Source organism: Candidatus Melainabacteria bacterium (assembly GCA_003963305.1).
Taxonomy (GTDB): domain Bacteria; phylum Cyanobacteriota; class Vampirovibrionia; order Obscuribacterales; family Obscuribacteraceae; genus PALSA-1081.
This window is the reverse complement of sequence record RXJR01000009.1, coordinates 248150-305820: the sequence shown is the minus strand read 5'-3', so window position 1 is coordinate 305820 and position 57671 is coordinate 248150. Positions and strand designations below refer to the sequence as shown.

The 57671-nt window shown below is 49.3% G+C and carries 48 protein-coding genes and 1 pseudogene (1 of these 49 cut by a window edge); 22 read left to right on the top strand and 27 right to left on the bottom strand.

Annotation, left to right across the window (positions count from 1 at the left end; translation table 11 throughout):
* Positions 1–805: the 3' portion of a tetratricopeptide repeat-containing protein gene (locus EKK48_11360; protein RTL42578.1), read on the top strand. It extends 449 nt beyond the left edge of the window; only the last 805 of its 1254 coding nucleotides appear in the window; the start codon falls outside the window, past its left edge; its stop codon occupies positions 803–805.
* Positions 806–807: 2 nt separating this feature from the next.
* Here EKK48_11360 and EKK48_11355 read toward each other — a convergent pair whose 3' ends face one another.
* The 5 genes from EKK48_11355 to EKK48_11335 form a co-directional block, all read right to left on the bottom strand.
* Positions 808–2535, bottom strand: coding sequence for a hypothetical protein (locus tag EKK48_11355; protein RTL42577.1), 1728 nt, complete (start codon positions 2533–2535; stop codon positions 808–810).
* A complete protein-coding gene (locus EKK48_11350) occupies positions 2528–3997 on the bottom strand; it encodes a hypothetical protein (GenBank protein RTL42576.1) in 1470 nt (489 codons plus the stop codon). Before EKK48_11350 ends, EKK48_11355 begins: the two co-directional genes overlap by 8 nt.
* Entirely contained in the window at positions 3997–5946 is a 1950-nt protein-coding gene (locus EKK48_11345) for a serine/threonine protein kinase (GenBank protein RTL42575.1), read from the bottom strand. The genes EKK48_11350 and EKK48_11345 overlap by 1 nt, the downstream gene beginning before the upstream one ends.
* On the bottom strand, positions 5846–7342 hold the full coding sequence (locus tag EKK48_11340) for a serine/threonine protein kinase (GenBank protein RTL42574.1): 1497 nt from the start codon (positions 7340–7342) through the stop codon (positions 5846–5848). Before EKK48_11340 ends, EKK48_11345 begins: the two co-directional genes overlap by 101 nt.
* 80 nt (positions 7343–7422) lie before the next feature.
* Positions 7423–8439: a hypothetical protein gene (locus tag EKK48_11335; protein ID RTL42573.1), complete on the bottom strand. Its 1017-nt coding sequence runs from the start codon at positions 8437–8439 to the stop codon at positions 7423–7425.
* Positions 8440–8572: 133 nt separating this feature from the next.
* On the opposite strand from EKK48_11335, the gene EKK48_11330 reads away from it, so the two are divergent.
* From EKK48_11330 to EKK48_11320, 3 genes are all read left to right on the top strand, one after another.
* Positions 8573–10855, top strand: a complete 2283-nt coding sequence (locus EKK48_11330) for a hypothetical protein (GenBank protein ID RTL42572.1) — start codon at positions 8573–8575, stop codon at positions 10853–10855.
* 174 nt (positions 10856–11029) lie between these two features.
* Positions 11030–12253 (top strand): hypothetical protein, encoded by a 1224-nt coding sequence (locus tag EKK48_11325; protein ID RTL42571.1) that lies wholly within the window; start codon positions 11030–11032, stop codon positions 12251–12253.
* Between the two features lie 45 nt (positions 12254–12298).
* On the top strand, positions 12299–13945 hold the full coding sequence (locus tag EKK48_11320; GenBank protein RTL42570.1) for a matrixin family metalloprotease: 1647 nt from the start codon (positions 12299–12301) through the stop codon (positions 13943–13945).
* 113 nt (positions 13946–14058) lie between these two features.
* Here EKK48_11320 and EKK48_11315 read toward each other — a convergent pair whose 3' ends face one another.
* The gene (locus EKK48_11315; protein ID RTL42569.1) at positions 14059–14523 is read right to left on the bottom strand and encodes a hypothetical protein; all 465 of its coding nucleotides are present in this window, start codon (positions 14521–14523) and stop codon (positions 14059–14061) included.
* A gap of 104 nt (positions 14524–14627) precedes the next feature.
* Between EKK48_11315 and EKK48_11310 the strand changes: the two genes are divergently transcribed.
* The gene (locus tag EKK48_11310) at positions 14628–15212 is read left to right on the top strand and encodes a GNAT family N-acetyltransferase (GenBank protein RTL42568.1); all 585 of its coding nucleotides are present in this window, start codon (positions 14628–14630) and stop codon (positions 15210–15212) included.
* Between the two features lie 15 nt (positions 15213–15227).
* Here EKK48_11310 and EKK48_11305 read toward each other — a convergent pair whose 3' ends face one another.
* On the bottom strand, positions 15228–16637 hold the full coding sequence (locus EKK48_11305) for a M20/M25/M40 family metallo-hydrolase (GenBank protein RTL42567.1): 1410 nt from the start codon (positions 16635–16637) through the stop codon (positions 15228–15230).
* A 121-nt stretch (positions 16638–16758) separates the two neighbouring features.
* On the opposite strand from EKK48_11305, the gene EKK48_11300 reads away from it, so the two are divergent.
* The 5 genes from EKK48_11300 (at position 16759) to EKK48_11280 (ending at position 22780) form a co-directional block, all read left to right on the top strand.
* Positions 16759–17130 carry a hypothetical protein gene (locus EKK48_11300; protein RTL42566.1) on the top strand — a complete coding sequence of 124 codons (372 nt, stop codon included), beginning with the start codon at positions 16759–16761 and terminating at the stop codon, positions 17128–17130.
* 30 nt (positions 17131–17160) lie between these two features.
* Positions 17161–20022 carry an insulinase family protein gene (locus EKK48_11295; protein RTL42565.1) on the top strand — a complete coding sequence of 954 codons (2862 nt, stop codon included), beginning with the start codon at positions 17161–17163 and terminating at the stop codon, positions 20020–20022.
* Positions 20023–20161: 139 nt separating this feature from the next.
* Positions 20162–20437, top strand: coding sequence for an RNA-binding protein (locus EKK48_11290; protein RTL42564.1), 276 nt, complete (start codon positions 20162–20164; stop codon positions 20435–20437).
* Positions 20438–20523: 86 nt separating this feature from the next.
* Entirely contained in the window at positions 20524–22302 is a 1779-nt protein-coding gene (locus EKK48_11285; protein RTL42563.1) for a hypothetical protein, read from the top strand.
* Complete coding sequence (locus tag EKK48_11280; GenBank protein RTL42796.1) at positions 22292–22780, top strand: gamma-glutamylcyclotransferase; 489 nt, start codon at positions 22292–22294, stop codon at positions 22778–22780. Before EKK48_11285 ends, EKK48_11280 begins: the two co-directional genes overlap by 11 nt.
* 43 nt (positions 22781–22823) lie before the next feature.
* On the opposite strand, the gene EKK48_11275 is transcribed toward EKK48_11280, so the two are convergent.
* Positions 22824–23516, bottom strand: a complete 693-nt coding sequence (locus tag EKK48_11275; protein RTL42562.1) for a tyrosine-protein phosphatase — start codon at positions 23514–23516, stop codon at positions 22824–22826.
* A 191-nt stretch (positions 23517–23707) separates the two neighbouring features.
* On the opposite strand from EKK48_11275, the gene EKK48_11270 reads away from it, so the two are divergent.
* Positions 23708–24400, top strand: a complete 693-nt coding sequence (locus tag EKK48_11270; protein RTL42561.1) for a GGDEF domain-containing protein — start codon at positions 23708–23710, stop codon at positions 24398–24400.
* Positions 24401–24549: 149 nt separating this feature from the next.
* On the opposite strand, the gene bshA is transcribed toward EKK48_11270, so the two are convergent.
* The 6 genes from bshA to EKK48_11240 form a co-directional block, all read right to left on the bottom strand.
* On the bottom strand, positions 24550–25725 hold the full coding sequence (gene bshA, locus EKK48_11265; GenBank protein RTL42560.1) for an N-acetyl-alpha-D-glucosaminyl L-malate synthase BshA: 1176 nt from the start codon (positions 25723–25725) through the stop codon (positions 24550–24552).
* Positions 25725–26462 (bottom strand): hypothetical protein, encoded by a 738-nt coding sequence (locus EKK48_11260; protein ID RTL42559.1) that lies wholly within the window; start codon positions 26460–26462, stop codon positions 25725–25727. Before EKK48_11260 ends, bshA begins: the two co-directional genes overlap by 1 nt.
* Before the next feature lie 101 nt (positions 26463–26563).
* Positions 26564–27349, bottom strand: a complete 786-nt coding sequence (locus tag EKK48_11255; GenBank protein RTL42558.1) for a hypothetical protein — start codon at positions 27347–27349, stop codon at positions 26564–26566.
* Between the two features lie 3 nt (positions 27350–27352).
* Positions 27353–29053 carry a sodium:solute symporter gene (locus EKK48_11250; GenBank protein ID RTL42557.1) on the bottom strand — a complete coding sequence of 567 codons (1701 nt, stop codon included), beginning with the start codon at positions 29051–29053 and terminating at the stop codon, positions 27353–27355.
* 183 nt (positions 29054–29236) lie between these two features.
* A complete protein-coding gene (locus EKK48_11245; protein ID RTL42556.1) occupies positions 29237–31804 on the bottom strand; it encodes an LmbE family protein in 2568 nt (855 codons plus the stop codon).
* The gene (locus tag EKK48_11240) at positions 31801–32694 is read right to left on the bottom strand and encodes a DUF2911 domain-containing protein (protein RTL42555.1); all 894 of its coding nucleotides are present in this window, start codon (positions 32692–32694) and stop codon (positions 31801–31803) included. The genes EKK48_11245 and EKK48_11240 overlap by 4 nt, the downstream gene beginning before the upstream one ends.
* 445 nt (positions 32695–33139) lie before the next feature.
* Here EKK48_11240 and EKK48_11235 point away from each other — a divergent pair, with 445 nt between their 5' ends.
* On the top strand, positions 33140–34282 hold the full coding sequence (locus tag EKK48_11235; GenBank protein RTL42554.1) for a hypothetical protein: 1143 nt from the start codon (positions 33140–33142) through the stop codon (positions 34280–34282).
* Positions 34283–35926: 1644 nt separating this feature from the next.
* Here EKK48_11235 and EKK48_11230 read toward each other — a convergent pair.
* From EKK48_11230 to EKK48_11220, 3 genes and pseudogenes are all read right to left on the bottom strand, one after another.
* Positions 35927–35998 (bottom strand): annotated as a pseudogene (locus EKK48_11230) (PE-PGRS family protein).
* 522 nt (positions 35999–36520) lie between these two features.
* Positions 36521–36910, bottom strand: a complete 390-nt coding sequence (locus EKK48_11225; GenBank protein RTL42553.1) for a 50S ribosomal protein L7/L12 — start codon at positions 36908–36910, stop codon at positions 36521–36523.
* A gap of 74 nt (positions 36911–36984) precedes the next feature.
* Entirely contained in the window at positions 36985–37512 is a 528-nt protein-coding gene (locus tag EKK48_11220; GenBank protein RTL42552.1) for a 50S ribosomal protein L10, read from the bottom strand.
* Between the two features lie 485 nt (positions 37513–37997).
* Here EKK48_11220 and EKK48_11215 point away from each other — a divergent pair, with 485 nt between their 5' ends.
* Positions 37998–38306, top strand: coding sequence for a (2Fe-2S) ferredoxin domain-containing protein (locus EKK48_11215; GenBank protein ID RTL42551.1), 309 nt, complete (start codon positions 37998–38000; stop codon positions 38304–38306).
* A gap of 294 nt (positions 38307–38600) precedes the next feature.
* Here the strand turns inward: EKK48_11215 and EKK48_11210 are convergent, their stop codons facing one another.
* Entirely contained in the window at positions 38601–39584 is a 984-nt protein-coding gene (locus tag EKK48_11210; protein ID RTL42550.1) for a HEAT repeat domain-containing protein, read from the bottom strand.
* A 68-nt stretch (positions 39585–39652) separates the two neighbouring features.
* Here EKK48_11210 and EKK48_11205 point away from each other — a divergent pair, with 68 nt between their 5' ends.
* The gene (locus EKK48_11205) at positions 39653–42130 is read left to right on the top strand and encodes a heavy metal translocating P-type ATPase (GenBank protein RTL42549.1); all 2478 of its coding nucleotides are present in this window, start codon (positions 39653–39655) and stop codon (positions 42128–42130) included.
* 93 nt (positions 42131–42223) lie between these two features.
* On the opposite strand, the gene EKK48_11200 is transcribed toward EKK48_11205, so the two are convergent.
* Positions 42224–43612, bottom strand: coding sequence for a DUF3370 domain-containing protein (locus EKK48_11200; protein RTL42548.1), 1389 nt, complete (start codon positions 43610–43612; stop codon positions 42224–42226).
* Positions 43613–43720: 108 nt separating this feature from the next.
* The gene (locus EKK48_11195; GenBank protein RTL42547.1) at positions 43721–44131 is read right to left on the bottom strand and encodes a four-helix bundle copper-binding protein; all 411 of its coding nucleotides are present in this window, start codon (positions 44129–44131) and stop codon (positions 43721–43723) included.
* Between the two features lie 109 nt (positions 44132–44240).
* Between EKK48_11195 and EKK48_11190 the strand changes: the two genes are divergently transcribed.
* A complete protein-coding gene (locus EKK48_11190) occupies positions 44241–44678 on the top strand; it encodes a hypothetical protein (protein ID RTL42546.1) in 438 nt (145 codons plus the stop codon).
* A 108-nt stretch (positions 44679–44786) separates the two neighbouring features.
* Here EKK48_11190 and EKK48_11185 read toward each other — a convergent pair whose 3' ends face one another.
* Together EKK48_11185 and EKK48_11180 are read right to left on the bottom strand one after the other, a co-directional pair.
* Positions 44787–45137: a tetratricopeptide repeat protein gene (locus EKK48_11185; protein RTL42545.1), complete on the bottom strand. Its 351-nt coding sequence runs from the start codon at positions 45135–45137 to the stop codon at positions 44787–44789.
* A 236-nt stretch (positions 45138–45373) separates the two neighbouring features.
* Positions 45374–45811: an OsmC family peroxiredoxin gene (locus EKK48_11180; protein ID RTL42544.1), complete on the bottom strand. Its 438-nt coding sequence runs from the start codon at positions 45809–45811 to the stop codon at positions 45374–45376.
* Positions 45812–46118: 307 nt separating this feature from the next.
* Here EKK48_11180 and EKK48_11175 point away from each other — a divergent pair, with 307 nt between their 5' ends.
* The 3 genes from EKK48_11175 to EKK48_11165 all read left to right on the top strand — a co-directional run bounded on the left by EKK48_11175 (position 46119) and on the right by EKK48_11165 (position 48516).
* A complete protein-coding gene (locus EKK48_11175; GenBank protein RTL42543.1) occupies positions 46119–46517 on the top strand; it encodes a DoxX family membrane protein in 399 nt (132 codons plus the stop codon).
* A gap of 87 nt (positions 46518–46604) precedes the next feature.
* Positions 46605–47921, top strand: a complete 1317-nt coding sequence (locus EKK48_11170) for a hypothetical protein (protein ID RTL42542.1) — start codon at positions 46605–46607, stop codon at positions 47919–47921.
* 190 nt (positions 47922–48111) lie between these two features.
* Positions 48112–48516, top strand: a complete 405-nt coding sequence (locus EKK48_11165) for a hypothetical protein (protein ID RTL42541.1) — start codon at positions 48112–48114, stop codon at positions 48514–48516.
* Between the two features lie 16 nt (positions 48517–48532).
* On the opposite strand, the gene EKK48_11160 is transcribed toward EKK48_11165, so the two are convergent.
* Genes EKK48_11160 through EKK48_11150 form a run of 3 tightly spaced genes read right to left on the bottom strand, consistent with a single transcriptional unit; the run spans position 48533 to position 50804 of the window.
* Positions 48533–48967, bottom strand: a complete 435-nt coding sequence (locus tag EKK48_11160) for a tetratricopeptide repeat protein (protein ID RTL42540.1) — start codon at positions 48965–48967, stop codon at positions 48533–48535.
* Complete coding sequence (locus tag EKK48_11155; protein RTL42539.1) at positions 48937–49833, bottom strand: LysR family transcriptional regulator; 897 nt, start codon at positions 49831–49833, stop codon at positions 48937–48939. The genes EKK48_11160 and EKK48_11155 overlap by 31 nt, the downstream gene beginning before the upstream one ends.
* 8 nt (positions 49834–49841) lie before the next feature.
* The gene (locus tag EKK48_11150) at positions 49842–50804 is read right to left on the bottom strand and encodes a hypothetical protein (protein ID RTL42538.1); all 963 of its coding nucleotides are present in this window, start codon (positions 50802–50804) and stop codon (positions 49842–49844) included.
* Between the two features lie 322 nt (positions 50805–51126).
* On the opposite strand from EKK48_11150, the gene EKK48_11145 reads away from it, so the two are divergent.
* Together EKK48_11145 and EKK48_11140 are read left to right on the top strand one after the other, a co-directional pair.
* Positions 51127–51531, top strand: coding sequence for a hypothetical protein (locus EKK48_11145; GenBank protein ID RTL42537.1), 405 nt, complete (start codon positions 51127–51129; stop codon positions 51529–51531).
* Positions 51532–52442: 911 nt separating this feature from the next.
* On the top strand, positions 52443–52859 hold the full coding sequence (locus EKK48_11140) for a hypothetical protein (protein RTL42536.1): 417 nt from the start codon (positions 52443–52445) through the stop codon (positions 52857–52859).
* A 58-nt stretch (positions 52860–52917) separates the two neighbouring features.
* On the opposite strand, the gene EKK48_11135 is transcribed toward EKK48_11140, so the two are convergent.
* Complete coding sequence (locus EKK48_11135; protein ID RTL42535.1) at positions 52918–53640, bottom strand: tetratricopeptide repeat protein; 723 nt, start codon at positions 53638–53640, stop codon at positions 52918–52920.
* 127 nt (positions 53641–53767) lie between these two features.
* On the opposite strand from EKK48_11135, the gene EKK48_11130 reads away from it, so the two are divergent.
* A complete protein-coding gene (locus tag EKK48_11130) occupies positions 53768–54892 on the top strand; it encodes a DUF1963 domain-containing protein (GenBank protein RTL42534.1) in 1125 nt (374 codons plus the stop codon).
* Positions 54893–54942: 50 nt separating this feature from the next.
* Here EKK48_11130 and EKK48_11125 read toward each other — a convergent pair whose 3' ends face one another.
* Entirely contained in the window at positions 54943–56085 is a 1143-nt protein-coding gene (locus EKK48_11125; GenBank protein RTL42533.1) for a serine protease, read from the bottom strand.
* A 351-nt stretch (positions 56086–56436) separates the two neighbouring features.
* Between EKK48_11125 and EKK48_11120 the strand changes: the two genes are divergently transcribed.
* On the top strand, positions 56437–57671 hold a 1235-nt coding region (locus EKK48_11120), incomplete at its 3' end, for a glycoside hydrolase family 5 protein (GenBank protein RTL42532.1).

Here is a 57671-nt window from a genome sequence, read left to right as displayed (position 1 = left end):
TCAAGCCAAAGCTGATGCGCTGAGCAATAAAATTCTCGCCTACGCAGACAAAATGATGAAAGATCGCAGCGCCGTTACATCAAGTTTTGCCAAATTGTCGGCGTTCTATCAAACTCACCGAGAACTGGAATCAGCCGAGATACTTGTGAAACAAGCCCAGGAGATGACCGAAAAGCGAGGTTCAGAAGGAGATCTGGAGCTCGCAACTTTGCTCGATGGATTGGGCGGCTCTTACGCCGGAGCAGGCAAACTTTCTTATGGTGAGCAGTTCTACAAACGCTCATTGCAAATACGCGAACAGATTCTTTCGCCTTCACATATCGCTATTGCATCAAGCTGCGAAAACCTTGCCAAACTTTATCTTCAAGAAGGAAAACCGGCTCAGGCTGAACCTCTCTACCGACGCGCTCTGGAAATATCAAGGAAAGTCTTAGGGGAGCAAAAACCAGAAACTCTCACTCGCACAGACAACCTGGCCCAATGCCTGATCAAAATGGGCAATGCGCAAGAGGCAGAAGCGCTCTATCATCACGGACTGGAAGTATTCGAAAAGGCATACGGAAAAAACAGCGGCTATCTTTTGAGCTGCCAGTTGGCCCTCAGCTCTTTACTCGCCAAGCAAGGCAGATATGCCGAAGCAGCACCTCTATTAAGCGATGCAGTGAAAGTTTCCGAGAAACTAAATGGACCACAACATGCTTCGCTGTCGCCAATTTTAGATAGCTATGCTGATGTTCTGGAAAAGACTAATCATAAGTCCGAAGCAGCAAAGATGCGCGGACGAGCCAAAGCGATACGCGGTTAGATTTAGAGCAAAACCAAACTTGTTTCAGAGTTTGCCAGTTCGAGAATGGCATCCTTGATCTCCGATGCTGAATCGAAACGACGACCAGCAGACGTTTCTGTTGCCTTCATGACGATCTGGTTAAAACGGTCCGAAATATCAGATCGTTTCAGTTTCGGATTGGAGTGCTGAAAAGGCTCTGGATCATCGCCGGTCAGCAAATAATAGAGTGTACATCCGAACGAGTATATGTCTGACTGCACGCTTGGACGATCGCGCAATAATTCCATAGAAGCGTAGCGACGATCACAGTACGAGGAGAACATTTTAGATGGCACAAGATGTCGCCCAAGTGCAAACTGGTTCAGTTTTACAAATCCTTCTCCGGCAAGTACCAGGGCATCGGGCGTGAAAGATCCATGCACGTACGGCGGGTCTAGTTGATGCAGATGCAATAGAACTTCTGTCATTTCTAGTGCAATTTCTCTCACTCGCGCTTCAGATAACGGACCGGACTCCTGAACAATCTGACGCAACGTTTTTGAAGCATCGTATTCAGTGACGACGAATGCCGAACCATTTTCGATAAACACATCTAACCATCGCGTTATGTTATTGCTATTAACGCCACTGAGGCGACGCACATCCATTTCGAAATGGTTCAACATCCAATACCATTCAACTACAGACTGCTGACGCGGCAGCACGAACTGCTGTACCTTCACCTGAGTAGAACATGAACTTTCACTCTGGTCATAGCAGTTCAGCCCTTTGTACGATCGTGCAGTCGATGTCCTATCGCCACTTCCCGTCAAAACTTCTGCGATGTGCTCTACTCCAAACCGTTGCAGGTCAATTGTTTCAAGAATCTTATACTTATCCTTTTTAAGCAGAGAACCGACACCGATCTCAAGCATTGTTTGCGACGATGAAGTTCTGAACAGGTCATAAGACCAGCGCAACAAGTATTGCCACCTGAACAACTGCACCGGTTGCAACGCCAGCACCATTGGAGGTGCCTTGACCGCCCACGGTGCTCTCTTTTGCAGCGCCTTCACCAGTACGCTGCTGGCAAATGCGCGGCAATCCAGTCGCAAAGCCTTGCCGATATTGTCACGAATACAGAGAATTTCATATGACTCATTTGTTTCCGCATCCACATGCTCCTCAACATAAGCGAGAGCGATTCGCTTCCAGGGCAATACAAGACCCATGTGCGAAAAACACTTGGATGACCACTGCAAATTAAGTCCCTGTGGAGAGATAGCGATATGATCTGGCTCAAAGACACTGGCGAATGAAGCTTTCACGCCCTGCTCGCCAGTGGTGCGTCCACGTCGATTCATGTAAACGCTGAAGAGTAACACCGCAAGCAAAGAACCAATGGTCACGCTGACAAAGATAACTAACAACGTATTAAAAAACAGACCATCAAAATGGAATGCCATCAAAACAGCCGGTAGCTCGAAGCCGACTATAGCACCAATCACGACAGGAATCGGTGAAAAGGCTTGAAGCCACTTGAAGAGCCCGAGTTGATTTGATTCAAAAGTCGACCTCGAAAAAACACGCGCCGGCGTTTCGCTGCCACGATATGCAAGCAGCAACTGACTCTGCAGATCACCACCAGTCGAATTGCATTGATCAAGAGCCTGCAAAGAAGTGTCTCGTAAATCAAACAGAGGCATAGCGACCTCATTCAGCACGCGCTCGCAATCTGACTCAGAGCGTGGCACTAATTCGTCACTCATGCCCGCCTCCGCTGACTGCTTCAGTCACTGAGACAAAGCCCCCTAATTTCATTATCAACTCTTGCACGGTTCCCCTCAGAGTCGGGTCGGGGTTGAGCAATTCTTCAATTAGCAGAGCTGTTGTTTGAGAAACTTTGGGTTTACTGGAGCGAACCTGCGCCGTAGCAAATGGTATCGGATCTATGCCCGTAAGAGCAAAGTACATGGTGGCGCCAATTGAATACAGATCACTCCTATTTCCGGGACGTGAAGAAATTCTTTCTGGTGCCGCATATGGTGCATCAACAAGCAGCTGATTAGAAAACTTCATTAAAACATCATCGGCAAAACCAAACTCGCCGATTGAAGTCGAACCATCCGGGCTGTATGCGATGGAATCAGGTCTGATACCGCCAATGGTAAGAAGGGGATTCAAATTTTGAAGCCTGTCGACAGCCTCAGCCAACTTCAAAGCCAGAGACAAGACAGCTTTCTCATCTAAGGTCCCAGACTTCTTCAGATACTCCCTGAGGCTCTTTGATTGTGGCTCCATAAAGACATAGAAGTTATCGTTCTCGAGGCGCACATCCAGCAAATTCAACAGATACGGAATCTGCAGATTTTTGTACATTTCGCCTGTTGATTGCAATTCTTGCGCAGCGAGCAGGCGCGCATCACCATCCAGCATGCGAATATCATATTCACGCATGCAGACGTTCCGTCCATTCGCCACATCAGCGACAAGATAAGCGCTGCGCCCTGCCGAACCCGCCAAAACTCTCTCGACAATAAACTCGTTATTCAGAATCGGCTTGCCTGCTGCATAGAGATTATGGTTCGTCACACCAAACGAATCAGACAGAACATGCCTGTGTTTCTTTAGAAACACAAAGAGCTGGGAATCGAATATTTCCAGGTCGTTTCGGGCAACAAGGTCTGTTAATGCCGGCAGATCAGCAGAAAGATCTGTTTTATCAATCAAACTTTGTTGCAACAGACGCAGATCGGCGCGAGGGATTCTAGTGGTGCCAATATTTACGCAGCCTCCAGATTTAAAAGTAAAAGTCAAAGAATTGCCGTTCACATAGTTGAGAGAGTCTCTGGTTTCGTGCAAATCTACAGACAACAAATCGGACCAGGGTCGAAACAGCCTGCCGTTAAGCGCTGGAGCCATCAATACAGGAAACGAAATACCACCTTCAGAAACAGTCAGACGGGTATTACGTAAGAAAATTCCTGAACAAAAAACAGAGAAAGGAATTATGGCCGCTAAAAACATTCCCAATTCAGGAGTTCCGCCAAAATGCACCGAAGCGAGCATGATGGCTTCCAGAAAAAAAACGATAAGGATGCAATGAAACGCTTGAATGCTAATATCAAAGAAAGGATAGAGGCGATGCGGATGCTCTGAGCTGATTCTGTAGCTCGGATAGTGAATAGTCTTCCTGATATTTCCAGACAGATCGAGAACCTCTTCTTTCATCAGCCCTCCTGCAGGGATGAATTCTGCCTGTGAGCAGACAAAAGTTCATGCTGAACCTTCTGAAGGTCGCGCTCTAACTCCAGAGCGGAAGCGTATCGGCTTTCCGGTTCTAATGCAGTAGCTCTAGCAACAATCTGGTCCAATTCTTCAGGGATCTCAGAACAAACAGAACGCGGGTGAGAAGACGTAAGAGGCTCAGGCTCCGAGCCGACAAGGAGGAAATAGAGCGAAGCACCCATCGCGTAGATGTCACTCTGAACACTTGTTTTACCGCGGAACTGTTCCGGAGGCATATAACACTGTTTACCCACTACCAGACTGGTTTTCGTAGTCGCGCTTTCCTTCGCTACGTTAAAATCGACCAGCTTAAGGACACCAGATTTGGTGAGCAACAAGTTATCAGGTGTAAAATCTTGATGCACCAGAGGCGGTGACAAAGAATGTAAGTATTTCAACATTGAGCACATCTGCAGAGATAGTTCCAGCGTCTTCAAAACATCCAACTTTCCATCTTTGATAACTGCTGATTTCAAAGACGGTCCGTCTATATAATCGAGAACCAGATAAGCTCGGTGATCCTCAATGAAAACATCATGCAGCCTGACTATTTGAGAATGATTCAGGCGGCTGAGAATCTGCACTTCATCTTCAAGTCGTTTGAGAGCCCGGCGTCTGTCATGCACGTTATTGTGGTCTGGCAATACATACTCTTTCAGCACTACTTCAGGTATCAGTCCATCAGCGGAAGCTAAATATGCAGTACCCTGTCCACCTGCACCAATCTGCTCTTTGATGGTATAGCGCCCCTCATGCAGAACAGTCTGCGGAGCGAGCGCCGTCAGAAGCAATCGCTGTGGGCGGTTCAAAAGCGCCTGCGTCCAGATTTCCGTATAACGGTTTTGCCTGGGGAGAGTTTTTTCCAAAAGAGTGTTCAATTCACCTTTAACATGCGATGGCAAATAATATCTGAGGGCATTGGCTAGAGCCTCCTTCTCAGGCATGCGCCGGATAGCAGTCACCTCGATAGACAGCGGTCGCCTCTTTTCGTATCGCAACGTGATGCGTTTACGATGTTTCTTTTTTCCATACTCACGAATCTCAACAGATTTGACTTCATCCCACGGTCTCAATCCTGGGGTCCAACCGAGGAACAGACTCTTCCAGTGACGACGTACACCTGATGGCAGCAGCCCGATATGAGTCGGAGCGAGCGGTCCCCATGGTCCCAGTGCGTGCAATCGATAAAGGGCGAACAGAACAATAAAGAGAATCAGCAGGGGTCCGCCAATGGCATACATAAACCCATGAGACTGCTCCAGATAGAACTCGCTAGTGTGCGGGTGCATCACGTTGCAGGCTTTGGCAAAACTGATCAACAAAGAGGGACAGAGGACTTTTCCCGCGGCAAAAAGGCTTTCAATAGTGACGAAGGGAGCAGCAATTGCAATCATCATGGCTAGCTGCAATTCCTGAACACGTTCCTTTTGACGCTGTGTCGCAAGGGAAAGCTGCTGCAAGTCTTCTTCTAAATGACCGTACTGTATCAGGACTTCAGTTTGCTGGTAAGCAAAGAGGTTATCGGCAACGACAGTGCGCCCATGAACGGCTGGCTCTTTCTGAACAACTTGAGTCGGCTTCGCATGTACAGCGTCGTCGGGCTCTTCATGAACGAGTCCGGGCTGCTCAGTTGGAACAACTCTGATCTGTTCATCATGAACAACAGCCGGATCATCTTGAACAACTAGAATCGATTCGTCATGAACTACAGTCGGCTCATCTTTAACAACTCGAATCGGTTCATCATGAACTACTCCAGTCGGCTCTTCATGAACAACCCCTGTCGACTGCTCAGACATCATCATGACCCCGATCAAGACCGGCAGCAGCAGGCATCTTCTGATTTGCCAGAAGCGAGAGTGCAGCCAAACGAGACTGAAGATCTGCAGCATCTTTGACTCGCTCGCTCAGTTCCAGCCGCGTACATAAATTCACAAGACCATCCAGTTCCTCAGGTATGGAAGCATCTACTTGAGAAGGATGAGAGGAACTAAGCGGTTCAGGATCTTTACCGGTCAGTAAAAAATGAATCGTTGCACCAAGCGAATAGATGTCACTTTGGGGTGTCACTTTTCCACGAATCTGCTCCGGCGACATGTATGCTTGCTTGCCGACGAGAGTACCCGTCGCCTCACCAACAAATTCATTTGCCGCACCGAAATCGATCAGAACAGCATCACCAGCTTTATTGATGACCATATTATCCGGCGATATATCACGATGAATCACGGGTGGGGTCTGCGAATGCAAATAGTGCAAAACATCCGTCATCTGAAGTGCCCACTTCAAAACGCTTGCAACGGGCTGCTTACCCTTATGTCTTGCCAGATCTCTTGCGTCCGGACCTTCAATGTACTCTAGAAGCAAGTAATCGCGGGCAGTATCAACAAAGTGGTCGACCACTTTGGCTATATTAGGATGATCCAACTTGATCAGAATTTCTGCTTCACGTTTAAAATGTTCTTTCGCCTTCTCTTTAGTCTTTTCATCGGTCGTGTTTGGTATGACTGACTCTTTCAAGACAAACATTCTGCGCTCATCGTCATGCACGGTGTAGATTGCAGAAAAACCACCAGCTGCAATTTGTTTGACGACAACAAGAGAACCATTGCGAAGTTTCTGACCTACTTGCAGAGGCACAAACGCGGTAAAACTGTAGTTATTCGCCAGTTCCTCTTCCCAGAACTTAGTGTAGGAAAGCTCTCTTGTTTCGCTGAAATCGCCGTTCTCGAGTTCCCACAAACGCGGTACATGTTCAAGCTGACGATCGACCTGAGCATCCTCTTTTGCCCACTCCTGCAAAGCCGCGACAAATGAACCCACACTTTCACGGGTGAAATTCTGCAAGGGCAAAACAATATGCCCGCCAGATTTGAAAACAAGCCGAAATGCACTGCCACCCTTCTGTATGGGCGAATCGAGTTTGCCGTGCGCCGAGATCACTTCCACAGACTCAACATCCGACCACAGACGGATCGTCCGTCCGCCCAATCCAAACCCGCTGGCAATCGGAAAAGCAACGCCACGTTCGCCGATGCTGATCAAATCACTGGACACGCAAAAGAAAGCCAATGTGCCGAACAAAATCAACAGTGGCAAGCAATACGGCACGAGAAAGTTCATGAAACTGCACAGTACAATGCCGATCAAACCAAGGAACAGAAAGAGACCATAAAGGGTACCTTGCGATCCCGAGTCGTATTCGCGTAACTTGGCCCGGAATTGCGCACCGGGAACCGCGCGATAAGCAATCGCTTGCAGCTGTGCAGCTTTTCTGATTCTAGCCATACTCGCTTCCGGACACCACACGGGTATTATGCCCAGTGCCCGGCTCAAGCCCCTGCGATTAAGCAGACGTAATCAGCTCTTCATGATCCACCGGGTAATGGCAAATTGAGAGGCTGATCCATCTGTAATTTCATCTCAGTGCCCGATGGAATGATGACATCGCGACCCTTTCTCAAAAGCATATCCATAGCGCCGAGACCGCCGCCGAAAGCAGCTCCGGCCCAGGCACCCGTTCCAGCTCCGGAGCCGCCGTTGACGATGGCTCCCAGACCGGTACCGAGAGCCGCGCCGAGTCCGGCCCCGCCCACTCCTCTGAGAGCGAACTGGCCTAATTTTGCCTTCCACCCCTCACCGCGTTCGACACCGTTAACATCCTTGTATCGTCCGATGCTCCCGACAAGATGAGCGGTCATCGGAAAACTGGCACCGCTGGGCAGTCTCAAGTTGTTGAAGGCGATACTGAGCGAACCGGAGCGACTGAGTCTGCGCCCGGCTTTGGCTTCAGTGACCTGCCCACTGATCACCGATCCAGCCGGCAGATAGCCTGAGCCATTCAAGGGAATGTTCTGATTTACCGTCGCTTCAATGAAGTCGCCGGCTTTCGCCACCTGCGTCGAAATCGCCGTGCGCAGATCAATTGGAATTACCAGCCCTTGCGGTACAACTGTGATTCCACCGCGATAGTAGGGAGTTTGCTGCGAACCGCCATACTGCGGAAAGTTAGAAGTAGGCTCATAGTCAGGCGAACCCGAAGGATAATATCCTGGACGCGTGTAAGGCTGTCCATACTGTTCTTGAGGCGTGTAGGAATTATACGGTGAATACTGAGGATACCGAAAAGGTCTGTTCGAATCGTCATTTTCATACTGCGGCGCGGACGGATAAGATGGCTGATTCGAACCCAGAACCGGCACCTCTGGCGGTGCCAGCGTAGCAGGTTGGTTTTCTGGAACCGGCGCTGCTATTGGCTTTTCGCGTGACAAAGTAACACTATCATCAGTTGAATCATCCTGAGCACGCACCAATTGTGGTGCAAGAGAAGATACGCCAACAGCGACTGCAAAAAGTACGAAGAGTTTCCTTTGATTTCCGAACAACTTTGATCTCCCGGGCGAAAAGTTTCATTGTCGCATTTCGATCATTAGATGTGAGCTGCGTGCGTAATTTCCCCAATGATGTGGCGGCTATTTACTGTGAGAATAACCTCGCTAGCCTGATGAGGACGCCCCAATGGCAGACAGAATCGGAACCCTCGATGTCACACTCGCAGCGGCTCAGGAGTTGCCCAACGCCAGCGCTCAGTTTGTCAAGGAAGCATACGAACACCCGGTCGATACAGCCATCGTGGCAGGGAAGACTTTAGCCACTTCTGCACTGATGGGTTCAGCGCTCGGTTACATCATTCCAGCGCGGGGTCCAGCGGGCATGATAATCGGCGCCGCTTTCACAATTCCCATGGTCGTCGGAGCTGTGAACCGCGTCAGAGCCGCAGAAGATGAAGCCAACAGCCCAGCAGGCAGTCTCAATGCAGCAGCCAAAGGTCTGGCGAAAAGTACAGTCGCAGGCACTGTCGACCTGGGATTGAACCTGGCAGGCGGCTTCGCAGGCGCCTCATTTGGCCACAAAGTCGCCACCAGCGACACAGTTTTCGGTGATTTCGCACAAAAGTCGCAGCGATTCATTCTCAAAGGCGAGAACGAAGGCATGATCGCCGCCGACTCCTGGATAAACAGTATGAAAGGCAAGTTCAGCCGCAGCGAATCAGCACCAGTCACTGAAACACCCGGCGGAGGCATCGCTCTCGACGTCAACGCAGTAAAGGCGAAATCACGAGGCATCCTTAATCCCAATCTCGATGCTAATACCGCCACGGCCACCGCCGAATCCCTGACCGGCAAGATAGAACCGAAAACTGCGCTCGGTCGCCGCCTGCAGCAATACGGCATCGCCAATGAAAGTGTCGAAAGGTCGCTCACTGGCGCACCGGACGATTTGACAATGTATTACGGTTCGCTACACGGACACTCACGCTATTCAGATGGCATGGGTTTGCCAAAACAACTGTACGAGCGAGCTCAACAGGAAGGTCAGCAAGTCACTACTATCACTGACCACAATCACGCTGCCGCTCGCGGTGGGGTCGGAGCAGATGACCCGCGCACCGCAGACCAGGCAGGAACGCCGGTCGTAGCCGAAAATCCCATCGAATATTCTCAAACATTCGCAGATGCCGCAGCTACTACTAACGAAAAACACGTCTCCTTAGTGGGCGTCGAAATGGGTACCATTGGCAAAGTCGGCGGTGGACACAGTCACGGCGGCGGTGGCATAGAAGCAGGGCTAGAGGCTGGCGAACACCATACCCATGGCATGGCTGGTGCCGAAGCGATAGGCGAAACCAACCCGGGCGGAACCTTCAACCTTGCTGAAGCACGAGCTGAATCGAATGCCGCCGCTCACATTGGTGGCGTCAATCACATCAACCTCTTTGAAGTGCCTCAATTCTTCCTCTCTCAAAAGCAACAGCCTGGCTTGCTCGACGGCTTCATGTCGCGATTGACAGGCAGACCCCCCGAACCTGTCGTCAAAGCACCAGACGTGATCAAGTACAACGACGGCGACTACAAAGCAATGGTCGACCACCTCGACAAATTAAAAGATACGACCGGCAACACTCCGGTCATTCAACTGAATCACCCCCGCTATCTGGCGGATGAAAATCCAAACACACCTGCAGCACAGCGCGGCAGAGATTACGGTCAAAAGTCTTTCAAAAACCACGATGAGTGGCTGCGCCGATTTGCTGACCCGTATGTCAGACAGATCGAATTAATTAAAGGCGGCGCTCTCAATCCAAACCCGGTCGACAAAGTGCCAACCGGCAACCTCGATCCAACTAGCTTCGCAGGCTATCTCGACAAAGGCGTGCACGCCAGCCCTACATTCGGGCGCGATTTCCACTTCGGCGACCCTGTCGGCAACCCGGGAGCTACAGGCATCTACGCCAGAGGGCTAACCAAAGTCGATATTCTTGATGCCCTGCGCGAGCGCCGCACCATCGCCACCACAAGCAGTGAAAAACTGAGCGGAGTGTTGACCGCCAATGATAAGTTCGTCATGGGCAGCATCCTCGACCAGAGCGCCGTCGATTCGTTGGCCTTGAAAATGAAGATAGACGGAAAGATTGAACCCGACGCGCAGTATTCAGTGAAACTCTGGGGAGACAAGAAAATTGGCGACGGTAAATTAGCGGAAGTCGTCCAGGAACAGACGATGACCGGCAGTCAGCTACTAAGCAACAACCAGGTTGTCGCCTTCGATCCGGTAACCAACAAAGTCGGTCAGGGTTCAGCCTATTATGTCGAAGTCGGCAGAACAGATCCAAAAACAGCGAACCTTGACCGCATGTGGACAGCACCAATTTGGGTCGAGCCGCTAGCAGGCGCCCAGCATTCTCTGGCAACTCGCTGGATGGCCGGAATTGGCGCCGGTACTTTTGGAACAGGGTTCTAGGTCAGGCAACAATAACTCAGTTCCCGGCTCCTCGACTGTGAGGACCGGGCGCTCCATTTCTTAACAGCTGCAATGTTACACTGCCTTCTGTAGATAGACTCGGAAGCGACTGTCCGTTCGTGAAGCGGGCACATAGTGAACGGATGCTCTAATTTAAGGTATAAGACGTCAGCATTGAGCGCCTCAACCAGAAAGCGAACGATCATCAAAGCCATACGCGAACTCAACAATCGCGTCACAGTCGCCGATGTGGTGGCAACGACAGGTCTGCCGCTCAATGAAGTGACTGAAGAACTCAACTCAGTCGCCGCGCAAAGTCAAGCCACACTCGACGTCACAGATGTAGGAGAAGTCTTCTACAATTTTCCGCCAAACTTCGCGATGGCATACTACGCTCAGGGCGTGAAACGAGTTTTACTGAATGCCTGGAACAGCATCTTCAAAGTTTTGTTCTTTCTCTTTCGCATCTCATTTGGTATCACGCTACTGCTCTCCTTTCTCTTCATATTCGGCACGATACTGCTTTTCCAGACAGTTATCGCAGCAGGAATGGGGGCATCTCATGAAGTCGGAGCGATGTGGGGCGACTTTGGGTACCTGATCAAGCGCATCGCGATGCAAGACATCGTGCTCTGGAAAAAACACGACCCATCACAAGAAGATGCGTCATCGGGCAAGTCAAAACAAGGTTTTCTGCTCGACTGCTATTCCTTTCTGTTCGGCGAAGGAAATCCCAACGAGCAACTTAGCGAAAATCGATGGAAGTTGCTTGCTCAAGTAATTCGTTTAAACGAAGGAATAATTATTGCCGAACATCTGCCACCATATACGGGGCGTCCTGCAGACGATGAACCAGCACTTTTTCAGGTCTTATCAAAATTTAGCGGCTATCCGAGACTTTCAGAGTCCGGACAATTGATTTATGTTTTTCCGGACATGCAACAGCGCAGTACCAACGTTTCCTACACTTTCATGCCGGAATACATTGAAGAGAAGCCCTGGCAATTCTCGAAAATGAGTCCACAGGCGCTTCGACCAGTACTCGCACTGGCGATAGGCAATTTTCTCGGTTCACTGTTTTTCTGGTGGCTCTGCCTGTTCACCCACCGCGTCAGCAAACCACCCGCTCTATTCCTCTTTTTTGCTATTTACGGAACACTGTTTGTACTTGTGCCAATAATCAGACTGGCAATAATCCGTATTCTCAACTGGAGAATTGCCCGACGCAATGAGATGAGCCGCGGCTTCGAAAATCTGATCGGCTCACCTGACAAAGAGGTCAAATCAAAATTGGAAGATGCCGAAAAAATTCGCCGGGCATTCGGCGCGATTCCCGGAAATAACATCGTCTATACGACCCAGAAAGATTACCTCGAACAATTGACCGACACAAAATGAATAGACATGAATAGACATAAAACGAGCAGACATGAATGAATAGACATGAATAAACGCCAAATGAATAGACGCAAAATGATTAGGCACCCACATCTTACAAACCTGAACATCGTCATTCTTCTGACGCTGGCTTTTGGCGTTGCATTGATCGACACCTTTATGGTGGGAACTCAAAGTCCTTGCTTAGCTGCTGACACATTCATGATGGACGGCAAAGCGATATCTGCAAAAGAAGCTCAATCAGCAAATCTGGTCAAAGAGTCCATGCAAACGCTGGAGGGCGGCAACGTGCAGAATGCGCTCAAGCAGGCACAAGAGGCAGTTGCACTGGCACCGGAATTCTATTACTCAGTGTGCGCCCTGGGCGTCTGCCAGGCACGTTCAGGAATGTCAGACGATGCAATCGCGTCATTCAGAAAAGCACTCAGTCTCAACCCCAATCAACCAGATGCGCTCTGGAGCTTGTCCGCGACACTCCAATCATCAGGAAGAACAGCAGAAGCGCTGGCATCATTTAAAGAGTTTCTCGCTAAATATCCAGCCAATGCACGCGCTTCGCAAGCCAGAGCCTTTGTCGACTTGATGGGCAGCAATCACAGTCAGGCGGTGACATCACACAATCCCGAAGATTACTTTGACGAGGCAATAGGAAACAATCCTGTTCGCTGGAACAAAGAAAACATTCCAATCAAAATCTTTATCTCAGACGGCTCCAGCAAACGTGGATACAAACAAAGTTATGCCGCGGAATTGCAGAACGCGCTGAAGGCGTGGGAAGACGCCAGCAACGGTTTGATCAAGTTCGTACAGGTCGATAAACAGGAGCAGGCTTCTATCGTCTTTCTCTGGTCCGACAATCCAAAAGATGTTTCGAATCCAGCGGAAGGTGGCGAGGCGTTGCTGCGACCGCTGGGGAATAGCCTGGCTGCAGTGAGGATTACTGTGCTGACAATCGACATCGACCAGGGCATGCACTTAAACGATCAGTTGATACGCTTGATATGCACTCACGAACTGGGACATGCTCTGGGAATTGCAGGACACAGCCCATCACCAAACGACATCATGTATAGCAGCCTGCCGCTCGACTATGAAAGACTCAAAGTCAGCCAGCGCGATGCGAAAACCTTGCGCAAACTCTACTCGATTGATTTAGCATCAGTACCGCATGCCAGCATAAACGCGCAGGGCTTGCTATCCGCATCAGATATCGCCAACTCGTCGGACCTGGTGACCATCACCAGACAGGCGACGGACGCTATGAACGCAAAGGACTACGACAAGGCTACAGTATTGCTGCAGGAGGGAGTGGCAAAATATCCAGACTCTGTGTCACTCAAACACAACCTGGGAGCAGCCTTAAACAACAAGGGCTTAATGGCGATGAATGCCAGGCAATTCAGCAAAGCTCTCGCAACTTTTCAGGAAGCGCTCGTTCTGAATCCAGACAGCAATGCAGCGAAACACAACATTGCAACGGTACACTACAACATGGGGCTAAATTCAATGCGCGCGGCGAAATTCAGCGAAGCCGAGCCTGAATTGAAGCTAGCGATCGAAAAATGTGAAGAACTCAACTTCCAGGAGCTTCTAACAAAGGCCGCCTCAGAATATGCAACCGCGCTGGAAAAACTTGGTAAAAGCGCAGCCGCCAAACAGATAGAAGCAAAATACAAAGTAACAGCAGACTGATGCAGCAGACTGACTCAGCAAACTGATGCAGCAGACTGATGCAGCAGACTGACTCAGCAAACTGACTCAGCAGACTGACTCAGCAAACTGATGCAGCAGACTGACGCAGCAGTCTACTCCAACATATGCTGTTCCATAATCGAAATTGGACAATCAAAATCGTTCCATCTCACTTCAATTACTTCAACTGGCTCCAGGGCGCTGGTCGCAAACCATTCGCAGCCACCCCGCAAAGTAAAATCAGATCGACGTAATACGTGAACATGTCCAATTGAGCGGTCGGTCATCTGGTCAAGCGTCGCCTGGGAAGCACCAAATTTCAATTCGCCATTTTCGTAGCTGCATGACGACCGAGCACCTGATGGACAATTTTCTTTGTTCAGCAAGGCCATAAAAATAGCGTAGTCCAACAAGCTGCTCGCATAAATCGCCGGCGGTCCATCATCCACCATTTTTCCATCGACGATAGTAATTGCCTGACGAGGTTCGAGTTTAGCGATGCGCATTCCGGAGCCGTGAAAAACATACCTCTCTTCGCGCTCCAATTCTTTCAAGCGGATTCTCGATTCGCTGAACATTGATCTCCTCCAGTATCATTTTGTACGCCCTGTGTTTATGACCAAGCTACTCCAAGACGTTTCATATAGAATATCCTTTCCTCCCTGTATGGTGCGTCAAACCAATGTCTGCGGAAGACTCAAACAAAAGATCCAGCAAAATAGCCTTACGCCTGGCGAAACAGGAAGACGTTCCCGTTCTGACTAAGCTTATAGATGCATCCGTGCGCGGTTTGCAACATGGTGATTATTCACAGGCTCAAATCGACAGCGCTTTGAGAACGGTTTACGGAGTCGATTCACAATTAATTGCCGACGGTACCTATTTTGTAGCCGAGGCAACAGACCAACCTCAGCAGACTCTCATTGTCGGATGCGGAGGCTGGAGCAAGCGCAATACTCTGCATGGTGGCGATCAGTTTGCAGGGCGCGAAGACACTCTTTTAGATCACTCAACTGACGCTGCCAAAATCAGGGCATTTTTCATACACCCAGATTGGGTTCGACTAGGAATCGGTGGACGCATTCTGGAGGCTTGCGAGAATGCCGCCAGCCAGGCTGGATTTCGTCGGCTGGAATTGAGTTCTACTTTAACGGGTGTAGCGCTCTATTCAGCTAAAGGATATGTCGCGGCAGGTCCTATGGAAGTGCCGCTGGAAAACGGTTTAACCCTTCCGATAGTGAAAATGACGAAAACCCTGCATTCTTAGCGTTAAGGGTTAAGATTACTGCGATTTGGAGAGTTTCAGTAAAACTTTCTCCAAACGATTGGCACCATCTTCCAGACCCTTTAGAGAAACTCGCTCATTTTTCCCGTGAACGGAAGCAATGTGCTCAGGATCTTGCTCTACAGGCTCCCACCCATACGCGGTCAATCCAAGTTCACGAAACCAGTGCGAGTCTGTGAACCATTGCACCACGACCGGTACCACTGGAACACCGGGCTTCTCTTCTTGCGCAACAGCCTTGATTGCTGCGAACAAATCGGTATCAGCACTGGACGGCGCTCCGATTTCGGATTCCAGAACGGTCACCTCCAGCAACGGGTCGGCTAATTTGGACTTCACCTCTTCTGCAAATTTTGCATGATCTGTACCGGGCAGAAGACGACAATCAAGCTCAGCATATGCTTCCGCCGGAATCACATTCGTCTTGTAGCCAGCCTTCAAAACAGTCAAAGAGACTGTATTGAGGAGCATCGCGCTTTTCATTTTGTCTTTGAGCAAAATGTCACGCAACTGAGGATTATCAAGCGCCTTCTTAACGTCGGCATAAGCTTCTTTGGTTTTACCAGTTTCATTTACACTGATCTGATTAAAGTACTGTTGCACCAGAGGCAATACCACTGGAGCAGGAGGACTGTCGATCAATCTCTTCAATCCACGCACCAATCGATTCGGCGCTGAATCAGCAATAGGCATAGATGCGTGCCCTGCATCTCCTCTGGCTGTAACTTTGAGCCACAGAAGAGATTTCTCGGCTACGTTAACACCCCAGTAAAGAACTTTTCCGTCTTTGTCGGTGTCGATGTGAAATCCTTCGTTAATCAAGAATTCTGCGTCTTTCAACAGTTCCGGCTTATGATCCTTGAACCATTTGGCACCATGATCGCCGCCCACTTCCTCGTCTGGCGTGCCCAGAAAAATGATGTCCCGATCAAGTGTTACGCCTGACCGCTTCAGCCTGAGCATCGCTTCCAGCTCGATAATGCCCATACCTTTCATGTCGAGTGCGCCGCGACCCCAGAGTTCGCCATCATGTATCTCCCCACCAAACGGCGGATATTTCCAATCTTCGGCTCGCGCAGGAACTACGTCGATGTGATTTAAGAGGACTATCGCCTTCTTTTTGCCGGTCCCTTTCAGTCGTGCATAGACGCAAGAACGGTTAGGATCCGTATCGAAAATCTGAGCCTCAATGCCGTTTTTTCGCAAAACTCCGGCTAGATATTCAGCGCCTAGTTTTTCATTCCCAGGCGGGTTGGTTGTATCGATTTTGAGATAATCGGCCAGCAACTGAACTGCTTCGGTTTGAGCCTTAATGTCTGCATCTGAGGCAGCACTGGCACTTCCTCCACAAATCGGCAAACACAGCGCTGTAAAGAGCATGATAACTCGCTGTGAAATTTTTCGCATGTCAACAACCTCAAAGCAATCGAATTCCGTAAAGAATACAATGTAATTCCGACGGCATTTTGTAGAAGAAACCGACCAAATTTGCCAAAATGTCCGAGCACGAATTTACGAAGGAGCAATCATGAAAAGGACGCTGGGAATTTTAACTCTTTCAGTAATCGCCGGTTTGTCAATGACCGCAGCGATGGCTGACGATACAACAAGCACAACCACTGACACCACCACCACCAAGACCACAACTAAGAAAAAGAACGTAGTTGTAAAAGGCGCAGAAGCAGTAGGCAACGACGCTAAAAAAGGCGTCACAGCTGTTGAGCACGGCACTGAAACTGTCGTCAAGGACACCGGCAAAGGCATCAAGAAGGTCGGCAGCGAAACCAAGAAGGTCGTTACTGGCACAGGAAACGAACTCAAGAAGCTGATCCCGCACAAGAAAGCTGCAAAGACCACCACAACCACAACGACCACTGACTCAGCCACAGATGCTAAGTAGTCAGGCGTGAGCATTATTCGGAGTTAGCAATTGGTGATTCTGAATAATCGAACGCACAAAAACGTTGGCAATATGAATGCAATGAAAACTATCGCCTGGTTTGCGGCGGTAGTTTTCTTTTGTTCAATCGCTCCATCTCAGTCGTTTGGGCGAACCGGCAACGCCTTCGAGGCGATAAAACTGCCGGCAGGCACACCGAATCCGCAGAACATTCGCCAATATCGTCTGAAATCGAATGGTTTAGATGTCATATTGTGCGAACGACATGCCACGCCAATCGTGACGACGATGGTGGTATATCACATCGGGTCACGAAACGAAGCAGTTGGATATACAGGCTCCACTCATTTCCTCGAACACATGATGTTCAAAGGAACGCAGAAACACGATCCGCTCAAGAAGACGGGCTTCGATGACACACTCAAGCCTCTGGGCGGTTACAACAACGCCACAACCTCTCAAGACCGAACCAATTATTTCGAAATCGTTCCTGCCAAAAGCCTTCCTGTAACCCTGGAGATCGAATCGGACAGAATGCAGCATCTTTTGCTTCGCCCGGCCGATCGCGCTTCAGAAATGACGGTTGTACGCAACGAACTGGAACGAGGCGAGGACGATTCGCGCGAGATTTTAGAGAACAATACGTTCGCATCCGCATTTAAGGAACATCCATATCATCACCCTGTTATTGGCTGGAGATCAGATGTGGAGGGCGTTCCAACTGAACGGCTGAAGCAGTTCTACAAAGACTTTTACTATCCCAATAACGCAACACTGATTCTTGTAGGCGACTTCAAAACCGAACCGACTCTCGCCCTCATCGAAAAATACTTCGCTTCAATACCGCGGGCACCAAAGCCGTTTCCAAAAGTTTATACGACCGAGCCACCGCAAGAAGGCGAGCGCCGCTACACAGTTAAACGCGGCAGCGAATCACCAAAACTTATGGTTGCCTACCATTCGCCGAATGCTCTGAACAAAGATCAATACGCCCTGACAATAATAGAAAACTTGCTGGGCGATGAAAGCAAACGGTCCAGCCGATTATACAAAAGGCTGATCGATGCGTCGATTGCTTCGGACTTCAACACCTCGAACTACCAAATGCATGACCCCGGGCTGTTTTCGGTAACCGCTGCGGCGGCACCGAATGTGGCACTCGAAAAGGTCGAGAAAGAAACCATAAAAGAGATTGAACGACTGAAGACCGAAGCCGTTCCAATCGACGAACTGAATCTAGCAAAACAAGCAATCGTAAAGCGCCTCAAACTCGAGGCGTCGGATCCGATTGGACTGGCTGACCAACTGACCGAAGTGATTGCCAGTTCGAATCTAAATTGGTGGCTGAACTTTTCGCGGAACATTGAGCAGGTCAGTCAAGCCGACATTCTGCGCGTAGCCAACAAATATTTCAAGGAAGACAATCGTACTGTCGGTTACTACATACCCAAAACTCCAGCAGCTCCTGAAGCCGTTTCCACCTCCCAACCTGACACCGCGGCCGATTCGCAGTCAGAGACAACCACCGACTCTCATTTGACACCATCTGCGGTGCCGCTAAAAACTGCGCAGAAGATTCGCCCTGCCGACGTCTCTGCTGCAATTCCTTCCACTTTCGCTGCGCGAGTCAAAAAACAAGTCCTGCCGAACGGCTTGACCGTTGTCGTCTTGCCGACTCCAGGCACTGGCACTGTCGCAGTGTCAGGAAAAATTCAAGCCGGTACGATATTCAGAGATCTCGAAAAAAGTCAGGTGCCCGAGTTTGTTGCAGACATGCTTACCAAAGGATCTGAATCATTCTCGAAGGAAGAAGTGGCAAAACGACTGGAAGAAATGGGCACCAATTTAGCCTTCGGCGAGGATGACTTCTGGGTTTCATTTGACACAGAAGTAATTACGGAAGACTATCCATCGATTATTTCACTTGCCGCAGACTGCATTCGCAAGCCGAAATTTCTGAGCGTCGAATTGGGCAAAACCAAGAAGCAGAAGCACAGCATCCTCAATGACCGCATCTCCAGCACAAGCGATCAGAGCTGGAATGCTTTTACGCGCAGCCTTTACAAACCTAGCAGCGTCTACTACGACAAAACATTCGAAGAACAAATCAACGAACTGGACAAAATGAATGTGGACGACCTGCGCGCCTACCATCAAGCACATTACATACCGTCCAACACGGTTCTGACAGTCGTTGGCGACATAAATCCAGATGACGCGATTTCGACAATCACTAAACAATTCCAGGACTGGTCAGGTGGACCGCGACAACCAATAAAGCTTTCTCAGTCTGACTTGCTATCGACCAAACCGAAACACCTGAGCGTTCCGCTTCCCGACAAAGCAAATGTGGATGTGGTTATGGGTCGTCCAGTTCCTATTAGCGTCCAATCAAAAGACTATCCAGCCACTTCAGTCGGTAACGCGGCTTTCGGATACGACAGTTTTGCCTGCAGACTGGCACCTGTGCGAGACCAATACGGATTGACTTATGCAATCAACTCTTATCTCGCTGGACCGGCAGAAAAATTTGCCCCCTGGGCCATTTCATTCTCCGTCAATCCGGAAAATTACGGCAAAACGGTGAGCCTGGTCTCCAGACTGCTCAGTGAATACGTCAAAGGTGGTATCACGCCGCAGGAACTGGCCAGCGAAAAGTCACACTTAGCCGGCGTTTTTTACGTGGGCATGCGTTCTGCCAAACAAATTGCAGCTCGACTATGCGAGTACGAGATGCTCGGGGTAGGGGCCCAGTACATGGACACCTATGCCAGATCGATCAATGCCACGACCCTCGAGGAGGTCAACGCGGCCATTCGAAAATACTTCCAGCCTGACCAGTTGACCGTTTCAGCCTCCGGCAGCTTCAAACCGACCGACCAGAAGAAATAACGGCAAAAGAGGATTTATTCTAATTTAAGGCCTGGCAGGCATCCGCGGCGATTAAATCTGCCATACTTACGCGGGGTTCAAGCCCTCAGCGTCAACATAAGTTCTCTGGCGCTGTCACATGTACGGGATATTTGAGAATATGACTAATAAACTATTTGTAGGCAACCTTTCATTCAAAACCACTGAAGCTCAATTGGAAGAAGCATTTTCCAGAAGCGGCACTGTGGTTTCAGTAGCGATTCCAACGGATCGTGAGACTGGCAGAAAGCGTGGATTTGGCTTCGTTGAAATGGAAACCAAAGAGATGGCAGACGCAGCCGTCAAAGATTTCAACGGTCAGTCACTTGATGGACGCCAGATCGTTGTCAACGAATCTAAGCCTAGAGAAACTGCACCACGTCGTGGCAACTGGTAGGTTTCAGACCGAAATCATCATAAAAGGACGGAGTGCTTACTCCGTCCTTTTCGTTTAAGATTATCGTTTTCAATCAGGAATTCACTTTGGCAGACACTCTCGCAGCGGCGTCCATCACGGACGGATTCGCAGCCCGCAAACTAGAAATTGCAGACAATTTAGAGCAGCTGGTTTCGTTGCCGATGATCCAGGGCAATCCGCGACTGCAAAAAGTAGCCACCACATTGCATGACAAGCTGCGGTCTTATGTTTTCAACCTGGTCATTTTAGGCGAATTCAAACGCGGCAAATCTACTCTCGTCAATGCACTGCTGGGCGCAAACATCCTTCCTACCGGCGTCATACCACTGACCAGTATCACCACGATAATTCAATATGGCGACACGCCGGAAATTAACGTGCATTTTCTAAGCGGGCAAACGGAACGAATGAATCTGTCCGAACTGGAAAAGTATGTGACTGAGCGTGGCAATCCGAAAAATACTCTCTCAGTTGACCAGGTCGAGGTTCACTATCCATCACCACTCTTGCAACACAGCGTGCGCATAGTTGATACGCCTGGAACAGGCTCAGTTAACCAACACAATACCGAAACAACATACCAATTTCTGCCGGAAGCCGACGCCGCACTATTTGTTCTTTCTGCGGACCAGCCTGCCAGCATAAACGAACTCAAATTCCTGAACGATGCAAAAAATTTGATCGACAAATTCTTCTTTGTACAAAACAAGATCGATATTTTGACTGAACCCGAGCGACTTGAAGCTCTGGAATTTCTGGAACGTAGCCTGACCGAGCAAATAGGCACTAAACCGACGATATATCCTATCTCAGCCAGACGCGCACTCAATTGCAAGCTCGACGCCTCAACATCCACAGCATCTGCACCAGACAAAGATTTTCAAAACCTGGAAGAAGCCATATTCGGATTTCTTGCCAATGAAAAATCTCGCACTTTCACCAGGAGTTTGAACGCGAAGACTCGCAGACTGGCTTTAGAAGCGAAACAATTACTGGAGTTGGAAATAAAGACGGCACAGTTGCCCGGCGAGACTTTAAAACACGGAATGGAAGTGTTTCAGCAGTGCACAAAAAATATCGTCAACCAGCAAAACGATGTCGATCACATTGTCTCGGGCGAGACGAAGAGGTTGATAAAATCCATAGAAACCGATCTCTATCCGCTCGTAGAAGAGCACATCGAACAAATCAAGCAAGCCATCAACGATGAATACTCACTACATCAAAGTGAGTCGAAAGATCGATTGATAGACGCACTTCAATCACGATTGCGCAGTGAGATCGCCACTGCATTCGCAACATGGCGTGTTACCGAAGAAGAACTCGTATCGAAACAACTGAATGACATTACAGCGCGATTCGCGACAGTAGCCAACTCGATCGTGGAAGAGATAAATGCAGTAACAGAGAAATTATTTGGTCTTGAATTTCAAAAGACTTTTGAAATGGAATCTCTGACGAAGAAAAGCAGTCATTATTTTGCAGTTGATAATCCATTTACACTTTCGATGCAGATGATGCCACTGCTTCTGCCCGGATTCCTGGCGAAAAATATCATCAAAGAGAGATTTATCGAAAACGTTCGAGAAGAAATGCAGCGTAACGCCGGACGATTGCGCGCTGACATGCAAGAAAGAATTGAAAAGAGTGCACGAGCGTTTCTTACCGAATTCAAAAGTGAGACCAATGCATTCATGGCTGAAATCGCCGCTGTGATGGAGCGGACTATGGAAAGCAAGGCAAAATCAGAAGAGCAACAGATGCAGTTGCAGCAACAATTGACTGAGGATTTGAAAACGATCGACAGAGTACTGGAGAACCTGAAACAAAATGATGCAGAATAAACTGACGCTGAATGAAGTAACAGCCTTGATTGAGCTCGTAAACAAAGCACGCGCTCAGGCAAACTTTCCTACATTGCACAATTCACCTGAAGAGCAACAACTAAACGAATTGTTCGGAACAGACCACACTCTTGCAGTTTACGGAACACTGGCACCAGGTCGTCAGAATTATCATATTGTGGAACCACTCGGAGGCGAGTGGACAGACGGTCTGATCGAAGGAACACTGCAAGAAACTGGATGGGGCGCGACCCAGGGTTATCCAGCCTTCAGACCTGCAGCGGGCGGGCCCATCGTGCAAATAAAAGTGCTGAAATCAAATGCGTTGCCTGAGGGTTGGCGCCCCGTCGATGAGTTCGAGGGACCTGATTATCAAAGAATCCTGGTTCCGGTGTTTTATGTACAAGACCTCAATTCCACAAACCAACAGCTGAAGCTTTACACAGTCGCAAACCTGTACGCGGCAAGAGACCGTTGATTAGCGAAGAACGCAGCAAAGGAGTTTTGAATCATTCAGATGGTCATTTCGAAGCAGTGAGCCGAGAACGAATCAGTTCAATCATCTCGCGACTCACTCCACTGTCGAGCAGATAGGTTTCGGCGTCGAAATCGCTCAGAAGTGCCAATATCTCCGTCGCTGCATTAGTTTTGTTCGCCTTATAGGCTGCTTCGATTGCCTCCTGATCTTTGACTTGACCGAGTGGCTTCAGGTTAGGTGCAGACAGACAATAGTCCCCCACGATCTGCTCCGGGCTTACCCCAACAAGGTTCAACAAGAGAATGGCAATAAGTCCTGTGCGATCTCTTCCCGCACCACAGTGAAAAACTATGCCACCGGGAGGCGCGAGGGCAATGGATTCAAAAACGCTTCTCACTCTCTCGGGACAATGCTTCAAAAAGGCGCTGTAGTAAATAGGAGTACTGTTATAGTGTCGCCATTTTTGCCAAAATTCCTCGTCTGATTGATCTTCCAGAGGCAGATGAAGGCGCTCGATACTCTCATACGAAGTTGTAGCGTCTCGTTCACGGGCATCCCTCATATCAATAATCGTCGATATGCCATATCGGCGCATACTGGCGACGCCGTCGTCGTCGAGTCGGTCAAGACTATCGGCTCTGACCACCCGCCCAAACACAGTCGTATCGCCGTGGCGTGTCGAAAGACCACCAAGGTCGCGAACATTAACACAGGCAGACCAGTTCAGCGTTCTCATGCCCTAAACGTTTCTCCTTATCTACAACGGAGCAATCCGCACGTCTAATATTAGCTGCCGGCGGTTGCTAAGCGTATAAATTTGACCCCCAGTAGAGGAGAATTGACAAAACTGGTCGGTCTTGGGAATATCAAACTTATCCGCCCGGAACAATTTAATGTTGCAGCACCGGCTGAAATCAGAGGACGAACATGTCTGATCCGTTCGAATCAAAATACGACCCCAAAGTCATAGATCAGGGCTGGGCCTTGTTCGGTAGAGAATCCATGTTTACAAAAATGGTTCTCGATATGCGCAGTAATCGACAGAAGTTTAAAGAAACCAAGCAGCAGCACATCCTAGATAAAAGCAGACACGCGCTTACCGAGGAAAAAATCGAAGAGTTCGAACGCGTCGGACTTCGAGATAAATTAACAGACCTGTGCAATCCCCGAGCCTTCGGCAAAAAACTGCAGTATGAACTGCGCCGGGCGAAACGCTATAAACGTCCGCTCTCGCTTCTTGTTGTCGCGGTCGACAATCTAGACGAAGTAGGCAGAACGTATGGTCAGCTTGCCATCGATGACACGATTCGCTCGGCAGCAAATATTTGCCGGGCTGCCATCAGAGACGTAGATGTGGCAGCGCGATGCAGCCCAGACAAGCTTGCCATTATCTTCCCTGAAACCTACTCTTCCCGCGCCATTGTCGTTGGAGAGCGAATCAGAGAAAAAATGAAAGGCACGCAAATCAATGAAGACTTGCGCCAGTTGAGAGTTACGGCAAGCGTAGGAGTCGTTTCATTCCCCACGCACGCCCGTGACGAACAGGACCTGCTGAACCGGGCTCTGGAATTTCTCCGCATTGCTCAGAGTGAAGGCGGCGATCGAGTTCACAACGGTTGAAACACTGGCGTTTTCGGGATTCAGCTTTTACCCGGAAGGGTCTTTAACCTTTGAATTTCTTCCGATATCGGAAAAAATTCAATACCCAGACGGGCTTTCGGGACATATAAGGACCATATCCCCTTACTGGGTTGCCCCGGCACGGTTGGCTAGGAGCAAGGAATTACTTCGGCGCTCACAGATCGATATAGTGATTCGTACTGCGAGACAATCCTTTCTGCCGAAAACAGTTCCTGGGCACGAACCTTTGCTGCACGCCCCAGCCTTTTGCGCAAATCCGGATCAGCGATCAGTTTTTCGAGAGCGCCCGCCAGCTCGGCTGCACTGCCTGAAGGGGCGAGTAATCCACTGACGCCATCTTCGATCACCTCAGGTATGCCACCCACATTTGTAGCGACACTTGGAACCTCAAAAAACATGGCTTCTAAAATGCTCATGCAGAAGCTTTCACTGTCTGACGTAATCAATCCCAGATCAGCTGCCTGCAAATAGTCTTCGATTTCCAGAACGTTTTCCCTCACAATAATTCGCTCACTGAGTCCAAGCCGTTTCGCCTGGTCGAGGAATTCTGCGAAACTTGCACCTGCGACAATGAGCAATTTAAATGGATAAGATGGGTTGACTCGTGCCACCGTGTCGAGCAATAAATCAATTCTCTTTACTGGTCGAAGATTCGAGGAATGTATTATCAACACTTCTTCGTCACTGACACCAAGGTCTTGACGAACCTCTTGCCTGGATCTCGCAGGCAAGCGTGGTTTGAAGAAGTTGTAGACAACTTCAATCGGACAATCATAATTGAGCACTCTTCGCGTTTCGCTTTTCAGAAACTGCGAAACGGCAGTAACACCATTAGACTGACTGAGTGCATGATGAATCGCCGGTCCATAGCCAGGATCATGTCCGAGCAATGTGGTATCAGTGCCGTGTAAGGTGGTAACAATTCGTGGATGCAATTCTGCAGGCAACATACACCGCGACAGCAGCGCCGCCGTGGCGTGAGGAACAGCGTAGTGAACGTGCAACACATGGAGCCGGTATTCGCGGCAGACTTCCGCCATTTTTACAGACAATGGCAAGGTGTAATCAGGGTACTTAAATAGGCCATAGTCATTGACACGTACCTGGTGAAATTTTATGCGCGGTTCATCCTTCGGCAATCTGAAGGGTCTCTCGTAGCTGATGAAATGCACTTCGTGACCGCGAACAGCCAGCTCCTTACCCAGCAATGTCGCAATGATGCCACTACCGCCAACTGACGGATAACAGGTTATGCCGATACGCATTGCACTTCCCAAACTCCCCATTTCGCCTCCTGAACTCATCAGAATCGTCTTGCTCCTCTACCTGCGTCGATGATTGAATCAAACAAAAGAGCATCATTTGGAAATACGGCCATCGCGTAATCAACTCCAGCACGCGCCCCAAATAACTTTGCTCTAGTCAACTGAAGATCGACGTAATTACGTGTGGAAGCCTGGGAATTATGAGCGTTCATGGCAGCGACCCAGGCGTCCATGACCGCAGCAGACGAAACATCGATTAAGACAGGCTGTACATCGTTCGGCTCGCCATCTGGAGTCACAGCATAGAAAAAAAGTTGTTCGATCGAATGCGATTCATACTCGCTAATTTCTTTCAATCCACCATAACGCGCCAGGCGAGCAGCATCGCGCACTAACCTGCCCAGGCGAGAATGATCTGGATGCTGATTTTCGACCCATGTGGGAGCAAGCACATTGGATGGACGAATGCGGCGGATTATTCCGGCCAACCTGATTGCGTGCTCTGCACGAACTTCCAAATGAGAGTCGCCGTCAAGCTCTATAAACTCGATTGACGCACCAAGCGATTTAGCAGCGATTTCTGCTTCTTTCATGCGCAACTCAGCAGTACCATTTGTGGCCGCTTCGCCCGATGAAGTGACAACAAAATGCGCTGTGTTGCCGCTCTGCGTCGCCTGAGCGACGATGCCACCACATCCGAATTCTATGTCGTCTGGATGGGCTCCAAATATTAACAATCGTCGAATGTCTTTAATAGCCGGGTCTCCTAATGCCATTATACGCAGTGCTAAATCGAACCAAACCAACCAGCTCCATCTTTTAGACAGGATCCATCATCTTAACGGACTCCATCGTCTCGATCGGCACCATCAGCTAGCTAGACTGGATCCAACGCCTCCAAATCGGTGTAAGCCTCATCAGAACGATCGATCTCTTCCCGAACAACGAAGGTAATTTCCGGCGCATCCGACTTATCCAGATACTGTTGTTCTCCCAGACCGGCAATATAATGCGTGCAGTGAATAACTGACTGCATCCAACCGAGACGGCTATCACGACTCGGGCTCACTTGCTCCTTTGTAAAAGATGTGGGCGGAAGATCGATGTATAGATCGCCACCTTCATGCAACTTGAACGTTCCATCTTTGTGACGGGCTCGCACGATCTCTCCTTGATATGGAAGATCGACGAAGTAATCGTCAATATCACACGCCATGCGACGCACTTCTGGATCGCTGGAACGCACTATTCTCATTCCATCAATGAGTCCCATGTCACGATACATCTGCAGACAAAAATCAGCGACATTAGTTTGATGTACGCCTTTGAAGACGTCGATCAGCGGATGCCCGATGTAATTTGGCAACTGCAAAACCGTCTTGTCCTGCCAGCCGGCCGGAATTCTTTTCAGAGATAACGGCGAAAACTTACGCTGCCACTTATTTTCAAAAACGAAATTGAGCTGCGCTTGCTCATCCGTTTTACGATGACGCAAAATCGTCCTCGTCTCGCGTGGGTCGTGATCGCTGTCATGGTAGAAGAAGACGATCTCGCCACCAATCTCCTGCTGAAGGCGCCTTGCTGTGCGAAACTTCGAAACCAGAAATCGTTTCGGGAAAAATCCGCAGGGTTGCTGTCCAAAACAAATAACAGGTGAGGTCATAGGTTATCCTTCGACTGATTGCGTCTTATTTGTAGAGTACTGGATGGCAAGACTGAAAAGAACGCACGCAGCGCAACCAATTAAGGGATACCACAAGTACGAAATCGACAATGAAAAATAGAGCGCAAAGACTAATAATTGTGCAAGCAGAGCACCCCAAAAGACAGCGGTTCCCTCGACCCTTCGAATGAAAAACGCCACAACAAATAGCCCGAGCAGAACGCCATAAAATATCGAGCCCAGGATATTTACAGCCTGAATAAGGTTTTCTGCCAGATGCGCATAAAGGGCGAATGTTATTGCAACTGCGCCCCAGATAGCGGTAAATATCTTGGTCGCTGTCAGACATTCAGAATCGCTGGCACCTTTTTTAATCAACCGACGATAAAAATCAATTGTTGTGCTGGTGCCAAGCGCATTCAACTCAGCCGACTTTGAAGACAACGTGGCGGCAAAGAAGGCAGCTACAAGCAAGCCGATCACGCCGTGCGGCAGTTCCTGCAAAATGAAGGTGATGAAAACATAGTCGGCGTCATTTGCCCTGGCATCGGGATTTCGGAGAGCCAGCTCCCGGGCCGCCACCTTGCGTATTTCCTCTGCCTTTTCTTCCTCCAACGCGGCTGCAACAAATGCAGAATTGGCAGAATTGCGATCACCTTTGTGTCGATAGTCGAGCCAACTATTCAGGTATTTATGGACCTGAGCATGAGCGGAATTGAAATCGCTCTTATAGGCAGCCAGTTTCGCATCTGATTGATGGCTCTCCAAATAATTTCGCGATGCTACGTCAAAAAACATCGGCGGGGACTGAAACTGATAAAAGACAAACATCAAAACACCGATCAGCAGAATAGAGAACTGCATCGGTATCTTCAATACCGCATTGAACATGAGCCCCAGTCTGCTTTCCCGCAAAGAAGAACCGGCGAGGTATCGCTGAACTTGTGACTGATCGGTGCCGAAGTAGGAGAGCATCAAGAAGGTTCCACCAAGAATTCCTGACCAGAACGTATAGCGCTGATTAAGATTAGGCGAAAAATCCACAGCATTCATTTTGTGAAAATGACCGGCAAGTTTTATCGTGTCTGCCAGTTCCAGATTCGATGGCAGTTTCGAAATCAGCAAACAAGTTGCCGTCAACATGCCTGCAAAAATAATTGCCATCTGATACTTCTGCGTTACAGTAACCGCATCGCTGCCACCAACGACCGTATAAATGATGACGATCAGTCCTGCACTAATAATAGTGGCGTTGAGCGGCCAACCGAAGACGGTCGTCATAACAATCGCCGGAGCATAGATGGTCAGCCCGGCCCCGAGACCGCGCTGCAAGAGAAACAGCGCCGCGCCAAGCGAGCGCGTCTTTCCATCAAAGCGCTTCTCCAGATATTCATATGCGGTATAAACATCCAACCTTCGAAACATCGGCAAGAAAAATATCGCAATTATCAGGAGTGCAAAAGGAACACCAAAATACACTTGCAGAAAGCTCAGCCCGCCCATGAAGCCCTGTCCCGGGGTCGACAAAAAGGTTATCGCACTTGCCTGAGTGGCCATCACAGAAACTCCGATGAAGAACCAGGGCGTCTGCCGACTGCCTTTAAGGTAATCGTGAAGATTGGTTCTTATACGCGTCTGCCAAATTCCGTAGCCAGCAATGCCGAGTATCGTGACGATTAAGACGACATAGTCGAGCCAGTTCATGCGCTCAGCTCCGTCAAGGCAACGAGCAGAGTAAGCCAGACAATGAAACTACAGAAAACAAAAATGTAAACGCTCTTCCACGTTTTCAGCCAGGGCAGTCCGGTACATTCAGTGTCCTCTGATGGTTCTGGGTGTGTAGCGCCGCTTTCTGTCATCTGGATTTCGGGTTCGTCGGGACGTCCGTCATTTGCCTAAAGAAATCAAATTGGCGAACAAGCGATAAGCGCCAGGCACTCCGGCTGGAAGCTGACGAAAGAACGACAGTCCAGTGTAGACAAAATATCCTTTTCCATACTTGCAGACGAGCAAGGCGCCCCTCGACGGCTTATCATTCGGGTCCCGGCACTCGAGCACAGCACTGAAATGATCTTCCCACCGATCCGGGAAATATAGCCCACGCTCCTGCACCCAGCCCTCGAAGTCTGCTGCGCTTATCTTATTCGGACTATTGAGAACCGGACTGTCAGGAACCAGAAATGTCATCTGCGACTTTTCGTCAGTAACTCTGTCCCTGGAAAGATGCAAATCATAGGGAGCAATTTTGGGCGCTTTGAGCCGATCAGAAAGATTGTATTGGGCAATTACGGTGCCGCCACTTTCCACGTAAGAAAAAAGTGTTTGCAATTCCTGCTCAAGATGTTCACGCACATTGAAAGCACGAACGCCGATAACGACAGCGTCTAAATCATGCAATTGCTCAGCGGAGAGATGAGCATCGTCCAGCACCCTGACCTTGTAGCCCATCTCTTGCATATTGAGGGCGAGACTATCACCGGCACCGGGCAAGTAACCAACATTGTGACCTCTCGTGACAAGATCAAAGCTAACCGCTTTCAAGCTCGCCGGAGACTGCAGCAACTGCGGAGGAATGTGCGCATAGTTCACTTCCTCTCGCTTACTTTGATACCGCTGACCATTCATCAAGGCAGTAGCCGAGATCCTCGCAGTGGCCGGCGTCGACGGAGCGGTCAGTTGGAACTTGAAGATCGCGTGTTCACCAGCTTCTGCCAGGTGAAAAGGAACGTTCGTGGGTGACACGCTCCAACCGGCAGGCGCGTTCAGTTCTACAGTTCCTTGTGACTTGTCGCGTGCAGCCGTTACTTCCAATTCCACTTCTCGGCTGCTACCAGGGCGAAAAAGAGAGACCTCAGAGATAAAACGTAACCACACCGGTGATATGACGTCCAAGCGGCGCCGAATTTCCGTGCCACCAACTTCGGTAATTTGCACAGGCTCGTCACGCACGACAAGCTTTTGACCGCCTATTTCAAAAACATTCTCCACAGGAAAAGATGAAGCGTTCTCAGCACTACCTATTAAATCAGCATCATCGACCCGCACCATACCCGGTGTACCCTGAGCACGCAACCAGTAGGGTTGAGCAATGGGCGTATCAAATGGAACAATCTCAGTTGATTGCCACTCAGTCGCGACATTGCGCTTCAGTTCCAGGTTTTTAGTTTCAGTCTTATCTAGAAGATGATAACGCGTGGAGACCCACTTCACAGGCACCGTAGCAACGACTTTAGCCGAGTGGTGCAACTTAACCGACTCACCAGGAACAACACTGAAATTATTGACAGTTGTCTCGACTTGTAATCCAAGACACTCCTGCAGAATATGATCCAACAGTTCACGCTTCTCAGTTACAACTGGGTCATGGAGCGGCAGAGAATCCAACTGCCGTCGCAATTTCAGTAAAGCAGGAACACTAGCAGCAGGATCATCTAGTTTGAATTGGTCGATAATCGCCCCGGCAGCTTTTCCTATTTCTGCACCTCCGGGATAGCGATTCCATGTGGTATCAACACCGTCCATAATGTCATCTTTCGGAGCCGGTCCGTCGAGGAGCTGGAACAATTCCACTCTAGGCTCATTGGCATTGCTCATACGAAAAGTGTCAAATCCCTGCGTTTTATGCATACCTCGGCTTCGTTCAGCCATCTCTAAGAAAGATTCTCCAGAGACCGAATCTTTTCCTTCCGTGATCATTTTCGTGACATTGGTGCCGTCAAATTTATCCTTCTGGAACTTGGAAACATTCCAAAAAATTCTCTTCGGACACCACGGCGCTAAGCCCTGCTCTGGAAACGCAGTCGGGTCGCCCGCAAGTTTGTAAGCCTCCAGAGCCAACACCGCCGAAGCCGTATGATGCCCGTGAGTACCGCCGGGACTGGGAGAGAAACGCGTGATTAAAACGTCCGGATGAAACTTCCTGATCACTCGCACTATATCTGACAGAACTTGTTGTCTATCCCAGTTATTCAAGGTCTCTTTGTAGTCTTTCGAAAAACCGAAATCTACCGCGCGCGAAAAATATTGACGCGCACCATCGATCTTTCGCGCAGCCAGAAGCTCCTGCGTGCGAGCGATGCCGAGCTTTTCACCAAAGTCTGGACCCAGCACATTTTGCCCGCCATCACCACGAGTCAGAGAAAGATATGCAGTTCGATAGTTCCTTCCACGCGCAAGATAAGCCAGCAATTCGGTGTTCTCGTCATCGGGATGCGCGGCTATGTATAGCGCGCTTCCCAACTGACGAAAACATTCAAGCTCATGCAGTATCACGAGCGATTGATCGGAGCTGGTTGCTCGTGCCGAATCTGCTTTCATTTGCACTCCTGCAGCCGCGCTGCATGTTGACGACATTGACATGCCGATGAGTGCGGAGCACAAGAGCACAAGCACAGCTGCAAAAGGCAACAACTTACCAAGCTGCCCACTACCAGGAATGACACGGACAACACTCACTGCTTCAAAGTCTTGAGCAGCTCATCGTTCATTCTCACGTAAGCACCATCATCAGCCTTGACAGCCAACTCTCTGGAGTGTTCCGCCGCTGCAATCGCACCAGCTTTGTCGCCTTCCTTGGCCAGGATTTGAGCTTTGAGATAAACCATGAAAAATGCGTCGCGCTCTGCAATCGCCTTGTCAACCCACTCTTTCGCTTTCTTCAGATCGAATCCGTGATTGTAATAGAAAGATGCAGCCTGGAAGTATGGCTTCTTCGGCTCATCTGATGCCATAACCTTCTCGATGTCTGCGTGCAACTTATCGACAAAATCGACTTTAATTTCAATCGGAACTTCGACATCCGACCACATCAAACGCATGTCCGCCGAATCTTCTTTGACTGGATTGAATTCAATCGTGAAAGTCTCCATTTTCCAGTCGATTTTGATCGGCTTGACCTTGAATCGAGCCACATCCGACTTTTCGTCGTATTTATAGGCGCCCCACTGCTCAGAACCTTTATTGATGATAATGGTCCATTCGTCTTTGCCTGGAATAGTCATCAAAGCATAGGTTCCAGCAGGAATTTCTGTGCCATTCAATTTCACAGGCGTGCTGAAAACGAGTTTAGTGGCAGCGTTGGCTCCTGTTCGCCAGACCTTCCCGTATGGCACTACGTTGCCGAAAATTTGCCGGTTCTTCATGCTCGGGCGTGAGTAAACGACTTCTATATCAGTCAAACCTACACGTTGCTTGATAGTGCCGGCTGGACTTGCGGCAGGGAACTCGAGCGCAGCCGCTTGCGCCTGTGAAGTGGAAGAAGAAACCATAAACGCGCAACCTGCTATGAGAAAGAAGGGAATTATTTTGGATTTCATACGAATGACTTTCTGACCTCTAAAAAACATATTTTGGCACGGGGAAAGCCCTTGAGAGCAAGGTTTAGGCAGATGGTCCAGATTATTTTCTCAAAACCGGATGTGGATACTAAGTACTCAATAGGCTACCATCGCCTATTGACTCAACTGTAGAGCTCAGCCTGAACAATATCTGTGGTGGTTAAAGATCAGTATTACGAAATGACCATTGCGAAATCAACACTGAAAAATCAACACCGCGAAATCTGAATTGCAATTCAGCACTTTAAAATCTGAATTGCGAAATCTGAATTACAAAACCAAAAGTTGCTCAACCGCAAAGCAAATGATACCGCCCGTAGTGCTTTAATGATCCCCGGTACACTTTGTGAATTGCCGTTCGTATCCGTAACACAACAATGTTGACAACAAATACTCCACGTTCCATTTCGCAGCAATCCCCCCAAACCATGGACTGCAAAGCTAAAATAGAACAATGAGCGAGAACGTGCATTCTGCAGCAGGCTATGAGTATTATCCAGAGGCTTTCGACCCTGGAATCTACGAATTGGCAAGCAAAATCGTTAATGACAAACGATTTTATCGAACCTTTGTCTCCTACTTCCTGAAAACCTTGCTAGACCCCACCCAACTGGTTCATGCACGCAGCTCGATTGTCAACGAAGTGCAGTCACTGGCGCCTCAGGCATCCATTATCAAAACAGTATGGTGTTCGCTCAGCCTGGCAACGGAAAAATACTTCAATGAAAAAGCTCTGGACTACGCCTGGAGCGACGAAGAACGCGAAGAAGCCCAGAAGGACTGGTTCGGATTGATCGCACCTGGTTTTCTTCCCGGTGATTACAATCGCTCCCTGGACATCTCAGTTATCAAAGCCTGGAAGAACAGGCTGGTAAAGCTGCTGAACAGAGATATGGGACCTATGGCAGCATGCGACATGTGCACAAGTAAGTGCTTGTACAGCTATGACGTGAAGGCTGTGGATGACAACTGGGGTCAGCGATTTGATAAAGCTCGTCAACGCGAAAATGCGCCCGCAACAGCAGCCCATCTGGCTTTGAGCCTATGCGTTAATCTTACATTCAAACTCGACGTCGACCTTGCCTTCTGTATAGCTGCACGCACGGTTCAACATCAGGATACTTTCGAAGACGCGCAGCATGACTTCATGGAGAAAGTGCGAGTCGAAATCCAGAGATTCATCGAACGAGAGAACAAGGCCGCAGAAGCCAAAAATGAAAAGGGAGCCGACAAAGGCGCTAAACGAAGTCAATCGCGATCAGAAAACACTTCCAGACCAGAGACCCCACCTCGCCCAGGTACGATGCCACGGTCCGAGACTGCACCAAAACCAGACCCTAACATTGTGAAAGCTGAACGGGATCGGGAAGCGGAGGCTATTTCAAAAATCGGACCAAAACCGAAAACGATGATTCCAACTGACGGCTCATTGACTCGCGAACAAATTTTTGAAGTAATTGTGCGCATAGGACTGACCGGCGCAAAGTGGCGCACTCTCTGCGAAGAGACTATGCTGGCTAACAAACTGAATGCTGATGAGATAGAAGAGGAAATTCAAAAGCGTTTAAAAAGTGTCGATTGCGAACCAGAAAACTAAGGTCGCTCTCCGGCACTGCTGTCTGTCCCACTAGTGCTTAGCACCACCGTGGCACTACGGCTCGAGATCCTTCATTGTCTTCTCCTCAGAACTGGTGCCTCTGCCCGGTGTCGGAGCAGTCACAGGAGCTGTAGGCACCAAACTCGGTGCCGGGGCTGTAGCGGGCACCGTGTCTGATTTCTGCAAATCTTCCGGTGCAGCAGCTTTAGGCTTCAGTCGCGGCTTCTCAGTTGGAATCGGCTTGAGTGGCGTACTAATGGTCATTTTGATCGAGCCGTCATCATCTGATTTCGCACTCTGATCTTTCTTTCCTATCGGATAAGACTTGTACAGGGTGCCATCAAGATAAATTCTAAATTCGGCTGAACCATTTGCTCTCACTGACTCGCCAGCCAGAAAGTCGAATGGTTTTGCATCCTTGGCGCCTAACGGCGGCACGAATTCGTCTACAACCTTTTGATCTTTGAACCAGACAACACGAGAGGTCGGATTGTCGTACAACTCTACTTTCAAATTGAGCGAGTTAATCGTTTTCTCTGAAGGATTCCAGACCTCACCACTGATCTTGGGATAGTGTCCTTCAAACGAAGTTTCTACATTGCGCAAAGCGATTTCAGGAACTTTATTGTCGCCGCTCATCTCTTTGGCTTGCTGCAAGTAGCCATAGCCCGCATCCGTATTACCCTGGTCGAGAAGCTCCTTGCCTCGTTTAGACAAAAGTATAGAAAGCTTTTTCTCCAGCACAGGATTGCGTGCACTCATCTTTATGGCTTTGCGAAGCTGATCGATAGCCAGTTCGAGCTCTCCTGTTCGCACGTAAATATCTGATGCCATCTCGTAATTTCTAGAGTTTTGAGCGATGTTATTCAATTTGCTCAAATAGACGAGAGCTTTGGCATCATCATTATCGTTGGCTGCCGTGTTTGCGCACTTCTGGTAAATCGTCGCCAGGCGCGCATCAGCCTCACCGTACCTGGAGCCTTCTCGCAAATCGCGCACTTCTTCCCAGCATTTCAAAGCCTGATCAAGATTTCCGGCGCGCAGAGATTCATCGCCCCAGAGAGCATCAAGATCGGCGAGCTCCGCTTTCTTGCCTGCTATGCCTCCCTGCGCTAACGGACGCAGTAGCTCAACTGCTCTTTCGTACTTGCCACGCTGCCGGTAAAAATTCGCCAGATCCGATGCCAGTGCAGGTTCAGCGACGACGCCCATGCCGAGTTGCTGAGCCTGACTTATACAATCCCAGGCCTTCTCAACTTGATCGACACCCACATAAGCACGAGCCAGAGCCAGGTAAATCTTTCCATCTTTCTTACGCAAAGAGAGCGCTTTATTCAAAGTGGTGACTGCGAATGCATACTGTCCGTTTGCCAACTCCTTCTGTCCTTGTTCATACAAGCGCTCGTCATCGGGCTGTTTGGTGACGAAGAAAAATGTTGCTCCCGCAGAGATGAGCAAAACAGTCACCGCCAGTAGTATCCCCATCGATGTGGGCACACCACTTTTGAAATTACCTTTTACATGTTTAGAGCGCCGCACAGGATCTGGCGGACGCTCGGACATATCAAATTCGTTTTCTGAAGTATAACGGCGCGATCTGCTCGCGGTAGATCCGCTTTCGTAATGCTCATCACCGGCGTAACTGCCATCACCAGCGTCACCAGCATAACCGCCATCACCGCCGTAACCGCGATCACTGGCGTAACCGCCATCACCAGCATACCGATCACTACCGGTATAGCGATCGTCAGCGGCGTACCGCTCATCACTTGAACTTTGCTCGGCACCTGCATACTGCTCGGCACCAGAGACCTGCTCGTTATGGTTGTAACCATGTTTGCTAACGTAACTGTCATCACGAGCAACTTGTTGGTCGGAAACGCCCCCGCGTCCCGTCCGATTTTCAGGCGCCCGTTCGTGATCTTGAAATTCTAATTCGGCCTCCAGCTCGGCTCGACTCTTCTTCTTTTCAGGGCGCCTGCCTCGGCCGCCTTTAGCGGGTGCAGGCTCACTATCAAAAGTGGCGGGTCGCGCAGTAGTAACTACCGACGGTCCCGCCACTTCTTGATTGTTTGGTTGTGCCTGGTTTTTCAAATTGGCACCGCATGAGACACATTTCTCATACTGTGGCGGGTGATAAAGTCCGCATCCAGGGCATTTCATACTTTGCGTTCCTTAGTCAGGCGCTTCTCGCGATCATGATCAGAGAATACCTTATTCGGTCGGCAAATGTACAAACTACTTGATTTCTACCTTTGCGCCAGCAGCTTCGATCTTTTCTTTCATCTGCTGAGCGTCTTCCTTTTTGACCTTTTCCTTCAATGGCTTAGGAGCAGAGTCAACCAGGTCTTTGGCTTCTTTCAAACCAAGTCCGGTTACTTCGCGAACAACCTTCAGAACTTCGATCTTCTTGTCGCCAACTGACGTCAAGATTACGTCGAATTCGGTCTTCTCTTCAGCAGCAGCTCCGGCGCCGCCACCAGCTCCAGGAGCAGCAGCGAAAGCGACAGGTGCAGCGGCAGTGACGCCGAACTTTTCTTCCATTTTCTTTTTCAAGTCTGCAGCTTGAAGAAGTGTCAAATTGCCGATCTGTTCGAGCAATTCATCGACATTAACAGCAGTAGCCATGATTAAACTCCTTTGTTCAATTCAAATCACGTGTCAAATGCAGCGAGCTGCAACTAAAATCCTGGAACCTGCGTTCAGGATGCTGACTCATTCTTCTTCGCCACTTCCTCAGCAAGGAGAGCGATATCGCGAATGAGCGATTCAAGTAATCCAGCGACGCCTCTTGCGCCAGAATCCAAACCGCCCATAATGCTGGACAGCAAGACTTCTTTGGACGGAAGTTCAGCCAGGCCTTTAACTTCTTCAGCAGAAATTGCTTTGCCTTCGAGAACTCCGCCGCGCAAGGTGCCCTTCTTCAAGCTTTTGAAGAAATCGACTGTAGTTTTTGCGGGCTGGGCAGGGTCATCGTAACCAACGATAATGGCTGACGGTCCCTTGGCCAGAGATTTGATTGCTTCGAAATCTTTTGAATTTGTGGCAATCTTGACCAAAGTGTTCTTAGCAACTCGGCATTTGGCATTGTCTTTGTCCAATTTGCGACGAAGTTGTGTCAGTTCGGCAACCGTAAGTCCAGTCACGTCAGCTACAACGGCGACCTTGCCGTTATCAAAAAATTGATGCAATTCGGAAACGATTTCCTGCTTGCGTGCTTTGGTGGCCATGAACGTCTCCTGTACTCGTGAGTACTTTGAGTTCCCCAAAGAAAAATCCCAGGGGAAACGATTTTCCGCCGGGATCACAAATAAGGGAGTATGCTCCCTTCGACTATTGCTGTCTTTCGACTGATGCTGTCGTTTGTGACCTCGAGCCGGCGACCCTTGTGGATCATTAGGTCTGACTGTTGCAAGCCAGGCACCGTGCTGTCTGCGGTCTACGCATAAGCGCAATGGGTCATTCTGCCAGTAATGCGTATATGCGTCAACCCTTCGTTCCGGTTCTATAAGCAGCTGTAAGACTTTCTTAAGAGTTGACCCGGTCACTTGCGAGCTTTCGTCAACACATTGAGCTAAAGCTCTATAGAAGCAACCGATAGAGTGGTCAATAGTTGCCCAGGTTGATCATAAGATGAATAATTGAATGTTCAACATCAAAGATCGGCAAGCGCAAAGAGTTGTTGGTTGAGTTTAACCACGAAGGAAACCTGATTATGGAAGTATTCGAGAAGCATGTTTTCGTCTGCACGAGCGGAAAGGTATGTCCGAACGAAGGTGCCAACGAAGTTTGCGACGCTTTGCGCAAGGAAATCGCCGATCGCGGACTGAAGAAAAAGATTCGCATCAACAAGGCCGGCTGTTTCGATCAATGTGGAAACGGTCCACTCATCGTTGTTTATCCCGAGTCGACCTGGTACGCAAAAGTGCAACCTACCGACTGCAAAGAGATAGTCGAACAGCATCTTGTGGGTGGAAAGCCTGTTGAAAGGCTGCTTTACGATGGCAGAGGGCGTGTCGTCTAAATCGAAACGACCACTGAGCCGTACACCACCAACGGTGCCGCGAGACCTGGCGAAAATATTCAAAAAGAAAGGGCGCCGGTGGATGGGGCGCCCTCACGACATGTGGTCTATTAAAGAGGCTGCAACCACTCCCACCGGCTAATTGATTAATACCCGTACGCTTGTCAACATAACGGCTCCAAACATTATTTATCGGACTAATCCCTGAAGGTCCGAAACTACTGCCTGCAGCGCAAGCTTAATTCGTTCACGAGCAGCGCAATCGCTGAGTACGGAAATCAATACGTCACTTAACTACTGGCTGAGTGGTCCCTTATCCCACTGGGCAATAATGTCAAGCAACTGCTGAGCTGGAACTTTGACCGTAGGCAAAACGCTATCGCTAGCAAGCTGCTTGAGCCTTGCCTCGTCTAGCTGCTTGATGTCACGCACGAAAAGCACGTTCTTCTTCGCAAGCCACAGCAGTACGTAGAGCGCCTTGGAACGATCTTGATGAGAGGGTCTGTTCAACTCTCTAGATGCAGCCTGAACCAGGCGTATGTATGGATAATCTTCAGGAAGCATCGACAGTCTCGGAAAGACGTACTTGATTGCGGCAACTCTAACCTTCGGGTCGCTATCGTCAAAAGCATCGGTAAGACGATTAGCCGTATACGGCACTTCGCCTGACCAACCGAGCAGTTCGATTGCCTTCCTCCGCCTGGTCGCGTCAGGATCGCTTTCCACTACCGCAAGAAGCTCCTCGCGCATGTCAGGAGCAAATCGTTCAATCTCAGCGACACACTGATTGGACGGTTCATCAGAGTAATACTTGCAGCCGTCACGATACGACTCAGACCACGTTCGCCCCTCTTGCGTAAGCTTTTCGAGCCTTTTGGTCAGCTCATCTAGGACGATGAACGGTTTTTCGCTGCGGACCAGAACGTGTCGGGGATTTTTAAGTTTCCGAGTCGGCACAGTCTCATTTGAACTATCTAGAATGTCCACACTTATGAAGACAGAGCCAGGCTCGCCGGCAACAACCTCCAGATTGTTCGGAATGTGCCGCGCTTCCAGGGATTTGTCCAACCGATCCAGAGCTTTCTGGACCTGAATTAAGCTGGCTCCGGGTTTGAGAGCAAGAATCTTCTCCAGTTCCATCGTTGTGAGCTGAGATGAACCGAAATATTCCAGTCCTTTATAACTCTCACCAGCATCCGCTGCAGCTAAAGCCGCGAAAGGAGCCCCAAACAGCATTACCGATGCTAGAAAAATTTGCTTGAGAGTGGGTTCCGGCATAAAACTCCATGTACTATTTAGTGGGCATGCTCGCACCGACTCCGAGCAACACTAATCAAACGTAGTATATGAAAGACCACCTTTCCCCGTCCACAAAAGGCGAATCGATCGCCATGCTCGACCCTGTCTGCGGCATGGACGTGATACCGGTTGATGGCACGCCCAGTTACGATCTGGATGGCACTCGATACTATTTCTGCCACCCGGGTTGCAAGGAAAAATTCAAGAACGACCCCGGCAAATATCTTGCGCCGCAACCAGATGTGGTGGCAGTGGCAAAACCTGGAACAGAATGGACCTGTCCAATGCATCCGGAGGTTCTGTCAACTAAGCCTGGACCTTGCCCGAAATGTGGCATGGCACTGGAAGCGAAAGATATCAGCTCATTGGATCCAAACGCCGTTGATCCAGAATTAGTCGACATGCAACGTCGCTTTGTTGTCAGCGCAATTTTCACCGTTGTCTTATTCGCGCTCAGTATGCCGGACATGATTCCTGCTGTACATTCTCCCTTTGATGAAAAGACAAGTGCATGGATCCAAATGGTGCTTTCCATCCCTGTTTTATTTTATGGCGGTGCACCATTCTTTCAGCGCGCCTGGGATTCAATACTCAATCGCAGCCCGAATATGTTCACATTGATCGGCATGGGCATTGGCATCTCATTTGTGTACAGCAGCGTTGTGACCATATTTCCCGACGTCTTGAACAGCGCGCTGGCGCACGGTCAATTAATGGCGCACGGTAATCCAATGGCGCACGGTGAATCGATGGTCTATTTCGAATCAGGCGCAACAATCACCACACTGGTGCTTTTGGGTCAGGTTCTGGAATTGCGCGCACGCGAACAAACCGGGAACGCCATTCGCAAGTTATTGTCGCTGGCACCAAAAACAGCACGAGTCGTTCAACCTGACGGCAGTGAAGTCGATGTAACAATTGATTCAATTCGCGTCGGAGACTCGGTACGAGTTCGACCTGGCGAAAAAATTCCTGTCGATGGAATCGTCTCGGAAGGCGCAACGACGGTTGACGAATCGATGCTCTCCGGCGAACCGTTGCCGCTCGACAAGACTGCTGGTGATACAGTCACAACCGGCACCATTAACCTCACCGGAAGCTGCATCATAATAGCCCGGGAAATCGGCGCCAACACAGTTTTAGCACGCATAATCCAGGCTGTTAACCAAGGTCAACGCAGTCGTTTGCCCATGCAAAAAGACGTCGACAAAGTTGCAGAATATTTTGTGCCTACCGTTATCCTGATCGCGATAGCAACATTTGCATATTGGTCATTGGTTGCTCAATCATTGACGAATGCAGTGATGAACTCCATCGCGGTCTTAATCGTCGCATGCCCCTGTGCGCTTGGGCTGGCTGCGCCCATGGCTGTAATTGCTGCTGTCGGGCGAGGAGCATCTAGCGGATTGCTGATTCGCAACGCTGAGGTTTTACAGCGCTTAGCCAAAGTGGACACGCTCATCGTAGACAAAACCGGAACGGTGACAGAAGGAAAACCAACGTTACTGGAAACGATCGCAATCGAAGGAACTGAGAGTGAGGCGCTGCGCATAGCCGCCTCTCTAGAGCAAGGCAGCGAACATCCGCTTGCGCACGCCATCTTGAATGCATCGCAAAAACAGGGGCAGCAGCTTTCACAGTCGACAGATTTTCAAGCTCTCACCGGGTTTGGTGTCACTGGAAAAATAGATGGTGTCAATTATTTTCTAGGCAAAAGTGGCGCTGACAGCAGCAGCAGCAGCAGCAGCAGCAACAGCAACAGCAGCGACAACAACGACTACGATAGCCACAGACACAACGACAGCGGCGAACCGTCCGCGAACGACGCAGCTGGAACCGAGCTAATTTCAAATGATGCCGCAAAAAAACGCATCGCCGCCGCATCGGCTCAGGGTGCAACATTGATGTATCTGAAAGCAGATAACAAGCTAATCGCAGTGCTGGCGGCTGGCGACAAAATTAAAGCCTCAGCAAAAAAATCAACGAACGAACTAAAAGCACGCGGTCTCAAAACAATCATGTTGAGCGGCGATCAAAAACAGGCAGTAGATTTTATAGCTGCACAAGCTGGCATCGACGAGGCCAAATCGGGCCTTAAACCCATCGACAAAGCAAACTACATAAAATCGCTACAAGCGAACAAACACATAGTGGCGATGGCTGGAGACGGAATCAATGATGCACCTGCCTTGAGTGCAGCAGACGTCGGCATCGCTATGGATGCTGGTTCCGATATCGCGCTGGAAGCAGCCGGCATTGTGCTAGTCAACGGCGATTTGCGAGGACTGCTCCGCGCAGTCACGCTCAGCCACTTATTGCTTACCAACATCAGACAAAATCTCTTCCTGGCATTCGTTTACAACGCTCTGGCAATCCCACTGGCAGCGGGAGTGCTCTACCCCTCACTGGGAATCCTGCTTAACCCAATGATCGCCAGCGCCGCAATGAGCCTGAGTTCGGTATCTGTAATCGCCAATTCGCTGCGGCTCCAGACCAGCAAACTCGGTGGCACTGACGCTGATTAGCTCGTAGAGAATCCACACTTCATGCGGTGAAACACCCAATCGTGCAAATGCCAATTGCCCGGACGTTCCAAACGATGCGAAATCCGAAAAAGTCTATTGCACCAGGGGAAAAGCCTTAATAGTTAGAACCTGCGGTGGTGTCGCATCGGGCGGGTAAAACAAATCAAGAGTGACCTTCCTGCGCTCTCCCCCCTTCAAAAGAAGCTGCACAAGCGGCCCGGTTCGTTCACCGCGATTTTCTACGAGATGAATGAACTTATCACAGGCCTGGTCGCTGTCGTCTTTGTAACGGGCCCGCACCGTACCGCGAAAAAATACGCGGGTAGGAGGCGTTTCGTAAAACAGCAACTCATTCTTGCGTTCATCTGACTTCAAAGGCGTTTGCAAGTGTATAGTCACAACCGTCTCTATCTCGTTTGTATTATGCAGAGGAATTTGCAGAACATAGTGCACCCCATAATTTCCATGTGACTGATGAGCGGTATCGGCGTACCGCTTCACCATGGCAGCGCTCTGAATTTGTCCCGTGCCGAAAGTGCCCTGTTCAATCGAGCTGATTGGATACGAAATCTTCGTGCCAGGCTTTACTGACAAGTACTTTTCATCTGGTCCATCAGTTATGAGACCATCCCACACGGTGCCGTTCGATATGCCTGCTACGCGCCCGTAGACGATACTATTTTTGGTGCCTGGTTGAGTTGGTGGCTTTTCTCTCGGGCGCACCAGGTCATCGTTGTGCAAAGCCTTCTCCCAATCAGCCAGCTCAGGCACGACATCAACCTCGCCATCATTCTTGCCGTATAGCGCAAGTGATGCCAGGTAAATAGACTGACTGGAGTTCGCTGAAATTAAGCCCGAAAGCCCATTGAGGGGAGGGGTCAAGGCCTTGATCGGAATCGGCAACGCAGCGATAACCCGCGTTTGATGTGGAGGAATGATGATGCTTTCAGGCCAAATGGGATCATTTGTTTTTTCATGCAAAAAGTCGGACATCACCCTATCGCCTGGTCCTGCGTAAACATCACCCTGGCTATTGTCAGAGCTTGCAGGCAGCGTCTTGAATGGAGCATCAGGCTGACTCAAATATGCAGCGGCCCGATCTATTCTCAGAATCGCACTCACGTTATTCGGATTGTGCGCAATTATCCCGATGTATATCGTCCTGGTCGACTTTGTCAGCAAACCGTTGGAGATGTGATGAAAGAAGATATTGAAGTTGCCTTTGAGTGCCTGGTGCAAATGCGCCGCCGGAAATTTCATTTCCCGAGCCGGAAAAGTCGACAGCAAGATACCCTCGCTTTGAACGACTTCGGGACTGTTACTGTTAAACATCGGCACGGTGTTCAGCTTGCCTGGCAGTCCTCGAAATTCCATTGCTTCGCTGTGGATACGAGGTGCGGCTGGTTTCATGTCTTCAGCAAGCGCGGTGGTGCTTGTGTTCAAAAACAATATCGATGCACTTAATAAGGTAGAAATCTTCATGCAGAGATCGTAGCAAAGTGGAGCGCGGATTGCCGCGCCCCACTCAACCGTTTTCGTTCCTGCGAAATTGCCGATGCAGCTAGCGCTGATCAACACTGCATTGAAATGTCAGCTCGCCATTTTCTTGCAGGATTCTTCGCACTTGCGGCACTCTTTAGCGCAGTCTTGCATCGCTTTGTCTTTCGACTTTTCGCAGAGCTTAGCGCATTTTGCACAGATATCTGCACATACTTTGCATACGCTAGGATGGAACTCTGAACCACGCTTCAGCATGCCTTCGCTGGTTTTGCAGATTGCGGCGCAATCAGTGAGCGCCTTGACCAATTCAGCATTTGCAGATTTGCCCTTAGCTTGCTCTACGGCCAGAGCCTTGTCACAAGCAGTGGAGCAGTCGCCACAGTTCTTTATGCAAGCTTCCATCCCTGCCATGCCAGCGAAGGCTGGTACAACGTTGACGAAAGAAACGAAGGACAGCAGCATAACTGCAAACATCAAAAGCTTTGTAGTGATAGTCTTCATAATTAAATACTCCTTGAATTACTGCGAACAAAGACAGCTCGCTGTTCGCAAACCAAATAATTGATTCCTGAATTCAAGTGCTTTTTAAATCAGAAGTGCACGATAAAAAATGTATATCTTGGGCGCCGGCGGCTTGCTGACATCACTATCACGAGCCACGACCGACTGGGCCAGATACCTTGTCGGCAGAGGCGTTTGCGGTAATGTTGCCACCGCATTGAATGGTGTTGTGGACGGTGCTATGAGACCTGGTGTCGCGGCTCGATCCAGTGGAGCAGCTTTGCAACAACATCCATTCGAAATCACAGATTTCTCGCATGATGGTGCAGATGGTGCACAACATTTATGGGCGGGCGCGACATTCATGTCGGCACGAACAGCACAACTGGCCGAGTTCGGGAATGCAGAAATCATCAACACGAGTAACGCGATTAGACGCGCTACGAAGTTGATGTTCTTGCTTATGTTCAATGCTCGAACTGGTCGCCGCATGAATATATCCCCGAATACTGCATTCATTTGCCTGGTTATTATTGTATACCGCTAAATGCACAATAAACTGATCAGATACGAAAAATTTCGAATCATAAATTTGAAACGATGCAAACAGGTGGAAGCAAACGCCTGATAATTTCGCAGCTGTCTATGAAAGCAACTATTGATAGCTCTGAATAAGGATGCGCGCATTCCTATTCATGACTTGACCTTCAGCATACTTCCCTTGCAACATCAAAACCGCAGATAAGCTTCTCATTGCCATCGCAGCAAGCATTTGATGTCCTTCTCCAAGAGCTTCGTAGATATCGATGGCTCGTCTAAATGACTCGGCACTATCTACAAATCTCTCTTCTCTGAAATAAAAATCTCCGAGGTCCATGAGCGACAGCGCGACGTCGGTGTGTTCGGGGCCAAGGTCTTTAGCAGCGACTTTTACATTGCGAGAAAGTTGCGCCTCCTCTTTCAAGGTGCTGTTCAAAACGTCTGAATCCGCGGGGACTCTATTCATCGAAAACTCCGGTAGCTATCCACACAGCATAGCCATCGGCTCAGCTGCACGCCATACCTCACCTGAGGGGTACCCCGTGTTTTTTAATGCGCCTCTGCCAGCGGACGGAGCTTCTGTGCGCAATCACAGTAAAAAAGGGGGCAAAATGCCCCCCTCTCATAAGAAACTGCTAGAACCTGACGCCTTCCGGGATATTCTCTTATCCCAACAGTCAGCGACGGTCAGCGACCAGCCGCTTACACAGCAGCCTTGGTTTCCAGACGTGCGTTCATCGTAATCTTGGCGTTGAACAAACGTGAAATCGGGCAACCTGACTTAGCATTTTCAGCCGCAGTCATGAAAGCCTTCTCGTCGGCTCCTGGAATTCTGCATACAACATCGAGATGTATTTCAGTTACAGCAAAACCCTTTTCGTCTTTTTCCAAGGTTACAGTCGAGGTGGTGTTGATGCTTTCGGCTGTCAATTTAGCCTCACCGAGCTGAGCTGAAAGAGCCATCGAGAAGCAACCAGCGTGAGCAGCTGCAATTAGCTCTTCCGGGTTGGTGCCTTTGCCTTCTTCAAAACGTGTACCAAAAGAGTATTGTGTGTTCGACAATACGCCGCTGTCGGTCGAAATCGTGCCTTTCCCGTCTTTCAATCCACCTTGCCATACGGCTGATGCTTTACGTTTCATTGTTCTCTCCTTATGAAGTACCAAAGCGCGGCTACAAAGCCGCCAATTAGACCGTTTAGAACAGGTCGCTGCTGTTTCTTCAACGTCTGCACAGTGTAACAGTGGCGATGCTGCTGAATGGAAAAGATCAGACTTTGATCATTGTCTCGGAAATATTCCGCGCCAACTCAGCAGTAAATATGATACTATATATGGTGCCCACCAAGCTCACGGACGAACAGGATATGACACTGCGATCACACAAACATAGACGAAAGATCCAAATTGCGAAAACTAGTATCATCAAAGCTAGTATCATTGGAATGCAATGAAAGAAAACAAAACGACACGCGAGAAATATCTGCAAGCAGCGAAGAACATTGCCACTATCCTGTGCGCCCTCTTCTTTATTTTTGCCGGCTATTTGCACTTTCAAAACCCTTACGTCTACAAGGAAATAATTCCCGAAGGGCTGCCGTTCCCCGAGTTTCTGGTCTATTTTAGCGGCGCCTGCGAAATCGCCGGCGGTCTGGGACTGCTCGTGCCAAAGTTGCGCAAACTTGCTTCCTACGGGCTGATCGCTCTGCTTATCGCCGTCTTTCCAGCCAATATAAATATGGCGGTCAACAGCATCGACTTCGGCATGCCTCACGAAATTTTGTGGTGGCGGCTACCTTTTCAGTTAGTTTTTATCCTCTGGGTCTACTGGTGCGGTCGCGCGCGATAGTTGACTTATTATTATGGAAGTCAAAACGCTCAAGTCAAAGGTGTAATTTAGCTTGTAATGCTCAGATGCGATTTAAGGAATTACAGGATGAATGATGGCGCTGAAACATTGGCAAGAATCGAACTGGAAGCACAAGAAGGCGACGTCAATGCTCAACTAGACGCCGCTATCGCCTACATGTCCGATAACAACCCAGCCAGTGCGGCCAGAGCGATTTACTGGATCAGAAAGGTTTTTCTGACCAATTCAGACAGAACAACGCCTACCCTGATCGTACCAGCCAACAAAACCAGCCTGGAGGTGCGGGGAAAGACTATTGCACTGGCAAAGTCAGGTGAACCGCTTGTCGACATGCTGATCCGCACCTCTAAATGCCAGACCTGCGGCGATACGACAACCGACAAAACTCTGATCGGGCTGGAGGGCGTTAAGTTTTACCGCACTGTATGGGACTTCATAGCCTGGGCACTCCTGTCATCTTCGTCGGTGCAAGCAAGCGATCAGAAGTGCGACCTGTGTGGAGCACCATTAGAGATGCTTTTCGTCGACTACCACCACTTTGTAAAAGAATCAGGCGAAGACCTGATAGTGCGAAGTCTTACGTTCGGCTTCGATCCGAATAAGCGTTATGCATTGTTATGGTTTGATGGAAAAGATTACCGTGTCGTCTCGCAAGAAGACATTCGAGACGAAGATAAAGTCGACGCTGACTATTTTATCCGTTCAATCATCGGCTACACTGCCGCAAGCAATTTCGAAGATGCCGAAGCAGCTGCTAAGCTCGCCCTGCAACAATTTCACGGAGAGCCTAAACTGCTCTCGGTAGTGACAGGCTTACTGGCAGGCAACAAAGCGGATATCTGCGAAGCGATTATAAACGGACATCTGGATCATCGCCCTGGTGATCCTGCAGGTCTTTTGTGTAAAGCCGAACTCCTGCTGCATAAATATCGCGTCGGCTCACCCTCGGCAACAGAATTGGTAAAAGAGGCAGATCAGCTCGTCAACCGAGCCCTGTCAACCAGCGGTCGCAAAGACTGGCGAGAAGCAGAGTTGATGAGGTGCGACATCGCCCGACTCTCAGGTGACAAAGGTGCAGATAAAGTTGAAAGTCTGTACGAGGATGTCGTAAGCAAGTTTCCAAATTTTGCCGCAGCTCGATTTGGTGCCGGTCTATTTTACCTGGAGCACGACCCTGAGAAAGCGATAACTCAGTTCAGTGCCGGGGAGGAACTCAGCCCAAATGACCCCATGTTTGCCCTCGGGCAAGCTCAGGCTTATTTGAAATTGCAAAAGGTTGAAGGGGCTCAAGCCTCGATTGACCGCGCTAAAAAACTCAGCCCAGCACATCCGATGCTTGCACTTTTGCAAGAAGAATTAGCCAAATCCAGCGGCAGTTCCTGATTCACCGGTGGTGGCAACAAACACTTGAGGCTCCGCGTCACTATTGCCGGAGTCCTAATTTCGATCACCGGGCAGTAAATAGTTCGATCCGACAACCACATACGCCCGCGCAAGGCAACCTGGTAAGCCTTTCAGCCATTACTCATATTGCGTTGTTGTGATAGTGTAGAAACAAGGGGGGAGTTCGCACATGTCCATATTTACTAACACACAACACTTATATGACGTCATGCAGGAGCTATGGACCCGCATCAAAGCCGATAAAGGCATGTCTGATCGATTGCTGCAATCAAGGCTGATCGTCCGTTTTCACTACAAAGATCCAGACGGTTGGGTGACTGTTGATGGCAGTGATGGACGGGAAATCAAAGTCAGCATCGGCCAAAATGAACTTAAACCAGACGTAGAGATGTTCATGAAAGCAGATGTCGCACATCACTTTTGGCTTGGCAAAGAGAATCCAGCGCTTGCTTTGCTCACAGGTAAAATGCAATCTAAGGGCGAGGTTAACAAAGCCCTGGCACTTCTGCCGGTGCTGAAACCAGCATTCGAGATCTATCCTGGTGTGCTCGAAGACCTGCAAAAATCAGCCTAGCCAAACTGAATCGGTGCTATGCCGATTTGTTTTTGCTTAACTGTCTGGCGCGCTCCTTCAATTTGTCGGCTTCGACCTTTCGTCGCATGCCCGTGAGAACATTGGCATATTCAGTCAAGACGGGCACCAGAATTTCACTTTCACTGCCTTTTTCAGCCTCTGCAATCAAGAGTGCTTGTTTGCAGTAGCGTTCGGCTTCCTCAAATCGATTCGCTTTCCTGTAAAGCTGAATCAAACTGATCATGTCATCCAGCACCGCTGCACCACTATTGAGCTTAATTTTGACTTCCAGTTCCCCTATAGTTTTGGCCGACACTTTCCCCGGTCGCGACCTTGGACCATAGAGCAACTGCGTCTTCCTGGCCAGAATGATAATCATCACAGTGGATAGGAATAAGGTGATTCCTACAAGCGGCTGATTTATGTCGATTTCGATGGCTCTATACCACAATGAGTTTTCACGACTTCCAGAAACGCTTCCCCCGCAGGCGTAGTTTGCGCCCGACGATCCCACATAGCTACAGCCATCAGTTTCTCCGATGCCTTGCCAAACGGAATCGTAGCCAGGTCACGAGTGCCCGCTACTGCCATACGTGTCAAAACAGTGCCAACTTTGCCGATTCGCACCATTGTCAAAAGTGCGTGCAGATCGTCGACATCGGCAATGATTTTGGGATGCACGTCATACTCCACCAGAAATTCGTCCAGTTTTCTGCGAGTGTTAGTTTGCCGACTGGGCAACACCAGCGGAATGTGTTCGAGATCCCGAATCGAGATGTGCTCGTGCTTACTAAATGGATGATCTGCCGAAACTACCATCACTACATCTTCTTCGAAAAGAGGGGTGTAGGCGAGATCGTCAGATTCAAGAGGCAGGAAGGAAAAGGCAAGTTCGAAATTGCCGTCCAATATTCCTCGCTCCAGATCATGATGATTACCAGTGCTGACGATGACATGCACTTCCGGATAAGCTTTAGTGAACACACCCAGCCACACCGGCACCATCTCCAGACTGAATGCAAGCAAGGCACCTATACGCAGCGTACCTCGCATCAAACCTTGCAGGCTGGAAATCTCCTGCTGGGCCAACTCCAGTTCACGAATAACATTACGAGAACGATCGAGCAAAATTTGACCAGCTTCTGTCAATCGAACATTACGCCCGATGCGAGCAAACAGAGGTGAACCAAACTCTTCTTCAAGCTGCTGAATGTGCACGGAGAGAGTCGGCTGAGAAATATAAAGCGATTCAGCTGCGCGCGTAAAGTGCAAGAGTTCAGCGGCGCGAACGAAGTATCCTAAATGTCGAAGCTCCATTTAATCACCTAACTTGCTGCTGCCTTGAGTTTCAACGAATTAATAACGGAACGAAATTCGTATTCCATGCGCGTCTTTCTGGTCATATCGGTCAAGCCCTGCATGATGAAATAACTGCCGCGACCAAATGCGATAGTCTGCAAGATGAATAAAGGCTCTCCCTTCTTGCCTTTTGCACTGGCGAGAATTTCACGTGCAGGCATGCCTGACACTGTCGTATCCTTCTCCTCAAGCACTTTGATATCGGTCAAATTCTCGGTCTTCTCCAGTCTTGCGCGAGCAAAAGAATTTTTGTCGCCAATCTCCATATCGGAAAGTGCCTGTCCTACAACGAATACAGACTTGTCAACAGCATCGGCAGGCGCCGTCATTTTGCCTGAGGGCGTCAACAACAAAGTATTTTGCACGCGTCCTGCAATCTTCAAAGAAGTAGTACCAGATACGGTGAAGGGTAAGTCTTCCATCGGATCATTGACTTTTGCTGTAGCATCAAAGCGAGCCGACAAAACCACGTCCTTCAGTTTCTTAGACAAAACCTCCGATTGGGATACAGGATAAGTTGCTGTTACGATCACAGTCATCGACTGATCGCCAAATACGTTTATCCACTTATCAAAATCAACCCCATAGGCATTCTGTTTGACCTCGACGATGAATCCATTATATGGACCGCTCGTTACCGCCTCTTTAGAAATAAGCTTCATCCCCTTTGATTCCAATCCGGCTTGGTTGAACCCGGCGGTGGCTGCCTCAAATGGGATGGGCATCTCGGTGACCATAACGGAAGCTGAGAGCGCTTCGTTACCATAGCCAGAGAAATTCGCAGCAGGCTTGAAGCCCTCAGGCACTTCCATCTGCACGCGCGTGCCCCGCACGTTCGCGCTCTCCGCCAGCGCCGCTGGGGTAGAAAGGCAGGTCACACCGGTGAAACAAACGGTCCAGACTGTCCAAATAAGTACTATATATCTCAAGGGCAACTCCAACTGGGATCTCTGCAAACCGGAATTATGTCACTTTATCGCCTTTCCGGGCTTAGAAATAGTTTGTCCCCATTCATTAGGATTCCCAATGAGTTCTATAAGAACCATGTATTGGACGTTCCAGGTTCCGAGGTCTATCATAGAAGTATGGAAGCCGAGGGACGACCAAGGCAGTCGAAATGAAAAGCGGATTTATTCCACCAGTAGTTCGACAGACCTGTCTCTCCCATAACATTACAACTTAAACACCGCCATTGGTGCGCCTCCTGAGGGGGCGAACTGAGTAGCGCGTATTCAGGAGGACGTCAGGACCATGTTTAATAGGGATAAATTGTATGCTTCAAATCCAGCTACGGCTTCATCTCATTTAAACCTGCTGGCGTACAGCGTCTTTCCGTCAATTCGCAGCCGTGTGGCTGAGAACCCAGGCATCACCGTAACGCTGTTAGCGGCGTTCTTATGGGACCGCGAGCCGGAAGTAAGAGCAAGTGTAGCTAACAATCCTAAAGTAACGATGGAGATGCTGACCTGGCTCTCCAACGATGAATGTGTCGATGTGCGTTACTCACTAGCAGAAGACCCGGCACTGCCCACGGCACTGCTTCGCAAGCTCAGTAATGACAGCAATTGTTATGTCGCCGAAAGAGCGAGAAGAACACTAATTTCTCTCAAAAGAGAACTGTCGACCACGAGTACTTACGCACGGATAGCCGCCTAGAAACGCCTAGCAACGTGTTTGACCTGGTTTTCCGCACCTGGGAGTGCAGACAGGTATTCAAAAACTGTGCTGCTTATTGCAGCACGCACTCTCCCGGGAACTGCAACCGTCATACGGTTATTGCATGTTGTGTGTGTGTTAACGAAGTCCTAATGACTTCATTCAGTGGAACGTCTCACGAACCAGATTGGTTTTCGTAGACCGACACAAAAAAATATTCCGGTTCGCTGGTTGATGGCGATCTGCGCGATTGCGCAGTGCCGTTCCGCGCACCTACAGGTTAGAGTCGGCCGGGTCCAGGAGCCCGGTCGGCTCTCTTTTTATAGAAGTGGCCGTAAGCCAGGTCTTTGTAAGACATGTGCACGGACGTTACGAAAAAAACACCGCCGACGCGTATGGCGTCGCAGGCGGTGCCGCAAAACAAATCAATATAAAAGGAAATTGGTTTAGTGAAGGAATCCAAACATCCAGAGAAGAGCGATAACGCCTGTAGGAACGCCCATAAACCACAAAATCGCTGCCTTACCCATAGCTTGTTTCTCCCTCGTAATTGTGAATACTTTGTTGAACTATCGACAGGACGGAGGACGTTAACAGAAAGTTCCATATTTCGCTAACACAGTTGCTGAGCTGGTTTCAATGCATTCGCAAGCCCATCCATTAGGATTCGTAATCGAATCGATAGGCTGTGCATATTGGACGCTCGCTTGCTGCAGAGATAAGATGAAAAAGTTGGGGACGGGAGAGACATCGAGCAAGAGGTCGTACGTTGATCGGAAATCTCGACGACTCTTGGCAAAACAGACGATGCAACTCTCCTCCCAATCAAATTAACTGCAAATTTGGCTACAACCACCTTTGGTGCGTCTCGAAAGAGGCGTGCGAAGCCGCTCATCCTGGAGGAATACAGAATGGTTAACGAAAATCATCTCAGAGCAAGCAATCCACAAACAGTAACAGTGCAATTAAAAGTTCTGGCGGAGCATGTTGAACCAGAAATTCGCAGCAGAGTAGCGGAAAATCCTAGAAGCCCTCTCACACTTTTATCGGCGCTGACATGGGATAACGATCCGGCCGTGCGTGCCAGCGTTGCAAGCAATCCTAACGTCACTATGGATTTACTCAAATGGCTTGCTCACGATGAATCAGGTGATGTTCGTTACGCTCTAGCTGAAGACCCTAACTTGCCCATGTGCCTGCTTCGAGATCTCAGCGATGACAGCAACGTATTCGTTGCCGCACGAGCGATGGAAACAATAGACAAAGTCAGACGTGCTCGTGCCAAGATGAACCAGGCGAGCACTACGAAACATTCTGCAGTCCACTAGAATTCGGCCCAACGCTGAAACAATCAGAGCCGTCCAGGTCCAGGAGCCCGGGCGGCTCTCATTTGGCGGGTACCCATCCGCTTCCGTTGCACACTGGACAAGCGCCCATGCGTACGCCATCTTTGACCAGCTCACCGACATGGAGCTGAGAAATATACTGTTTACCGTCAGGTTTCGGATACACCATCCACATGTTCGAATCCGGATAACCCTCCACTTTCTCGTGGTGCCATCCTGATGTTCCATAATTCAGGCAATTAGTTCCTTTACAAGGAACCCAACCTTTCTTGTAAGCTTCCGAAACCGTATATGACACAGAATCATTTAGCAGCGTTTTTGGTGGTGGAATTTTGGCCGGCTGTGTGGAAGATGACGTTGAGGCAAATGGAGCTACGGAGTAGGGCGAAATAGCACCAGGAATGATGCCGCCACTAGAAGTAATGCTGGTTCCCTGCTTCATCTGTGCCAGCAGCGCAATCGCACCATTCTTGATACGTGGGTCTGTTGCGTATTTGGATACCCATTCCAATTCCGATACTGCTTGCTTCGTGTTATTCAAATTCTTATAGCACTGCCCGAGCATATAATGCACAGATGGGTCGCGCGGCATTCTCTCAGCAATTTTTTGAAAACCACTCAAAGCGCTTCTGTAATCGCCCTGTGAGTACAGATGAGTTGCCTGCTCCCACTCAGCATTACCAGCAAAAGCGGTGCTGCATGAGATGCAAACCAGAAGACAGCCAGCGAAAGACAGCGGAATAATGTATCTCATAGTCATCATTTCCTTTTAGTCTAAAATACCAACTTACCAGGTAAATTGATATTCAGTAAGGTTGCTCAAACTCGACAGGCACCTGATATTGCCGGAAGCTCATGTATAATTGGATGTCACTGATGAGGCTGAGCGAATGACGACGGACAAAGAGGCCGAAAGACTGTTTGCACTTGGCGAGGAAGCCTTGGAGTCTGGTGACTATGATGCTGCGCTCAAAAATCTTTCCATGTCGCTCAGCTACAAGAGAAAACCACTCGCCTATCTACTGAAAGCGAAAGTGCAAACTAAAAAGAACGACATTGAGATGGCGATTCGCGAAGCCGAACTTGGTGTAGCAGCATGCACCAGCTCAGATGACCAGATAAAGAGCGAATTGACAAAATTTCTCGAAACATGTCATTCACTGGCGGCGGACAAAGAGCAAGAAGTGAAACAATTCAGAAAGGAGATCGCAGAGCACAAAGAAGGCGCGATCAAGGGAACGATTGCAAAAGCCTTTGCGCAAGAGCACAAATGTCCTTCACTGCGACTGCGCCCGGTGTTTAAAAATGGCTCCAGCTCTCAAATAAAAGGCAATCCGCTTTTGCCAAAGCACTTTCGATGGCCCGCACGAGCAGACGGCACTGAACTAACATTCCTCGCCCAGATTGATCTGGAAGAAATAGCGAGATTCAAAGATATCGAAGATTTGCTGCCTCAAAAGGGAATCTTATCCTTCTTTTACGATACGGAAGATCAGCCGTGGGGTTCATCCTCCGCCGATAAGGACGGATGGAAAGTGTTCTACTTTCCAAAGAAAACGGAGCTTGAGCAGTATTTCGATCACAACGAGGAGGAGGGAACAAAATACTCGATAGATTGGATAGAGGAGCCTACTTATCCCGATCTTGCCTCAGACGAATTCTCTTCTCTTCCAGAACAAGCTCATAGTGAATATGAAAAATTCATCGAAAATTGTTACGAAGAGCCACCATTCCATCAGTTACTCGGGCATCCTCACTTAGTTCAAGCCGACTTTCGCGAATCAATCGAACTGGTCACCAGTGGTATCGATTACGAACAAATTCGCGGTATCGACGAAAAAGAGCAGAAACTGTTCAACGATTCGCGCCGCTGGAAACTATTGTTGCAATTAGATTCCGATGAAACCCTTGATTTCATGTGGGGCGACGGCGGAATGCTCTATTTCTGTATTGATGAACAGGCATTGCAGAAGCAAGATTTCAGCAACGTCTGGCTCGAACTGCAGTGTTATTGAAAGTCATTTGAATCAAATGCAGTTTAGCTCGAGCGGAACTGTGAACTCGATCAAAAGCCACGCGCTGCTGAATATGGCACAGACCAGCCGACATGGTCGCCTTTGTTCATTTGCACAATAGTGCCAAACAGGCGCCCATTTGCGTCAACCATAGCACCACCAGATGCACCTGGAGCAGTTTCCATGAAGGTTCGCATAGCATCCCCGGTCATTTCAGGACTGACGCCCAGCTGTATATTTTTCCAGTTGGAAAAATTACCAGGCATTGCTGTAAGAGTGTGTGCGCCATTTGGATAACCGAATCCAATCACCTGCTCAGACGGCTGCAAGAGTTCGCTTGCAGGACGATAATTAAATGGACGAATATTCTTAAGAATACTTGCCGGGGGATCTATAAGTTTAAGAACAGCAAGATCGTGTTCGGGATCAACAGATTGAACGATGGCACGCAGCGGCTGCTCAAAAGGTTTTCCGAAGACGTTGATCTCGTGTCCACCACTTATGACATGATGCGCGGTGACGATTTCTCCCTGCGGATTGAAGTATCCTGAACCAGTTTTTGCATAAGTAGCAGCGCCTTCAGTTCTCGTCACCTGCAGTCGAACAACATTGCTGGAGGCGGCTTCATAAAGCGATGGCAGATTGCCCTCAAAGTTGGTTACCAATCCGCCGGCGCGAAAGAGAGGATCAGAGACAACCATCTTCGGAATTTGCGGAAATGCATCGACTACTCCACCGGCACCAAGGCTGCTCAGGTCGGCCGTGATTATCTGTATGCCTGACGGTGAGATGATTTTCTCAGGGCCGCTGATCCAGACGGGAGAAAGTTCGCCTCCCACATTTCTTGCAACAATTTTTTCACCAAGACCCGAAGCGAGACTGGATTCAGTTCTTGCAAGCATTGAGTCACTGCCCGCAAAGACCGCCTTACTGTTTGCCAGTAACGATTCAGCGCCCGCCGCCTCTAGTCCGACTCTTCCGCCTGCCGAAGCATCCAGGACAACCCCAGCACGTCCCTTTAAGGCGGCTAAAGCACCTGCAGTGCCAACCACAGCAATGCTGGTTGCAACGACTGGATGGTCATGAACAAAAGTTGTGGCGCTACTCCAGATATGCGAAGCGGTATCACTCCACGAATGTGGAGATTCACCACCTGCGGAAGCTGGCAGGTCGCGAGACCGGTCTATTCCCACGGGTTAACCTGTTATTCAATTGAGGAGGATCCTAATAATATGAAAATCCTGGAATTTCGCAGTGGGGAAATTACGTAACTGAAAGACACCCTGGAAATTTCATCTGGTCATCCCATAATTTCTTATAGGTTTGGCGATAGTCAGACGCCGAATGCACGAACTGTACGACTGTTACAGACTTTGTCGACTTTAGTCAGAAACTGTTAGAGATCAAATTTTTGCGGGCGTAAGGAATACATAACTCCTGGAAAAGAAATTCCATGTCCGTTGAATTGCGTGTCCAATTCAATTGACTTGTTGCGCGGTTTGAATAACAAACCGGGCGCAACTTCTCAATCAGGAGTATAAGCAATGTCAATTCGAAAACGTTTTAATCGTAAGAAGGCGATGCCATCGATACGAGAAAATATGCGCCTGACGACTTTGTCGTGCGCAGGAATGCTGTTGGCAGCGACATTTGGACTCAGTTTACCAGCCTTCGCGGGCGGTGGCATGACACTGCAAGGCGTCAACATCTCCGGCGGAGAATTCAATCTTACGACAGTACCAGGCGTTTACAACACGAATTACGTCTATCCATCAAACTCAGAGATTGACTATTTCGCATCCAAAGGTCTGACTGTCATCCGCGTACCATTCTCCTGGGAGCGCATGCAACCGACTGCCAATGGACCTCTGACTACGGCAGAACTAGCGAGGCTTGACGCAGTAGTTGCGTATGCAACTTCTAAAGGGCTCTCGACAGTTATCGACCCACATAACTATGGAGCGTGGTTTGGCTCTACAGTTGGTGTAACGGGTGGTCAGCCAAATTCCATGTTTGCTGACTTCTGGGCGAAATTAGCTGCGCACTACGCGAGCAATCCAAAAGTAATATTTGGATTGATGAACGAGCCAGTGGGCAGCAGTATGACTTCTGCCACCTGGCGCGCTTCTTCGCAAGCAGCAATTGATGCGATTCGTGCGACTGGTGCTTCAAACTTGATTCTAGTTCCATCGACTTATTGGATGCACCCCGTTAATTTCCTCTCGTTAAATGCATCCGAGATGATCAAGATTACCGATCCAATGAATAACTGGTCATATGATGTGCACCAGTATCTAGACTACGATGGCTCTGGAACGCACACAGACTATCTGAGTCCGACTGACGCAGTAGCTACACTGAGCAGTTTCACAGATTGGTTGAAAACAAACGGCAAAACTGCATTCCTGAGCGAAATCGGTGTCACCTCAGATCCGGGAGCAAATGCCAGTCTGGCGGCGATGCTCCAGTATATGCACGCCAACTCGGATCAGTGGACAGGCTACACGTACTGGACCGCCGGAGCGTGGTACCCGGCAAGCTACATATTCTTGATTGAGCCACAACCCGGCCAGGGTGATACAGCTCAAATGCAGACTCTTGTAGCCAATCTCACTGGTGCGCCACCGCCGCCACCGCCGCCACCACCACCTCCTCCGCCACCACCACCACCACCACCGCCACCTCCACCACCTCCACCACCACCACCACCACCACCACCACCACCACCACCACCACCACCACCTCCACCTCCTCCACCGCCACCACCACCTCCTCCTCC

Coding starts and splice junctions, on each gene's coding strand:
- EKK48_11350 (RTL42576.1), bottom strand. CDS start 3,997: ATGAAAGAAGAGGTTCTCGATCTGTCTGGAAATATCAGGAAGACTATT.
- bshA (RTL42560.1), bottom strand. CDS start 25,725: ATGAGTTCAGGAGGCGAAATGGGGAGTTTGGGAAGTGCAATGCGTATC.
- EKK48_11240 (RTL42555.1), bottom strand. CDS start 32,694: ATGTTTTTTAGAGGTCAGAAAGTCATTCGTATGAAATCCAAAATAATT.
- EKK48_11210 (RTL42550.1), bottom strand. CDS start 39,584: ATGCCGGAACCCACTCTCAAGCAAATTTTTCTAGCATCGGTAATGCTG.
- EKK48_11145 (RTL42537.1), top strand. CDS start 51,127: ATGTTTAATAGGGATAAATTGTATGCTTCAAATCCAGCTACGGCTTCA.
- EKK48_11135 (RTL42535.1), bottom strand. CDS start 53,640: ATGATGACTATGAGATACATTATTCCGCTGTCTTTCGCTGGCTGTCTT.
- EKK48_11170 (RTL42542.1), top strand. CDS start 46,605: ATGAATGATGGCGCTGAAACATTGGCAAGAATCGAACTGGAAGCACAA.
- EKK48_11140 (RTL42536.1), top strand. CDS start 52,443: ATGGTTAACGAAAATCATCTCAGAGCAAGCAATCCACAAACAGTAACA.
- EKK48_11220 (RTL42552.1), bottom strand. CDS start 37,512: ATGGCCACCAAAGCACGCAAGCAGGAAATCGTTTCCGAATTGCATCAA.
- EKK48_11315 (RTL42569.1), bottom strand. CDS start 14,523: ATGTTCAGCGAATCGAGAATCCGCTTGAAAGAATTGGAGCGCGAAGAG.
- EKK48_11175 (RTL42543.1), top strand. CDS start 46,119: ATGAAAGAAAACAAAACGACACGCGAGAAATATCTGCAAGCAGCGAAG.
- EKK48_11320 (RTL42570.1), top strand. CDS start 12,299: ATGAATAAACGCCAAATGAATAGACGCAAAATGATTAGGCACCCACAT.
- EKK48_11355 (RTL42577.1), bottom strand. CDS start 2,535: ATGAGTGACGAATTAGTGCCACGCTCTGAGTCAGATTGCGAGCGCGTG.
- EKK48_11200 (RTL42548.1), bottom strand. CDS start 43,612: ATGAAGATTTCTACCTTATTAAGTGCATCGATATTGTTTTTGAACACA.
- EKK48_11185 (RTL42545.1), bottom strand. CDS start 45,137: ATGAATAGAGTCCCCGCGGATTCAGACGTTTTGAACAGCACCTTGAAA.
- EKK48_11130 (RTL42534.1), top strand. CDS start 53,768: ATGACGACGGACAAAGAGGCCGAAAGACTGTTTGCACTTGGCGAGGAA.
- EKK48_11255 (RTL42558.1), bottom strand. CDS start 27,349: ATGACCTCACCTGTTATTTGTTTTGGACAGCAACCCTGCGGATTTTTC.
- EKK48_11250 (RTL42557.1), bottom strand. CDS start 29,053: ATGAACTGGCTCGACTATGTCGTCTTAATCGTCACGATACTCGGCATT.
- EKK48_11180 (RTL42544.1), bottom strand. CDS start 45,811: ATGAAACGTAAAGCATCAGCCGTATGGCAAGGTGGATTGAAAGACGGG.
- EKK48_11340 (RTL42574.1), bottom strand. CDS start 7,342: ATGGCTAGAATCAGAAAAGCTGCACAGCTGCAAGCGATTGCTTATCGC.
- EKK48_11205 (RTL42549.1), top strand. CDS start 39,653: ATGAAAGACCACCTTTCCCCGTCCACAAAAGGCGAATCGATCGCCATG.
- EKK48_11275 (RTL42562.1), bottom strand. CDS start 23,516: ATGAGAACGCTGAACTGGTCTGCCTGTGTTAATGTTCGCGACCTTGGT.
- EKK48_11235 (RTL42554.1), top strand. CDS start 33,140: ATGAGCGAGAACGTGCATTCTGCAGCAGGCTATGAGTATTATCCAGAG.
- EKK48_11290 (RTL42564.1), top strand. CDS start 20,162: ATGACTAATAAACTATTTGTAGGCAACCTTTCATTCAAAACCACTGAA.
- EKK48_11280 (RTL42796.1), top strand. CDS start 22,292: ATGCAGAATAAACTGACGCTGAATGAAGTAACAGCCTTGATTGAGCTC.
- EKK48_11310 (RTL42568.1), top strand. CDS start 14,628: ATGTCTGCGGAAGACTCAAACAAAAGATCCAGCAAAATAGCCTTACGC.
- EKK48_11190 (RTL42546.1), top strand. CDS start 44,241: ATGTATATCTTGGGCGCCGGCGGCTTGCTGACATCACTATCACGAGCC.
- EKK48_11260 (RTL42559.1), bottom strand. CDS start 26,462: ATGGCATTAGGAGACCCGGCTATTAAAGACATTCGACGATTGTTAATA.
- EKK48_11305 (RTL42567.1), bottom strand. CDS start 16,637: ATGCGAAAAATTTCACAGCGAGTTATCATGCTCTTTACAGCGCTGTGT.
- EKK48_11330 (RTL42572.1), top strand. CDS start 8,573: ATGGCAGACAGAATCGGAACCCTCGATGTCACACTCGCAGCGGCTCAG.
- EKK48_11195 (RTL42547.1), bottom strand. CDS start 44,131: ATGAAGACTATCACTACAAAGCTTTTGATGTTTGCAGTTATGCTGCTG.
- EKK48_11165 (RTL42541.1), top strand. CDS start 48,112: ATGTCCATATTTACTAACACACAACACTTATATGACGTCATGCAGGAG.
- EKK48_11225 (RTL42553.1), bottom strand. CDS start 36,910: ATGGCTACTGCTGTTAATGTCGATGAATTGCTCGAACAGATCGGCAAT.
- EKK48_11300 (RTL42566.1), top strand. CDS start 16,759: ATGAAAAGGACGCTGGGAATTTTAACTCTTTCAGTAATCGCCGGTTTG.
- EKK48_11155 (RTL42539.1), bottom strand. CDS start 49,833: ATGGAGCTTCGACATTTAGGATACTTCGTTCGCGCCGCTGAACTCTTG.
- EKK48_11270 (RTL42561.1), top strand. CDS start 23,708: ATGTCTGATCCGTTCGAATCAAAATACGACCCCAAAGTCATAGATCAG.
- EKK48_11215 (RTL42551.1), top strand. CDS start 37,998: ATGGAAGTATTCGAGAAGCATGTTTTCGTCTGCACGAGCGGAAAGGTA.
- EKK48_11345 (RTL42575.1), bottom strand. CDS start 5,946: ATGCTGCAGATCTTCAGTCTCGTTTGGCTGCACTCTCGCTTCTGGCAA.